General features: G+C 72.0%; 48 protein-coding genes and 1 pseudogene. 24 read left to right on the top strand and 25 right to left on the bottom strand.

The features are described 5' to 3' along the window. The first annotated feature begins 176 nt into the window (after positions 1–176). Together ACZ4Z4_RS35240 and ACZ4Z4_RS35235 are read left to right on the top strand one after the other, a co-directional pair. Positions 177–1,184: an ATP-binding cassette domain-containing protein gene (locus ACZ4Z4_RS35240; RefSeq protein ID WP_468336845.1), complete on the top strand. Its 1,008-nt coding sequence runs from the start codon at positions 177–179 to the stop codon at positions 1,182–1,184. Then, positions 1,181–1,972 carry an ABC transporter permease gene (locus ACZ4Z4_RS35235; RefSeq protein WP_468336842.1) on the top strand — a complete coding sequence of 264 codons (792 nt, stop codon included), beginning with the start codon at positions 1,181–1,183 and terminating at the stop codon, positions 1,970–1,972. Before ACZ4Z4_RS35240 ends, ACZ4Z4_RS35235 begins: the two co-directional genes overlap by 4 nt. Here ACZ4Z4_RS35235 and ACZ4Z4_RS35230 read toward each other — a convergent pair. Beyond that, the gene (locus ACZ4Z4_RS35230) at positions 1,953–5,129 is read right to left on the bottom strand and encodes an ATP-binding protein (protein WP_468336839.1); all 3,177 of its coding nucleotides are present in this window, start codon (positions 5,127–5,129) and stop codon (positions 1,953–1,955) included. The two genes, ACZ4Z4_RS35235 and ACZ4Z4_RS35230, sit on opposite strands and share 20 nt — an antisense overlap. Positions 5,130–5,276: 147 nt before the next feature. Between ACZ4Z4_RS35230 and ACZ4Z4_RS35225 the strand changes: the two genes are divergently transcribed. Beyond that, the gene (locus ACZ4Z4_RS35225; RefSeq protein ID WP_468336836.1) at positions 5,277–6,026 is read left to right on the top strand and encodes a dienelactone hydrolase family protein; all 750 of its coding nucleotides are present in this window, start codon (positions 5,277–5,279) and stop codon (positions 6,024–6,026) included. A gap of 13 nt (positions 6,027–6,039) precedes the next feature. Here ACZ4Z4_RS35225 and ACZ4Z4_RS35220 read toward each other — a convergent pair whose 3' ends face one another. The 4 genes from ACZ4Z4_RS35220 to sigJ form a co-directional block, all read right to left on the bottom strand. Then, positions 6,040–6,567, bottom strand: coding sequence for an SRPBCC family protein (locus ACZ4Z4_RS35220; protein WP_468336833.1), 528 nt, complete (start codon positions 6,565–6,567; stop codon positions 6,040–6,042). Positions 6,568–6,600: 33 nt separating this feature from the next. Next, positions 6,601–7,830, bottom strand: a complete 1,230-nt coding sequence (locus tag ACZ4Z4_RS35215; RefSeq protein WP_468336829.1) for a DegT/DnrJ/EryC1/StrS family aminotransferase — start codon at positions 7,828–7,830, stop codon at positions 6,601–6,603. A 259-nt stretch (positions 7,831–8,089) separates the two neighbouring features. Next, on the bottom strand, positions 8,090–9,274 hold the full coding sequence (locus tag ACZ4Z4_RS35210) for a serine hydrolase domain-containing protein (RefSeq protein WP_468336826.1): 1,185 nt from the start codon (positions 9,272–9,274) through the stop codon (positions 8,090–8,092). Positions 9,275–9,384: 110 nt separating this feature from the next. Then, a complete protein-coding gene (sigJ, locus tag ACZ4Z4_RS35205) occupies positions 9,385–10,326 on the bottom strand; it encodes an RNA polymerase sigma factor SigJ (protein WP_468336823.1) in 942 nt (313 codons plus the stop codon). A 171-nt stretch (positions 10,327–10,497) separates the two neighbouring features. On the opposite strand from sigJ, the gene ACZ4Z4_RS35200 reads away from it, so the two are divergent. Then, a complete protein-coding gene (locus ACZ4Z4_RS35200) occupies positions 10,498–11,136 on the top strand; it encodes an FMN-dependent NADH-azoreductase (protein WP_468336820.1) in 639 nt (212 codons plus the stop codon). A 17-nt stretch (positions 11,137–11,153) separates the two neighbouring features. Beyond that, complete coding sequence (locus ACZ4Z4_RS35195) at positions 11,154–11,588, top strand: ester cyclase (protein WP_468336817.1); 435 nt, start codon at positions 11,154–11,156, stop codon at positions 11,586–11,588. Between the two features lie 17 nt (positions 11,589–11,605). Here the strand turns inward: ACZ4Z4_RS35195 and ACZ4Z4_RS35190 are convergent, their stop codons facing one another. Next, complete coding sequence (locus tag ACZ4Z4_RS35190; protein WP_468336814.1) at positions 11,606–12,451, bottom strand: class I SAM-dependent methyltransferase; 846 nt, start codon at positions 12,449–12,451, stop codon at positions 11,606–11,608. Between the two features lie 99 nt (positions 12,452–12,550). On the opposite strand from ACZ4Z4_RS35190, the gene ACZ4Z4_RS35185 reads away from it, so the two are divergent. Further along, complete coding sequence (locus tag ACZ4Z4_RS35185; protein WP_468336811.1) at positions 12,551–15,412, top strand: AfsR/SARP family transcriptional regulator; 2,862 nt, start codon at positions 12,551–12,553, stop codon at positions 15,410–15,412. 387 nt (positions 15,413–15,799) lie between these two features. Here ACZ4Z4_RS35185 and ACZ4Z4_RS35180 read toward each other — a convergent pair whose 3' ends face one another. The 3 genes from ACZ4Z4_RS35180 to ACZ4Z4_RS35170 form a co-directional block, all read right to left on the bottom strand. Continuing rightward, the gene (locus ACZ4Z4_RS35180; RefSeq protein ID WP_468336808.1) at positions 15,800–16,099 is read right to left on the bottom strand and encodes a hypothetical protein; all 300 of its coding nucleotides are present in this window, start codon (positions 16,097–16,099) and stop codon (positions 15,800–15,802) included. A gap of 74 nt (positions 16,100–16,173) precedes the next feature. Further along, the gene (locus tag ACZ4Z4_RS35175) at positions 16,174–16,347 is read right to left on the bottom strand and encodes a hypothetical protein (RefSeq protein WP_468336805.1); all 174 of its coding nucleotides are present in this window, start codon (positions 16,345–16,347) and stop codon (positions 16,174–16,176) included. Between the two features lie 148 nt (positions 16,348–16,495). Next, on the bottom strand, positions 16,496–18,046 hold the full coding sequence (locus ACZ4Z4_RS35170) for an alpha/beta hydrolase (protein ID WP_468336802.1): 1,551 nt from the start codon (positions 18,044–18,046) through the stop codon (positions 16,496–16,498). A gap of 144 nt (positions 18,047–18,190) precedes the next feature. Between ACZ4Z4_RS35170 and ACZ4Z4_RS35165 the strand changes: the two genes are divergently transcribed. Further along, entirely contained in the window at positions 18,191–18,382 is a 192-nt protein-coding gene (locus tag ACZ4Z4_RS35165; RefSeq protein ID WP_160502320.1) for a DUF4236 domain-containing protein, read from the top strand. 28 nt (positions 18,383–18,410) lie between these two features. Here ACZ4Z4_RS35165 and ACZ4Z4_RS35160 read toward each other — a convergent pair whose 3' ends face one another. Then, the gene (locus ACZ4Z4_RS35160) at positions 18,411–19,025 is read right to left on the bottom strand and encodes a LysE/ArgO family amino acid transporter (protein ID WP_468336799.1); all 615 of its coding nucleotides are present in this window, start codon (positions 19,023–19,025) and stop codon (positions 18,411–18,413) included. Between the two features lie 70 nt (positions 19,026–19,095). Between ACZ4Z4_RS35160 and ACZ4Z4_RS35155 the strand changes: the two genes are divergently transcribed. From ACZ4Z4_RS35155 to ACZ4Z4_RS35125, 7 genes are all read left to right on the top strand, one after another. Then, complete coding sequence (locus ACZ4Z4_RS35155) at positions 19,096–20,049, top strand: LysR family transcriptional regulator ArgP (protein WP_468337187.1); 954 nt, start codon at positions 19,096–19,098, stop codon at positions 20,047–20,049. Between the two features lie 76 nt (positions 20,050–20,125). After that, positions 20,126–20,395 (top strand): hypothetical protein, encoded by a 270-nt coding sequence (locus ACZ4Z4_RS35150; RefSeq protein WP_468336796.1) that lies wholly within the window; start codon positions 20,126–20,128, stop codon positions 20,393–20,395. 265 nt (positions 20,396–20,660) lie between these two features. Further along, entirely contained in the window at positions 20,661–21,449 is a 789-nt protein-coding gene (locus tag ACZ4Z4_RS35145) for a HalD/BesD family halogenase (protein WP_468336793.1), read from the top strand. After that, positions 21,446–22,774 carry an APC family permease gene (locus ACZ4Z4_RS35140; RefSeq protein ID WP_468336790.1) on the top strand — a complete coding sequence of 443 codons (1,329 nt, stop codon included), beginning with the start codon at positions 21,446–21,448 and terminating at the stop codon, positions 22,772–22,774. The genes ACZ4Z4_RS35145 and ACZ4Z4_RS35140 overlap by 4 nt, the downstream gene beginning before the upstream one ends. After that, positions 22,771–23,757, top strand: coding sequence for an ornithine carbamoyltransferase (locus ACZ4Z4_RS35135; RefSeq protein ID WP_468336787.1), 987 nt, complete (start codon positions 22,771–22,773; stop codon positions 23,755–23,757). Before ACZ4Z4_RS35140 ends, ACZ4Z4_RS35135 begins: the two co-directional genes overlap by 4 nt. Then, positions 23,754–24,518 carry an SDR family NAD(P)-dependent oxidoreductase gene (locus ACZ4Z4_RS35130; protein ID WP_468336784.1) on the top strand — a complete coding sequence of 255 codons (765 nt, stop codon included), beginning with the start codon at positions 23,754–23,756 and terminating at the stop codon, positions 24,516–24,518. The genes ACZ4Z4_RS35135 and ACZ4Z4_RS35130 overlap by 4 nt, the downstream gene beginning before the upstream one ends. 94 nt (positions 24,519–24,612) lie before the next feature. After that, entirely contained in the window at positions 24,613–25,944 is a 1,332-nt protein-coding gene (locus ACZ4Z4_RS35125) for an APC family permease (RefSeq protein WP_468336782.1), read from the top strand. A gap of 9 nt (positions 25,945–25,953) precedes the next feature. Here ACZ4Z4_RS35125 and ACZ4Z4_RS35120 read toward each other — a convergent pair whose 3' ends face one another. Continuing rightward, positions 25,954–26,418 carry an Lrp/AsnC family transcriptional regulator gene (locus ACZ4Z4_RS35120; protein ID WP_468337184.1) on the bottom strand — a complete coding sequence of 155 codons (465 nt, stop codon included), beginning with the start codon at positions 26,416–26,418 and terminating at the stop codon, positions 25,954–25,956. Positions 26,419–26,503: 85 nt separating this feature from the next. Between ACZ4Z4_RS35120 and ACZ4Z4_RS35115 the strand changes: the two genes are divergently transcribed. Beyond that, positions 26,504–27,475 carry an SMP-30/gluconolactonase/LRE family protein gene (locus ACZ4Z4_RS35115; RefSeq protein WP_468336779.1) on the top strand — a complete coding sequence of 324 codons (972 nt, stop codon included), beginning with the start codon at positions 26,504–26,506 and terminating at the stop codon, positions 27,473–27,475. On the opposite strand, the gene ACZ4Z4_RS35110 is transcribed toward ACZ4Z4_RS35115, so the two are convergent. The 3 genes from ACZ4Z4_RS35110 to uriH all read right to left on the bottom strand — a co-directional run bounded on the left by ACZ4Z4_RS35110 (position 27,448) and on the right by uriH (position 30,609). Next, positions 27,448–28,038, bottom strand: a complete 591-nt coding sequence (locus ACZ4Z4_RS35110; protein WP_468336776.1) for a lytic polysaccharide monooxygenase auxiliary activity family 9 protein — start codon at positions 28,036–28,038, stop codon at positions 27,448–27,450. The genes ACZ4Z4_RS35115 and ACZ4Z4_RS35110 overlap by 28 nt on opposite strands. A 175-nt stretch (positions 28,039–28,213) precedes the next feature. After that, a complete protein-coding gene (gene uriT, locus ACZ4Z4_RS35105; RefSeq protein WP_468336773.1) occupies positions 28,214–29,665 on the bottom strand; it encodes a uridine transporter UriT in 1,452 nt (483 codons plus the stop codon). Next, on the bottom strand, positions 29,662–30,609 hold the full coding sequence (gene uriH, locus ACZ4Z4_RS35100) for a uridine-preferring nucleoside hydrolase UriH (protein ID WP_468336770.1): 948 nt from the start codon (positions 30,607–30,609) through the stop codon (positions 29,662–29,664). The genes uriT and uriH overlap by 4 nt, the downstream gene beginning before the upstream one ends. A gap of 311 nt (positions 30,610–30,920) precedes the next feature. Between uriH and ACZ4Z4_RS35095 the strand changes: the two genes are divergently transcribed. Beyond that, positions 30,921–31,961 (top strand): LacI family DNA-binding transcriptional regulator, encoded by a 1,041-nt coding sequence (locus tag ACZ4Z4_RS35095; protein WP_468336767.1) that lies wholly within the window; start codon positions 30,921–30,923, stop codon positions 31,959–31,961. Between the two features lie 168 nt (positions 31,962–32,129). On the opposite strand, the gene ACZ4Z4_RS35090 is transcribed toward ACZ4Z4_RS35095, so the two are convergent. After that, positions 32,130–33,485, bottom strand: a complete 1,356-nt coding sequence (locus ACZ4Z4_RS35090; RefSeq protein WP_468336764.1) for a M64 family metallopeptidase — start codon at positions 33,483–33,485, stop codon at positions 32,130–32,132. A 223-nt stretch (positions 33,486–33,708) separates the two neighbouring features. On the opposite strand from ACZ4Z4_RS35090, the gene ACZ4Z4_RS35085 reads away from it, so the two are divergent. Then, positions 33,709–35,148, top strand: a complete 1,440-nt coding sequence (locus ACZ4Z4_RS35085; RefSeq protein ID WP_468336761.1) for a helix-turn-helix domain-containing protein — start codon at positions 33,709–33,711, stop codon at positions 35,146–35,148. Between the two features lie 54 nt (positions 35,149–35,202). Here the strand turns inward: ACZ4Z4_RS35085 and ACZ4Z4_RS35080 are convergent, their stop codons facing one another. Beyond that, positions 35,203–35,679, bottom strand: coding sequence for a hypothetical protein (locus tag ACZ4Z4_RS35080; RefSeq protein ID WP_468336758.1), 477 nt, complete (start codon positions 35,677–35,679; stop codon positions 35,203–35,205). Between the two features lie 76 nt (positions 35,680–35,755). Continuing rightward, positions 35,756–36,100: a hypothetical protein gene (locus ACZ4Z4_RS35075; RefSeq protein WP_468336755.1), complete on the bottom strand. Its 345-nt coding sequence runs from the start codon at positions 36,098–36,100 to the stop codon at positions 35,756–35,758. A 427-nt stretch (positions 36,101–36,527) separates the two neighbouring features. On the opposite strand from ACZ4Z4_RS35075, the gene ACZ4Z4_RS35070 reads away from it, so the two are divergent. Both ACZ4Z4_RS35070 and ACZ4Z4_RS35065 read left to right on the top strand, forming a co-directional pair. Beyond that, positions 36,528–37,049, top strand: coding sequence for a hypothetical protein (locus ACZ4Z4_RS35070; protein WP_468336752.1), 522 nt, complete (start codon positions 36,528–36,530; stop codon positions 37,047–37,049). Between the two features lie 152 nt (positions 37,050–37,201). Further along, positions 37,202–38,164 (top strand): CPBP family glutamic-type intramembrane protease, encoded by a 963-nt coding sequence (locus tag ACZ4Z4_RS35065; RefSeq protein ID WP_468336749.1) that lies wholly within the window; start codon positions 37,202–37,204, stop codon positions 38,162–38,164. A gap of 104 nt (positions 38,165–38,268) precedes the next feature. Here ACZ4Z4_RS35065 and ACZ4Z4_RS35060 read toward each other — a convergent pair whose 3' ends face one another. After that, positions 38,269–38,727, bottom strand: coding sequence for a hypothetical protein (locus ACZ4Z4_RS35060; protein WP_468336746.1), 459 nt, complete (start codon positions 38,725–38,727; stop codon positions 38,269–38,271). Next, positions 38,724–43,013 carry a DNRLRE domain-containing protein gene (locus ACZ4Z4_RS35055; protein ID WP_468336743.1) on the bottom strand — a complete coding sequence of 1,430 codons (4,290 nt, stop codon included), beginning with the start codon at positions 43,011–43,013 and terminating at the stop codon, positions 38,724–38,726. The genes ACZ4Z4_RS35060 and ACZ4Z4_RS35055 overlap by 4 nt, the downstream gene beginning before the upstream one ends. A 523-nt stretch (positions 43,014–43,536) precedes the next feature. Here ACZ4Z4_RS35055 and ACZ4Z4_RS35050 point away from each other — a divergent pair. Genes ACZ4Z4_RS35050 through amaB form a run of 3 tightly spaced genes read left to right on the top strand, consistent with a single transcriptional unit; the run spans position 43,537 to position 47,600 of the window. Beyond that, entirely contained in the window at positions 43,537–44,664 is a 1,128-nt protein-coding gene (locus ACZ4Z4_RS35050; protein WP_468337181.1) for an NAD(P)/FAD-dependent oxidoreductase, read from the top strand. Positions 44,665–44,685: 21 nt separating this feature from the next. After that, positions 44,686–46,074, top strand: coding sequence for a 2-oxoadipate dioxygenase/decarboxylase (gene hglS / locus ACZ4Z4_RS35045; protein ID WP_468336741.1), 1,389 nt, complete (start codon positions 44,686–44,688; stop codon positions 46,072–46,074). Beyond that, complete coding sequence (amaB, locus tag ACZ4Z4_RS35040; protein WP_468336738.1) at positions 46,071–47,600, top strand: L-piperidine-6-carboxylate dehydrogenase; 1,530 nt, start codon at positions 46,071–46,073, stop codon at positions 47,598–47,600. Before hglS ends, amaB begins: the two co-directional genes overlap by 4 nt. 15 nt (positions 47,601–47,615) lie before the next feature. Here amaB and ACZ4Z4_RS35035 read toward each other — a convergent pair whose 3' ends face one another. The 4 genes from ACZ4Z4_RS35035 to ACZ4Z4_RS35020 all read right to left on the bottom strand — a co-directional run bounded on the left by ACZ4Z4_RS35035 (position 47,616) and on the right by ACZ4Z4_RS35020 (position 51,422). Continuing rightward, a complete protein-coding gene (locus ACZ4Z4_RS35035) occupies positions 47,616–49,340 on the bottom strand; it encodes an acyl-CoA dehydrogenase family protein (protein WP_468336735.1) in 1,725 nt (574 codons plus the stop codon). A gap of 36 nt (positions 49,341–49,376) precedes the next feature. After that, positions 49,377–49,955 (bottom strand): PadR family transcriptional regulator, encoded by a 579-nt coding sequence (locus ACZ4Z4_RS35030; protein WP_468336732.1) that lies wholly within the window; start codon positions 49,953–49,955, stop codon positions 49,377–49,379. A 113-nt stretch (positions 49,956–50,068) separates the two neighbouring features. Next, positions 50,069–50,884 carry a DNA glycosylase family protein gene (locus ACZ4Z4_RS35025; RefSeq protein ID WP_468336729.1) on the bottom strand — a complete coding sequence of 272 codons (816 nt, stop codon included), beginning with the start codon at positions 50,882–50,884 and terminating at the stop codon, positions 50,069–50,071. A gap of 67 nt (positions 50,885–50,951) precedes the next feature. Continuing rightward, entirely contained in the window at positions 50,952–51,422 is a 471-nt protein-coding gene (locus ACZ4Z4_RS35020; RefSeq protein WP_468336726.1) for a peroxiredoxin, read from the bottom strand. Between the two features lie 203 nt (positions 51,423–51,625). Between ACZ4Z4_RS35020 and ACZ4Z4_RS35015 the strand changes: the two genes are divergently transcribed. Beyond that, positions 51,626–53,911, top strand: coding sequence for an FUSC family protein (locus ACZ4Z4_RS35015; protein ID WP_468336723.1), 2,286 nt, complete (start codon positions 51,626–51,628; stop codon positions 53,909–53,911). 26 nt (positions 53,912–53,937) lie between these two features. On the opposite strand, the gene ACZ4Z4_RS35010 is transcribed toward ACZ4Z4_RS35015, so the two are convergent. Both ACZ4Z4_RS35010 and ACZ4Z4_RS35005 read right to left on the bottom strand, forming a co-directional pair. After that, positions 53,938–54,951 carry a CU044_5270 family protein gene (locus ACZ4Z4_RS35010; protein WP_468336720.1) on the bottom strand — a complete coding sequence of 338 codons (1,014 nt, stop codon included), beginning with the start codon at positions 54,949–54,951 and terminating at the stop codon, positions 53,938–53,940. After that, entirely contained in the window at positions 54,941–55,513 is a 573-nt protein-coding gene (locus ACZ4Z4_RS35005) for an RNA polymerase sigma factor (protein ID WP_468336717.1), read from the bottom strand. Before ACZ4Z4_RS35005 ends, ACZ4Z4_RS35010 begins: the two co-directional genes overlap by 11 nt. A gap of 124 nt (positions 55,514–55,637) precedes the next feature. On the opposite strand from ACZ4Z4_RS35005, the pseudogene ACZ4Z4_RS35000 reads away from it, so the two are divergent. Further along, positions 55,638–55,816: pseudogene (locus ACZ4Z4_RS35000) on the top strand (aa3-type cytochrome oxidase subunit I); the annotation flags it as partial.

Below are 55,816 nucleotides of genomic sequence, written 5' to 3'. Positions count from 1 at the left end.
GGCGGGTGGGGGCGCGGGTTCCCTGGCGCGCCCCTCCCACCAGGTGAATCGCCCCCATCCGCCGGACGCCAACGCTCCCGGCTCCCGGCCGGTTCCGAGGCCTGGAAAGGCCGGTTCCGGCGCCTTGAAACCGGTGTGAAACCGGACTGAACGCGGCGTGCCGCAGCCTCTCTCGCATGAGCCCCACGACGAGAACGGCCACTTCATCCACCACGACCCGTACCGCTTCGCACGCGCTCGCCATCGCGGCGTACGGGTTGCGCAAGGCGTACGGCGACAAGACGGTCCTCGACGGCATCGACCTGGCCGTGCCGGCCGGCAGCGTCTTCTCCCTGCTCGGCCCGAACGGCGCCGGCAAGACCACCGCCGTCAAGATCCTCTCCACCCTCATCTCCGCCGACGGCGGCCAGGCCCGCATCGCCGGACACGACACCGCCACCGACCCCCAGGCCGTACGCGCCGCCATCGGCGTCACCGGACAGTTCTCCGCCGTCGACGGCCTCATCACCGGCGAGGAGAACATGCTCCTCATGGCCGACCTGCACCACCTGGGCCGGAGAGAAGGGCGGCAGGTCGCCGCCGAGCTGCTGGAGCGGTTTGATCTCGGTGGCGTCGCCAAGAAGCCTGCCGCTACTTACTCCGGCGGTATGAAGCGCCGGCTCGACATCGCCATGACCCTGGTCGGCAGCCCGCGCATCATCTTCCTCGACGAACCGACCACCGGCCTCGATCCGCGCTCCCGCCACAACATGTGGCAGATCATCCGCGGCCTCGTCGCCGACGGCGTCACCATCTTCCTCACCACGCAGTACCTGGAAGAGGCCGATCAGCTCGCCGATCGTATTGCCGTCCTGAACGACGGGGCCATCGCTGCCGAAGGCAGTGCGGAGGAGCTGAAGCGGCTCGTCCCGGGCGGGCACGTGCGGCTGCGGTTCAGCGATCCCGCCGCCCATCGGAGCGCCGCCCGCGCCCTGCCCGACGCCACCCGCGACGACGAAGCACTCGCCCTGCACCTCGCCGGCGACGGCAGCCAGCGCGCCCTGCGCGCCGTCCTCGACCGGCTCGACACCGCCGGCATCGAAGCGGACCAGCTGACCGTCCACACCCCCGACCTCGACGACGTCTTCTTCGCCCTCACCGGCGGCACCGACGTCCGCGACCAGAACCCGAAGGCCGACCGATGACCTCCCTCTCCCCCGCCGTGCGCGACTCGTCCACCATGCTGCGCCGCAACCTCCTCCACGCCCGCCGCTACCCGTCCCTCACCCTGAACATCCTGCTGACGCCGATCGTCCTGCTGCTGCTCTTCGTCTATGTCTTCGGGGACGTGATGAGCGTCGGCATCGGTGGCGGCGGCGCCGACCGCTCCGACTACATCGCCTATCTCGTCCCGGGCATCCTGCTGATGACCATCGGCGCCACTCCGGCGGGGACCGCGGTGTCCGTCTCGATGGACATGACCGAAGGCATCATCGCCCGCTTCCGCACGATGGCGATCCACCGCGGCTCGGTGCTCATCGGGCACGTCGTCGGCAGCGTGCTCCAGACGATCCTCAGCGTGGTTCTCGTCGGCGCGGTCGCCGTGGCCATCGGCTTCCGGTCCACCGACGCCACCGTCGTGGAGTGGCTGGCGGCGTTCGGCCTGATGACGCTGGTGGCCCTGGCCTTCACGTGGATCGCGGTCGGGATGGGCATGGCCAGCCCCAACCCCGAGGCGGCCAGCAACAATGCGATGCCGCTGATGATCCTCCCGCTCATCTCCAGCACCTTCGTACCGGTAGACGCGATGCCCGGCTGGTTCCGGCCGATCGCCGAGTACCAGCCGTTCACCCCCGCCATCGAGACCCTGCGCGGCCTGCTGCTCGGCAGCGGGATCGGCCACCACGGGTGGGCCGCTGTCGGCTGGTGCCTGGGGCTCGCGGTGCTCGGTTACTTCTGGTCGACGTCGTTGTTCAACCGCGACCCGAAGTAGCCGGCAGGAGCGCGCGGGCCGCCGCCCGCAGCTCGTCCCGCTCCAGGGCGGCGTACTCCGACAGCGCGTCGGTGTATGCCGCCCTGTCGGCGCTCTCGGCCGCCCGCCGAGCGCGGGTCCCGGACATCGTCGGCTGGAACTCGCGCACTACTCGCAGCCGTTCGGCCAGCGCGATCATCCGTACGGCGGAGGCGTCGCCGGACGCGATACCCGCCATACCGAGGGCATGCAGCACCGTCCCGATCACGGGCAGCTCCACGGACGAGCCGGACGGACCGGGCGGACCGGACGGAGCCGGTGGGCCGCCGAGCAGCGTGCGCAGCAGCCGTCGCAGTCTGCCGACCGGCTCCGTGACCAGGTCGAGGCGGCCGGCGTGGGCGTGCGCCGTGACCGCCGCCGACTGGATCGCCAGCGCCCACGGGTCGGCCCACGGGTCGCCGTCCCCCATCGGGCGTGCCTCCGGCAGCCGCTCCATGGCGCGCCGCCACAGGGCGAGCCCGGCCTCCGTGTGTCCGCGGGCGAGTGCGATCTCCGCGCGTCCGCCGGGGTCGGGGCTGTAGAAGGCGTCCTGTCGCGGAGTGCGGTCACTTTCGGCCTGCCGCAGCCAGTACTCGGCCTCGTCGGGGTCGCCGCGTTGTAGGCAGGCGAGGACGAGGGCGGAGCGGATGCCGCTGTAGTCGTTCTCGTCACCGAGCCGCGGCAGCGTCGCGAGCGCGGCCTTGAGATATCCGTACGCGGCGTCGCCCTGCCCCGTCTTCAGGCACAGCTCGCTCAGCCGCGAGTGGCACAGGAGATGCAGGGACGGGTTGTCGATCTGCTCCAGCGCGGTGTTCATGCGACGGGCCGACGACAGCGCGCGGTCGATGTCGTGCTCGTGCTCCCAGACGTACGTGGCGACGCACTCGGCGACGGCGGCGACGAGTGGCTGGTCGCTGTCGCAGAGCCGGTTCAGCACTTCGTGGTGCGGAGGGACCATGTCGGGGACCGCGCTGAGCACCACGGCGGTGGCGCGGAGCAGGGTGTCGGGCGGGGCAGGGGGCAGCCGCCGCAGGGTGACGAGCTGCCGTGCGACGTGCGCGCTCTGCCCCGTGAACAGGCTGGGCGTGCACAACACGGCGGCGGCGCGGGCGACTTCGACGTACTCCGGCTCGGGGCGGTAGTGCGAGAGCGGCGGGCCGGTCTCGGCGGCCAGTGCGGTGAGGCGGGGGAAGTTGGAGTCGGTCGACCACAGGGCGGCGAGGACGGCGGTGACGGCGGCGGTGGTGGGGCCGTCCGGCCGGGACAGGGCGTGCCGCAGCGCGGCCACGAGGTTGTCCTGCTCGGCCTTGACGCGTTGCCTGGCCGCCAGGGGCGCCGGGCCGGTGAGCAGGTCGTGGTGCGCGACTCCGAAGTCCCGTGCCCAGGCGAGGAGTTGTCCGACGGCCGCTTCCTCCTCGTCCGCCTCCGCGCGCCGTGCCGCGCTGAACTCCCGTACGGTCTCCAGCATGCGGAACCGTACGCCGGTCGGGGTGTCGGCGACGGTGAGCAGCGACTGGTCGGTCAGCTGCTCCAGCAGGGAGAGCGCGTCGTCGCCGAGGACGTGTTCCGCCGTGTCGGCGGAGAAGCCGCCGGGGAGGACGGACAGGGTGCGCAGCGCCGCTCTGGCCGGCTCCGCGAGGAGGTGCCAGCTCCACTCCACGACGGCGTGCAGCGTGCGGTGGCGCTCCGGCACGTCCCGTGCGGTGGCGCGCAGGAGTGCGAACCGGTCGCCGAGGCGGCGGGCGATCTGGGGCACGGAGAGGACTCGTACGCGCGCTGCGGCCAGCTCCACGGCGAGGGGCAGACCGTCGAGGTGGCGGCAGAGCGCCGCGACCTCGTCCGCGGGCAGGTCCAGGCCGGGCCGGGCGGCCCGCGCGCGTTGTGTGAACAGCTCGACGCAGGTGTCGAGTCCGAGCTCCGGCAGGGCGTGGAGCACCTCGGACGTGAGGTTCAACGGGGACCGGCTGGTGGCGAGCACCCGCAGGTTTCCGGCGGTCGAGAGCAGGGTTCGTACGAGGTGGGCGGCGCCCCGCACGACGTGCTCGCAGTTGTCGAGCACCAGCAGCGCGGGCTGCGTGCCGAGTGCGGCACGGATGCCGGAGACCGGGTCGGTCGTGGCATGGCCGCCGATGGCGCCGTACCGGCCCTCTCCCGCGCCGAGCGCGGTGGCGACCTCCGCGGCGACGTCCTCGTCGGCGGTGACGCCGGCCAGCGGCACGACCCGCACCACTCGCTGCTCGGCCCGGCGGGCGACGGCGTGGGCGAGCCGGGTCTTGCCGAGGCCGCCGGGGCCGATGACGGTGACGGCGCGGGAGTCGCGCAGCAGCCGCCGGACTGCCGCGATGTCCTCGTCGCGGCCGAGGAGCTGGTTCGGCTCGTGCGGCACGCTGTGCCTGTTCGCAGGGGTCTCGTCGGCGAGCTCGTCGTGGAGGAGTTGCCGCTGTACGGCCTTGAGCCGGGCGCCGGGATCCGTGCCGAGTGCGTCGCGCAGCTCGCGGCGGTACGTCTCGTACCGCGTCAGCGCCGCGGCCGGGCCCGCCGTCGTGGCCTCGGCGCGCAGCAGTTCGGCGAGCACCTCCTCGTCGCGGGGGTGCGCGGCGGCGGCCTCGGCCAGCGGCTCGGCGGCCTCCGCGTGCCGTCCGAGGCGGGCGAGCGCGAGGGCCCGTGCGCGGACGAGTCGGGTGCGGGTGGGCGCGCGTTCGGCGCGCAGTGCGGCGACGGGATCGTCCGTGCCGTCGGCCGCGTCCGGGGTGCCCTCCCACAGGGCGAGCCCGGCCTCGGCCGCCGCGAGCGAGCCGGCGTGGTCCCCGGCCCTGGCCCGCTCCGTGCTCGCGGCGGCGTGCAGCAGCAGGGCGGAGCTGTCGACCCGGTCCTCGGCGAGGCCGAGCCGGTATCCGGTCGGCGTGCTCACGACGACTTCGGCGCCCAGTTGTGCCCGCGCTCTGGACACGAGGACGTGCAGCGCCTTTCCCGGCCGCTCGGGCAGCGCGTCCGGCCAGAGCCCCGCCACGAGCCGCTCGACGCCGCAGCCCGTGCGCGGCTCGGCCGCGAGCAGCGCGAGGAGGGCGCGGAGCCGGGGTGCGGTGACCTCCCGCCCGCGGTGGGCGACACGCGGCAGCAGGGTCAGCTCGATGGTCACCCGGGCAGGTTAGCCAACCGCACCGCCCACCCCGGTGACGGCCTCGTGGCGGTGCGGCGCATACCGTGCCGTACAACCGGGTTGATCTCCGGTCGACCGGTCCCGCCAGAGGCTGTGCCCCCGCGCAGCGCCCACGGAAGGAATAAATTGCCCGTCAAGACAGTGCAGATCACCACCGCGGACGGCCTGGCCGACGCGGTCCTCGCCGTTCCCGAGCAGGGCGAGCGGCATCCGGGGGTGCTGATGTACCCGGACGCCTTCGGTCTGCGGCCCGAGTTGGAGAAGAAGGCCCGCGAACTGGCCGGGCACGGGTACTGCGTGCTCGTGCCCAACCTCTACTACCGGCACCGCCCCGCGCCGGTGCTCGACCTGCCCGACCACATCGGGGAAGAAGCTCGGCCCGCGGTCTTCGCGCAGGCGATGCCGCTGGTCGAGGCGCACACCACCGAACGCGTGCTGCGGGACGCCGACGCCTACCTGACGTTTCTGACCGACCGGCCCGAGGTCGCCGCCGGGCCGGTCGGTGTGATCGGCTACTGCCTGGGCGCCGCCCTGGCGATGCGCACCGCGACGGCCCACCCGGACCGGGTGGCCGCCGTCGCCGGTTTCCACCCCGGCTTCCTGGTCACCGACGCGGCCGACAGCCCCCACCGCCTCATGCACGAGCTGACGGCCGAGGTCCATCTCGGTCTCGCCGAGGGCGACTTGACGCCCGAGGCGATCAGCGAGGTCAACCGGGCCCTGGACGCCGCGGGGGTCGGGTACAGCACCGAGATCTACCCCGACAGCGTCCACGGCTTCACCATGTCCGACACCGACACCTTCAGCGCCTCCGCGCTGCGGCGCCACTGGGACCGGCTGCTGCCCCTGCTCGGCCGCACCCTGCCCGTCGGCTGAGGGTTCCTGCCGCTCAGCGGCCCTGCGCGGCCTCCAGTTCCTTCTTGAGGTTGTGCAGGGTCCTGTCGATGTTGCGCACCTGGAACGCCGCGAAGGTGTGGCCTCCGGTGGCGATCCGGTCGAAGACGTTCGCCACGGGGTCCGGCCAGGAGCGCCGGTCGTCCGTCCAGGTCTCGGTCACCCGGGTCGCCGCCTCCCCCGCCACCTCGGCGTCCGCTTCCTCGAAGCGGTACTCCCAGGTGGCGATGGGTGCGCGCAGGCGCGGGCGCCTCAGGCCGATCGCGTGGACCCGGAAGGCGAAGCGGCTGCCCGGGTCCGCGGCGGTCACCGTGCAGCGGGTCGTCCAGCGGGCCGCACCGCGTTTGTTGTGCCCGTCGAAGACCAGCCCCACCCGGGCCGGTTCGTCCGCGCCCGGCACGGTCGCGCCCAGGTTCTCCGGGCTCCAGCGGCCCATCCGCGCGGGTCGGCTGAGCTGCTCGTACACCGCCGTCGGCGGCGCCTGGACCATGATGCTGCGGGACACGGTGAACGTGCGGGCCATGGGGAATGCTCCGTTCCTGGGCGGCCCCCGAGCTTACCCGCCAGTAGGTCGGGCGGGGAGCGCCCGGTCCTCGCGGTCGCCGAAGGGCGGTCGCGCCGGGGTCGCCCGCTCCCTCGACAGCGCCCTGATGATCTGCTGGGCGAGCAGCGGGTCCGCCGGGAGCGTGTGCGCGGCGAACCAGCGGGCGGCCGCCGGGTCGGGGGACGGCTCGACGAACTCCGCGCCCGCGTAGTCGTCGAGCGGCGGGTCGTAGATGTATCCGGTGACCACGCCGTGCCGTACGAGACGGTCCACCAGGATGTCTCTGTCCTGGACCAGGAGCGGCACACGGAAGAGCGGCGGAGGGCCGCCGTCCGCGGTGCGGTCGCGCAGCGCCGGGGAGGCCCAGGTGGTGCGCGCGAGCAGTGACGCGCCCACGCGGCGCCGGGCGAGGTCGCCGTCGATACGGGCCGTACGCAGCCTCAACTGGCCGCGGACCAGAGCCCCGTGGCGTGACCGGTAGCCGTGCAGGTCGACACGGACCCACGGTTCGTACGCGGTGAGACTCGGCGCCTCCGCGGCGCAGCGGGCGAGGCGGGGCGCGTGGAGGTCCATGCGGTAGGTGTCGCGCTCCAGCATCCCGAGGCGCTGCATGGTGCGCCACACGGGGCGGACCAGGTGCAAGCCGCGGACGGCCGAACGCGCCAACGGGCGCAGCGTGGTGGACAGGTCGGTGCGGAGGCTGCTCGGCACCAGGAGCTCGTCGCGCAGCTGCTCCAGTCTTCGGCGGGTGCGTTCGTCCTCGACGGCGAGGAAGCCACCGGCCATCGCCGCCACGTGCTTGGAGAGGCTGAACGCCGCGGCCTTCCCGAACGTCCCGACCGGGCGCCCGTCCACGCGGGTGCCGATCGCGTGGGCGGCGTCCTCGAAGAGCGGGATGCCCAACTGGTCGCAGCGGCGGCGCAGTTCGACGACGCGGTCGGGCATGCCGTACAGGTTCGTGGTGAGGACGGCGTCCACGTTCCGCCAGGTCTCCTCCGGTACGGCGGCGGGGTCGATGTTGCCGTCCCGGGCGGAGACGGGGGCCTGCACCGGGCGCAGTCCGGCCGCGAGGACCACGAAGAGGATCACGTCGTCATTGACCGGCGACATCAGTACGCGCGCGCCGGGCCTGCACCAGTGCCGCAGCGCCAGGTAGAGCGCGAGCCGCGCCGATGGCGTGTACACGCATGGGCGCCCCAGTCGGCGCGCCATCGCCGTGGCGAGCCCCGATCCGTACGACATGCTCAGCCTCCGTTGCCCTGGCCATCCCCGCGCGACGTGCCCGGGGCGACGTGCTCGGCGTGCTCGGCGTGCCCATGGTCTACAGCAGCCGGTCGTTCGGTTCCCGCAGGCGGATGTGGGCCGGAGGCGCACTGAACTTCCCTGCCCCCCTGGAGTCCCCTGGCCCGCGAGGGTCAAAGGTCGCGAACCCGTAGGCGGGTGTCAAGGGCTCCGGCGGCCGGTGGCGCCGGCCCGGCCGGAGCCGGGCCGGGCCGCCGGGTCACTTGCAGTACTCAGCTTCCATGACCTTCTGTATGGAGCCCTCGTCCCAGTCGCCGTTGTAGCTCAGGGCGAGCTGGTGCCGGCCGTCCGCGGTGCTGACGGCCAGGGACAGCCAGCCGACCATGCCTCCGCCGTGGCCCCAGAGCGTCGTGCCGCAGCTCGTCGTGAGGCGTGTGAGGCCGAGCCCGTAGGCCATGTCCGGGGCGTCGGGGTTCGTGACGGTGGTCTGCATCGCCTTGAGCTGCTTCGGCGGCAGGAGTTTGCCGCGCAGCAGGGCGTTGTAGAAGCGGTTCAGGTCGCCGGTGGTGGAGATGATGTCGCCGTCGGCCCAGCCCTGCGAACCGTTCATCTCGGTGATGTCGTCGATCCGGTCGGGGTCCGACGCGAACAGCTTGGAGTAGCCGCGGCTGCTGGGCCGCGGCAGACGGACGCTGTTGCCGGGGTTGGTGGTGGCCTTCAGCCCCAGCGGCTTGATGATGCGGTCGCGGACCTCCGTCTCGTACGTCCTGCCGCCGACCGCCTCGATGACGAGCCCGGCCAGGACGTAGTTGGTGTTCGAGTACGAGTGTCTGGCGCCGGGCTCGAACAACGGCTTGTGCGCCAGGGCCACTCCGACGTGCTTCTCGGGCGGCAGGGTGTCGTAGCGGTGCTTGAGATAGCCGTCGCCCCGCATGTACGTCGCGAGGTACTCCTCGTCGGCGAGGTAGTCGAACAGACCGCTGGTGTGGTTCAGGAGCTGCCGAACCGTAATCTTGCGCCCGTCGTTTCCGTTGCCGCGGACCAGGCCGGGGAGGTGGCGGTCCACGGTGTCGTCCAGGTCGAGCTTGCCCTCCGCCTCCATCTGGAGGAGGACGGTCGCCACGAACGTCTTGGTGATGCTGCCGATGCGGAACCGGTCGTTCTTGCCGCGCGGAGCGCCCGTGGTGCGGTCCCCGACGCCGGACGTCGACGCCCATACTCCGTGGCGGTCACGTGCCTGTGCCGTGATGCCGGGGGTGTGGCCCGCCCGCACGGCCGCGTCCATCGCGCGCTGGGTGGCCCGGTGGCCCTGCGCCGCGGAAGCGGTGTCCGGCGCGTCCGATGTGTCCGGTGCCGCCTGTGCCGGTACGACGAACGCTGTCGCGGCTATCGCGGCCGCCACGAGACCCACCACACCGAACTTCGCGCTCTTCCGTAACGCCATTCCGCACTCCTCGCTCTCGTCCGCGGGGCCTCCTGTGCCCCCTCGTGCGGCAAGACCGCGAACGGCCGCGCAAGGTTGAGGGCAGTCCCAGCAGCCTCTGAGCGACAGACTCAGCCCGTCCTCCAGCTGCGGAGCTTCTCGGGGTTGCGTATGGCCCAGATCTTCTTGATCTTCCGGTCCGCGACCTCGAAGGCGAACACCGTCACGACGACACCGTCCAGCTCGGCCACCACCCCGGGCCGGCCGTTGACCGTCCGTTCCAGGAGCGTCATGCCGCCGGGCCTGCGGCGGGCGATCTCGACCCAGGCACGCGCGACCTCCTCGCCGCCCTCGATGGGGTCCAGGAAGGTGGTGGCGAGGCCGCCCCCGTCGCCGACCGCCGTGGCCCCGGGGTCGAGCAGGCCGATCAGGGCGTCTATGTCCTTGGCCTCCCACGCCTGCTTGAAGTCCCTGACGATGCCGGCGCGCTCGGCCGACGGGGTCGTGGCGGGCCGCGTGGCCCGAATACGGCGACGGGCCGAAGAGGCCAGCTGACGGCAGGCCGCCGGCGAGCGGCCGACGATCCCGGCCACTTCCGCGAAGGAGTAACGGAACACGTCGTGCAGGATGAAGGCGACGCGTTCGGCCGGGGTCATCGCATCGAGCACCACCAGAAACGCCAGGTCGACCGACTCGTCCAGGGTGACCCGGTCGGCCGGGTCGACGGCCCCGCCGCCCGGCCGCCCGCTGATCCACTCCGTGGGCTCGGGCAGCGGCTCGGGGATCCAATCGCCGACGTAGGTCTCCCGCCGGGCCCGTGCCGAGCCCAGCACATTGAGGCAGATGCGGCTGGCGACCGTGGTCAGCCACGCGCCGGGCGAGTCGATGGCGTCCTGCTGCTGCCGGGACATGGCGTACCAGCGGGTGTAGGTCTCCTGCACGGCGTCCTCGGCCTCGGCGAGGGAGCCCAGCAGCCGGTAGGCGAGATCGAGCAGGCGGCGCCGCTCGCTCATGAGCGCGTCGAGCCCTGGTTCCGGCCTGCGCAGTCCTGGCACGGACGGCGGCGTGGTCATCGTGACGGCTCCCTCAGTCGTGTCTGCCTCTATCTGAACGACAAGGCAGCGTGCCGGAAAGTGAGGCCGGCGCGTCACCTCACATTCGGTGGGGCCGAGTTGTCGAACTGCCGAGACGCACTCGCCGACCGGTCCGCCGCCCCGGCGAGGCCAGCACCCCAGGGAGACACCATGAGCCTGTTCCGGCTTGATGCCAGCATCGTTCCCGGCGCCTCGGCCAGCGCCGAACTCGCCGACATCGTGGAAGCGGAGTGGACCGCGGCCCACCCGGATCAGCCGGTGGTGCGCCGCCATCTCGGCACCGATCCGCTGTCCGCCGACGCCTGGGCACAGGCCCACATCGGCGCTCTGACACCCGAAGCCGACCGCACGCCCGCCCAGCGCGCGGCCCGCCTGCTCGCCGAATCGCTCGTCGCGGAGCTGACGGCCGCCGAGGCGGTGCTACTGGCCGTGCCGCTGTACAACTTCGGTGTCTCCCAGCACTTCAAGACCTGGGTCGACCTGGTCATCGCCGGAGCGCCCGTGGGCAGCCCGCTCCTCAAGGACAAGCCGACCGTCCTGGCGACCGTGCGAGGCGGCGGCTACGCCGACGGCACTCCGCGCGAGGGCTGGGACCACTCCACCCCGTACCTCAGGCGCGTCCTCGCCGATGTGTGGCAGGCCGACCTCACCGTCGTCGAACGGGAACTCACCCTCGCCACCGTATCCCCCGGCATGGAGCACCTCCGGGACCTCGCCGCCGACCTGCACACCAAAGCCCTCATCGCGGCCGGAGAAGCCGGCCGCAGAACCGCGACCGCGACCAGATGAAACGAGGAACCAGCGACATGTCTATGCATCAGACAGCACGCAACAAAGCGGCGTTCAGGCGTCTGCACGCCGCCCAGAGCAGCGGTGACGTGCAGCTCTTCCGGCAGGCGGTCGACGAGGTCGTCGCCCCCGACGTACTGATCCGCACGCCGTTGCCGGTCGACGCGACGGGAGCCGAAGCGCTCAAGCAAGTGGGCGCGCTGCTCCTTCGCGCGTTTCCCGACCTGAAGGTCGAGGTCGAGGACGTGATCGCGGAGGGCGACAAGGTCGTCCTCCGGAACACCGTCACCGGGACCCACCTGGGCGAGTACAGGGGCGTCCCGCCGACCGGCAGATCCGTCACCTACGAAGAGATCATGATCGTCCGGTTCGCCGACGGCCGCATCGCTGAGACCTGGGGGGTCGTCGATACCCTCACACAGCTGACGCAGCTCGGCCTGATCCAGGCCTGACCAGCCCTCCCACGGCGTCAGTACGCCGTGGCGTTCCGCCAGACGAAGACCTCGGTGCTCGGGCCCGGTTCGGAGAACCGGCCCGACGCGGAGGCCTCCCGCAGCAGTCGGCGCAGGTCCGCCTCGAAGCGGTCGCGGTCGGCGCCGAACAGGTGCGGCGCCGAGCTCGACAGGGAGAACACACCCGCGACGACATCGTCGACCGTGCGTTCCAGGGCTGCTCCGCCCGGCACGACATGGCGCTCGGGCCCGGCGAACCCGGCCCGGGCGAACACCGCCGCCTCACCGCCGGGGGTGCCGTCCGGCAGCACGCCGCGGCCTGCCCTGCGGACCGGTCCCAGATAGCGCCTGACCAGTTCCCCGACAGCGTCGTGGGGCGGTGGCGGATACGGGAGTCCCGCGACGGCCCGCGGCTGCGACTTCAGGTCGGAGATGTGCACCAGGGCGCCACCGGGGTGCAGCATGCCCTTGACGGTCGCCGCCACCAGGTCGCGGTCCATCCAGTGGAAGGACTGGGCGAAGGTCGCGACGGCGCAGGTGCCGAGCCCCGCGGGCAGTTCCTCGGCCCTGGCCCGCACCCATCGCGTCCGCTCGGCCACTCCCTGCGCGGCAGCGGCGCGGTCGGCCTCGGCGAGCATGTCGCCGTCCGGGTCCACGCCGACGACTTCGCCGAACAGCGGGGCCAGGGTCAGCGCGACGGTTCCCGGCCCGCAGCCCACGTCGATGAGGCGGCCGCGCCCGTCGAGTTCCAGGGCCTCGGCCAGGGTGTCCGCCAGGCCGGGGGCGTAGGGCAGCCGTCCGCGCGTGTAGTGGGCGGCGGCTCCCGCGAACAGTGTCTCGTCCCACTCCCAGCCGGCCGTCATGCCCGCTCGCCACCTCTCGTGCCACCACCCGCTCTCGCGGAAAAGGTACGCGTCCGTGAGCGGTAATCTGGATCTTTTCTTGCAAGAGGAGTTGCACCAGTGGAGTTCCGGCTGCTCGGAGCGGTGTCCGTCGCCACTGAGGTCGGCGTGCTGCCGCTCGGTCCCGCCAAGCGGCGCAGCCTGCTCGCCGCTCTGCTGCTCAGGCCGAACCATCCGGTCCCGGTCGACCATTTGACGGACGCGCTGTGGGACCACGAGCCGCCGGCGCGGGCCCGCGGTGTCATCCAGGGGCATGTGTCGCGGCTGCGGGCCCTGCTCACGGGGGCGGACGCCGACATGTTCGGCGTCGAGCTGCTCACCCAGGGCACGGCGTACGTTCTGCGGATGCCGGAGTCGCTCCTGGACGCGCACCGCTTCGAGGAGCTGGTGACGCTGGCCCGCAGCCAGCGGGCGCCCGCCGACGCCGTGGCGATGTACCAGGAGGCGCTGTCGCTGTGGCAGGGGCCCGCGTTGACCGGCGCGTATCCGAGCCAGCCGTTGCAGACGGCCGCCCAGGCCCTGGAGGAGCTCCGCCTCGCCTCGGTGGAGTCGCTGGCCGCCGCCTACTCGCGGATGGGTGAGCACGCCCGGGCCGCGGCCGTACTGCGCGCGGAGGCCAGTGTCCACCCGCTGCGCGAGTCGCTGGCCGCCGCCCTCGTGCGGGAATTGCAGCGGGCGGGGCGCCGCTCGGAGGCGCTCGACTGCTTCCACCGCACCCGGCGGCTGCTCGCCGACGAGCTGGGGGTCGACCCGGGCCGCGAACTGGCCGACGCCTACACCGATGTGTTGCGCGGTGAGGGTGAGGCAGGTGACGCGGCGCGGGAGCCGGCTCCGGGCCGGCCCGCGGCGGGGACACCGGCTCGGCGCACGACGGGAGCGCCGGCTCCGGCCGTCGCGCCCTCCCCCGAGCCCGGGAGCGCCGCCGCTCCCCCGCCGGCCCCCGGCCTCCCGACGCCCCCGTCGCCGACATCCCCACCCCCGCCCCCGCCTCTGCCCCTTCCCCTGCCCGGCACGATCGACCTCCTGCCCCGCATGCCGCGCGGCTTCCACGGGCGTGCCACGGAGCTCACCGCGCTCTCCCGGGCCGCCGCCGGCGAAGCACCCGTCTGTCTGGTCACCGGACCCGCCGGAGTCGGCAAGACCGCGTTCGTGGCGCACTGGGCGCACCGCAACCGCGAACTGTTCCCCGGCGGCCTGCTCTACGCCGATCTGCGCGGCTTCAGCGACACAGGGGAGCCGGCGCTCCTCGAAGTGCTGCGGGAGTTCCTGCTGGCCCTCGGTGTCGCGCCGCGCCGCGTCCCGGAGTCGGCGGGCGGCGCGTCCGCGCTCTTCCGGTCCCTGTGCGCCGACCGCAGGCTCCTCGTCGTACTCGACAACGCGCGCGCCTCCGAGCAGGTCAGGGAGTTGCTGCCGGGCGGTGCGGAGTGCGTCACCGTGGTCACGAGCCGGTACCGGCTGCGTGGGCTCATCGCCTCCGACGCCGCCCGGCCCGTCCCCCTGGACGTCCTCGAACCGGAGGACAGCACCGCCCTGCTCACCGCCGTGCTCGGCAAGGAGCGGGTGCTCGCGGAAGAGGTGGCGGCGCGGCGCCTCGCGGAGCTGTGCGGCGGGCTTCCGCTGGCGCTGCGGGTGGCGGCCGCGAGGCTGGCGGACCAGCCCGACTGGTCGCTGAGCTCGATGTGTGCCGAGCTCTCGGACGAATCACGCCGGTTGAGCCTGCTGGACGTGGAGGACACGGGCGTCCGGGCGGCGCTGCGGCTGACCGTGCGCAGGCTGCCCGACGACGCCGCGCACCACTTCGCCCCGCTCGGACAGCACCCGGGCACGCACGTCGACCGGTACACGGCCGCGGCCCTCGCCGGTACGGACCCGGCCGCGGCCGAGGCGGCGCTCGACAAGCTCGCGGCGGCCCACCTCGTGATCAGGACCGCGCCGGACCGCTGGACGCTGCACGACCTCGTACGGCTGTACGCGCGCGGCCTGGACGCCGGGCCCGACGCCATGGTGCGCGGGCTCGACCACAGTGTGGCGACGGCGCTGGCCGCCGCCGACGCGGCGGAGCCCGGTGACGAGTCGTGCTTCACGCTGCCCCCGGACTTCCGCCCACCGCCGGCGACGAGGGAGTTCGCCGACCGCGAGCAGGCCATGGAGTGGTACGCGGCCGAGCGCGACGACCTGACGCTGGCGGCGGCCGCGGCGCACGCCGCCGGGCTGCACGGCAGGACGTGGCGGATCGTCCTGGCGCTCTGGCCGCAGATCGTGTGGCGGGTCAGGGACGACTGGACGCCCCTGCTGCGGACGGCGCTCGACGCGGCTCGGGCGGACGGTGACGCGCGCGCCGAGTCGCGGGTCCGTGCCCTGCTCGGCTGGGTCCTGACGGAAGAGGGCCGCACCCCTGAGGCGCTGCCCCATCTGGAGGCCGCGCCCGTGCTCGCCGCCCGCGCCGGTGACACGCGCGGCGAGGCGACCGCGCTGATCAACCTGTCGCTCGCGCAGGCCGAACTCGGCAGTCCAGAGGAAGCCGCCGAGGGGTGCGCGCTCGCGGCGGAGCTCGCGCACAGCGTCGGCGATCGGAGCACCGAACGTCTCGCGCTGTACCACCTCGCCCGGCACCGGCTCGACGCCAGGGAGTGGCAGGCGGCCTTCGAGACGGCCGTCGCCGCCCTCGACCTCGACAGCCCGTCGGAGGCGTCCACGGCGGCCCGCGTGCTGTTGCGTACCGTCATCGGCGAGGCGCTGCTGGGGATGGGCGACGAGACGGAGGGCATCCGGCGGCTGGAGAGCGCGGCCCTCGAGGCGGAGTCCGCCGGCTACGACGACGGCGCGGTCCGCGCACTCGCCGCCCTCCTCCGCGTCTCGGCGGACGCGGGGCTGCAAGCGCGATACGACATGGCGATGGTGCGGTTGATGGCGCGTACGTGAGGGTGGTGCGGGGGCGGGGGCGCGTGACGGTGACGCGGCCCTGGCGCGGGCATGCCGCGTTTGTGGGGAGGTGGCGGTAGTGCTGGTGACGCGGTGCCGGCGCGTGCGCGGGGGTGGCGCTGTTGGTGCCGCCGCGAGCGGGGTGGCCCGGGTGCCGGCGCAGCCGCGCCGCGGGTGCGGCAGCGGCGGTCGTGCCGGTGACGCGGTGCCGGCGCATGCGCGGGAGTGGCACTGTTGGTGCCACCCCGAGCGGGGTGGCCCGGGTGCTGGCGCAGCCGCGCCGCGGGTGCGGCAGCGGCGGTCGTGCCGGTGACGCGGTGTCGGCGCGTGCGCGGGGGTGGCGCTGTTGGTGCCGCCCCGAAGGGGTGGCCCGGGGGCGCCGTCGTGTCAGGTGGACGGTGATGTGCCGCCGTCGGACGTGCGGGTGTTGTCCGGCGTCCGCGTGGCGTGGTCGGTGAGTTGCTGGTTCACCTCGCGTGCCTGCTCGGCCAGCGTGCGGGCCCGTGCCTCGGCCCGGTCCGCCCGGGCGTTGATCCGGGCGATGTCGTCCTCGATGACCTGGAGGGCCAGCGCGGTCGCCGCGTCGGCGTCCTGCGCGGGCAGGTCCCCGGGCAGCTCCTCCAGTGCGCTCTTGACCGCGGGGATGCCGCCGCGGTCGTGGATCTCTTTCCAGTACGCGTAATCCATTGCGCCATCCTGGCCGATCGGCCGGGCCCGGCGCGAGCCGCGGCCCGCCCGGCGCCCGTGCCGCGCCGGCGCCGCTAGGACGCGGGCCCGGTGGGCGTGCCCCGCCGGACGGGCGTGCTGAAGTCCAACAGGTCCTCGGCCGTCTGCTGCGTCTCCTCCGCGGCCTTGCGAGCCGTGGCGACGACGTCGCCGTGCTCCTGGACGAGGGTGTGATAAATCGGCGCCTGGGTGACGTCATTGGCCGGCATGACCTGCGGCTCCTTGTTCGGTGACTGCGGTGATCGGGTCGGCCGTGTGCGGCCGACCCGCGACCTTACGCGAACTCGGTGCCCCGATGGCACCCGGCCCCGATCATGAGACGGCCGCTTGTGACCACCTTCACACGCGGTGGTCGGCTCAGCCGCAGTCGGTGTCCTGACCGGGCCTCTTGCCCGTGGCCAGGAAGCGGGTGACCGTCCGGTCGCCGCATGCGTTTCCGTTGGCGAGGTAGACGTCGTGGCCGGTGGCGTCGACCGTCACCATGACGGCGCGGCGGCCCAGCGCCTCGCGCAGCTTCAGCGCGCCGCTCAACGGGGTGTTGGGGTCGCGCTCGTTCTGGACGAGGAGGATGTTGGACGGCCCGCGGTCGGTGACGCGGACCGGGGGCTCCTTCGGCTCGAACGGCCAGGCGGCGCAGAGCATGGCGTTCCGGGGCATGCCTGCGGTCAGCGGGTACTTGGCGCGGCTCTCGATGACGCCCTTCTGGTACACGGCGGGTGAGGTCGGCCACGCGACGTCGTTGCAGAGGGTCGCGGAGCCGACGGCGAGGGAGTTCTGCATCGCCTGCTCGGGCGGCGCCGGGGGTGCGGGCGGCAGCTCTCCCTTCTGGGCGTCGAGGATCAGCTGGGCGAGGCCGCGGAAGTCGTCGGGGTCGGCCATCGCGGTCAGCATGGCGTGCCGCAGCCCGTTGCCGTTCAGCATCGGCGGGTTGGCGCCGGTCCAGGGGATCGGTTCGCGGTCCAGGCGGGCGGCGAGGCGGAGGAAGAGTGTGCGCACTTCGGCGGGTGTGTCGGCGAGGCGGTGTGTGTTGCCGGGCTCGGAGGCCCATGCGGCGAACTCCGGGAAGGTGTCCTCGACACCCGGCTCGTGCGCCGCGAGCCAGCCGCGTCCGACCCGGCGGGGGTCGGGGTCGTCGTTGCTGTCCAGCACGATCCGGTCGGTGCGGTGCGGGAACAGCTCGCTGTAGACGGCGCCCACGTACGTCCCGTACGAGACCGCCCACGCCGAGAGTCTCTCTTCACCGAGCGCGGCACGGATGCGGTCGATGTCACGGGCGTTGTTGGCCGTACTGATGTTGCGTATGAGGTCGCCACCGTTGCGCGCGCAGGCATCGGACAGGCGCTTCGCCGTGGCCATGTTCTCGGTGACGGAGCCGTCCGGGGCGGCCCAGGGGCGCAGGATGGTCGGCGCGAGGTCGGCGTGCTCGAAGCCGCAGTCGACGGGGGTGGAGCGGCCGAGGCCGCGGGGGTCGAAGCCGATCAGGTCATAGGCGTCCCGCACGCTCTGGGGCAGTTTCTGTCCCTTGCCCGCCGGATCCTTGAGGCTGGACCCGCCGGGTCCGCCGGGGATGAGCAGCAGGGCGCCGCGGCGCGCCGCGGGCTTCTCACTGGGGATGCGCGAGATCGCGAGCTCGATCTTCTTGCCCTCGGGGTGGGCGTAGTCCATCGGCACGTCGAGGGTCGCGCACTCCTGCCGGGTGTCCGGGCCCAGGCCCTCGCACTTCGTCCAGTCGAGCGCCGCGGGTCCGGCGGCGGTCGGCGTCGACGCGGAGGCGGCGAGCGGCGCGGTGAGCGTGAGGACGGCGGCGGAGGCGGCGAGCAGGGCGGCGTTCCGCTTCGTGCCGGCCCTGGCCCCGGTCTCGGACTTGGTCTTGGTCTTGGTCTTGGTCGTACGGAGGGTCTTCGTCATACGGAGGATCTTCGTCGCCGGGTCGACGCGGCCACATCATCCCAACTGGCCCATTCGTATGGGGGTTTACCCCGAACGGGCACCTAGGGGGCCGTGAGGAGCGCCGCTGTGCGGGTACTCGCGGACGGACGCAAGGAGGAGTTCATGCCACTCACGTTCCGCAAGAGTTTCCGGATACTTCCCGGGGTCCGGCTGAACATCAACAAGCGCTCCTGGTCCCTCACCACGGGAGGCCGGCACGGGCCCCGGCGCACCCACAGCAGCACCGGCCGACGCACCACGTCGATGGACCTGCCCGGCCCGTTCGGCTGGCGGCGCACGACGAAGCGGCGGTGAGCACCGCGACGGCGTCGGGAGACGCGCGTCAGAGTGCGCCGACGACCAGCGTCACACCCATGACCGTCATCGTCGCCGCGATCAGGAAGTCCAGTGCCCGCCACGAGGCGGGCCGCGCGAAGAAGCCGCTGAGCAGGCGCGCGCCGTAGCCGAGCGCGGCGAACCAGCACACGCTGCCGAGCATGGCGCCGACGCCGAAGGCCCAGCGCAGTCCGTCGTGGCCTGCGGCGACCGAGCCGAGGAGAAGGACCGTGTCGAGGTAGACGTGCGGGTTGAGCCAGGTCATGGCCAGGCAGGCGAGCAGCGCGCCGCGCCGTGACCCGGCCGTCTCGCCGGTGGTCGTCATCGCGGTGGGGCGCAGGGCGCGGCGCGCGGCGATGACGGCGTACGAGAGGAGGAAGCCTCCGCCTATCAGGCCGACGACGGTGATCGCCGGGGGCCAGGCCGTGACGAGGGTGCCGATTCCGGCGACGCCCGCCGCGATGAGCACCAGGTCGGAGAGGGCGCAGATGGCCACCACACTGAACACCGCCTGACGTCGGATGCCCTGGCGCAGCACGAAGGCGTTCTGCGAGCCGATGGCGACGATGAGCGAGAGTCCTGTGCCGAATCCGGCAGCTGCGGTGGTCAGTGCTGTTCCCATGGCAATGACGTTAAGGATCACTACAGTGCTAAGTACAGGTAAAGATTCTCATGTAGCTTAAGCAATCGTGATGTCGCGCACTGGCGAGGCCAGAGAGACGAGTCTGCCGTCCGGGGCGCTTTCGGAGCTGCCGCTCGACCATGTGCGGACGCTCCTCGCCGTGGTCGACGAGGGCACCTTCGACGCCGCGGCGGCCGCCCTGCACGTCACGCCGCCCGCGGTCAGCCAGCGCGTCAAGGCGCTGGAGCGCCGTACCGGCCGGGTGCTGCTGATGCGTACGAAGCCGGTGCGGCCCACCGAGTCGGGGCAGGTCGTCGTGCGGTTCGCCCGGCAGCTGGCCCGCTTGGAGCGGGACGCGCGCGCCGAGCTCGGCATCAGCGACGCGGGTGAGCCCGCCGTCGTGCCGGTCGCGGTGAACGCCGACTCGCTGGCGACCTGGTTCCTCTCCGCCCTGGCCAGGATCCCCGACGAGCCGAGGATCTGTTTCGAGCTGCGGCGCGAGGACGAGGACTACACGACGTCGCTGCTGCGCGAGGGCTCGGTGATGGCCGCGGTCACGTCGTCGCCGGACGCGGTGTCGGGCTGCACGGTGCGGCGGCTCGGGCGAATGCGCTACCTGCCGGTCGCCTCGCCCGCGTTCGTGGCACGGCGGCTCGGTGACTGGCCGCGTGTGCCGCTCGGCGATGTCCTCGCGGACGCGCCCGTGGTGTTCTTCGACCGCCGCGACTGCCTCCAGGACGACTTCGCGCGCAAGGTGACGGGCGGGCGCGGGGCGAGCCCTCTGCGCCATTACGTTCCTTCGTCGCGCGGCTTCGTCGAGGCAATCGAGGCGGGTCTCGGCTGGGGCGTGGTGCCGCAGGCGCAGGCCGAGCCCCTGTTGCGCGCGGGGACGCTGACGCTGCTCGACGCCGACCGGGTCGTGGACGTACCGCTGTTCTGGCAGCAGTGGAAGCTCGACTCCCCCGCGCTCGCGACGCTGGCGGACGCGGTGGTGGCAGCGGCCGGCCAGGCCCTCGACCAGTGACCGCCCGACCCGGCGACCAGTGACACACGACGGACAGAACGTGCGCTGCGGGCGACTCCTGTCTAGCGTCACTGGCATGACGACTGATCCGCGGAGTTACGAGCTTCTGCTGGTGCCCGAGTTCACCGAGCGCGGGACGGGAACGACGGGCGGTGAGAGCGCGCTGCGTTCCGCGGTGGTGGTCGCCACCGGGGAGACCGGCGCCTCCGGCTACCCGCGCTACGTCGGTGACGGCATGGAGGCCGACATCGACCCGGCGACGCGGTCCGTCGAGGCGCTGCTCGTCGACGGGGCCGAGCTGGACTACGGGCTCTCGGTGCGGGTCGCGGACCGGCTGGACGACTGACGCCACACCGTCCCGCGGCAATCCATCACTCCGACAATCCGGCGATATGGCGATCTGACAAAAAGAATCGTCGCGTCAAAAACACCACCGTTTCGTTTCACGTGAATCATGTAAAACGGAGCTCGGTGTTCTATATGGACGCCCACTGCACCGTACTGGCTTGAACGCGTCGCTTTCGCTGGTGTCCACAGGTCGAACCGGTAGGCTTCCGACGTCGAAAGACCAAAGCGAGCAAACCTCCTGCCGACCACGTGGGGAGCTGGTCATGCGACCGGACGACCGGATCGGGGGCCTCGTTCAGTCCCTCTCGGAACACCTCGTCAAAAATGTCGAGGAACATCTGCTGGAGAGCGCGCGCCGCGATTTCCTCCAGCTCGGATTCACGAAATTGCCCTTCCTCGTCCCTGACCATGTCAAAGCATCGGTTGCGGACGAGATCGAGAACCTCGTCGCCGGACACGGCGTCCGCCGCCGCATGCGCTTCGTGGAAACCGGCGGCACGCCCAGGCTGATGCGCAATGTCCGCCACAAGGAAATAAGCGAGCACGGCTCGGTCATTCCGGCGGTGTACGCCTGTGCGGGTCTCCTCGACGCGCTGGGGAAGGTCGCGGGCGAGCCCGTGCTCACCTGTCCCTACGAGCCGGAGCGGTACGTGATCACCGAGCTGGAGCACTCCGGTGACACGCACGGATGGCACTGGGACGACTACAGCTTCGCGCTCGTCTGGGTCGTCGCCTGCCCGCCCGCCGAGCACGGCGGCTTCGTCCAGTGCGTGCCCCGCACGTACTGGAACAAGCAGGATCCGCAGCTGCACCGCCAGTTCATCGCACAGCCCATCCACTCCTTCGAACTCAGGCCGGGCGACCTCTACTTGATGCGTACCGACACCACCCTGCACCGCGTCTATCCGCTGAGCAGCGGCCGCCGCCTGATCATCAACATGGGCTACGCCTCCCAGGGTGACCTGCACAAACAGATCAGCCACGAAACCATGGACCGACTCTGGGACGGCTCGCGCGACGAGCAGGCGCAGCAGCCGAGGCAGACCGTATGACCTCAGCCGAAGGGGCTCGGACCCAGCTGCCCGAGCCCCCTCAGCTGCCGCGCCGCCTTGGCACACCGGGTCTTGTGGCGCACTACGTCACCTCCGTGATGGGCGCCGGCGTACTCCTGATCCCCGCTCTCGCCTGGGCCGAGGCGGGGCCGCTGTCCCTGGTCGCGTGGGGGCTGCTCATCCTCTACAGCTATCCCTTCGCACTGATCTTCGCGACGCTGTCCGTACGGCACCCCACGAGCAAGGGCGTCGCCCAGTTCGTGGAAGCGGCGTTCGGGCCCCGAGCGGGCCGGATCGCCGCCGTCTTCCTCCTCATCACGCTGCTCGCCGGAAATCCGGTCCTCGGCCTCGCGGCCGGCCGCTATCTGCTCGCGGCGGTCGAACCCACGGCGTCGAACCGCGCGGCGCTCCTCGCGGGTGCTGCCGTCATCGTGTTCTGCGTGCTGCTCAATCTCTGTGGGATCAAGGTGAGTACGGGCGCCCAGATGGTGGTTCTCGGCACCGTGGTGCTGTTGCTGGCCTTCGTCATCTGCCTGGCCCTTCCCAAGGGGGACTACACGCGCCTCGCGCCGTTCGCGCCGCACGGCTGGGGCGCCCTCGGCAGTACGTTGCTCATCTGCTTCTTCGGATTCATCGGCTGGGAGAACGCGGCTCCGGTGGCCGAGGAAGTGCGGGATCCCGGCCGCACCTTCCCCAAGGGAATTCTCTACGCCGTCAGTTGTGTGGGGCTCCTGTACTTCGCCATGGCGTTCACCGTCTCCGTGGCCCTGCCGGAGACGTCCGCGGGACAGTCGGATCTGACGGCTTTCGTGCGGCTCCTGGAGGCGGCCACGGGGTCCGGGCTGCAAAGCGCCGGATATATCGTCGCCGGAATTCTGCTGCTCCTCACCACCAACGCCTGGTGCCTGGGAACCTCGCGGGTCGTCTTCGCACTCGCCCGCGACGGCCTCCTGCCGACCGGGCTCAGCAGGCTCTCTACGCGGGGCAAGGTCCCCGCACGCGCCGTGCTGGCGCTTTTGCCCGGCTACGCCGTGTCGGTCGTCATCCTGCTGGCCACCGACTCCAGCGAGACCACGCTGATCAAGGCGTCGTCGGCGACCTATCTGCTCGTCTTCCTCTTGGCCTTTCTCTCCGCGGCCCGGCTCCTCCCCCGGGGCCGCACGGCCCGCCTGAACGTGGTGGTGATCGCGGCCACCCTCGTCATGCTGCCGTTCTTCGGCGTCAGCCTCCTCATCGCCCTCGCGATGCTGCTCGTCGCCGTCATCGCCGAGCGGTGGCTGCGCAAGCGCGTCACCAACCCGCCCGAGACAGGAGTCCCCACGTGACCGCGCGACACATCCTGCGCATACAGGACCTCACCGCCAAGGAAATGTGCTCCCTGCTCGACCTCGCCGAAGCGATGAAACGCGGCGACGACACACGCGCCCACCTGGCGGGCCGCTGCATCGGCCTGCTCTTCAACGTGCCGTCCACCAGAACCCGCGTCTCCTTCCAGGTCGCCGCCTCCCAACTCGGCGCCGACAGCTTCCCCTACGGGGTGGAGGAGCTGCGGCTCGCCAACCGCGAGTCCATCGAGGACACCATCGGCGTACTCAACCGCTACCTCGACGCGCTCGTCGTCCGCTGGTACGACATGAACGAGTACGGCGCGGGCCACCGCCGCCTGCGCGCCATGGCCGACCGGGCGACGATCCCCGTCATCAACGCGCTGGACGACGAGGAACACCCCTGCCAGGTCCTCGCCGACCTCCTGACACTGCGCGAGCTGTACGGGGCGCAGGTCCCGGACAGACGGATCGTGTACGCCTGGTCCTACTCGCCGCGGCAGAAAACCCCCGGAGTGCTGCACTCCGCCATGATGGCCGCGGCCCTCCTCGGCCACCGCGTCACCGTCGCGCACCCGCCGGGATTCGCGCCCGAGGAGCGCGTGACCGACGCCGTCCAAGCGGTCGCCGCCCGCACCGGCGCGCGCGTCGACCTCACCCACGACCTGGAGGAAGCCGTCCGCGGCTGCTCCGCGGTGTACACCCTGAGCTGGAAGTCGCCCACGCTCGCCGGTCAGGAGGAGATCCAGGCGAGGACCCGGCTCGCCGACCGGTGGCGGATCACCGAGCCGCTGATGCGGCTCGCCGGCGAGGAGGCGGTCTTCCTCGACTGCATGCCCACCAACCGTGGCGAGGAGGTCGACGCCGAGGTGAAGGACGGCCCCCGGTCGAAGATCTTCCAGCAGGCCGAGAACCGCCTGCACACCCAGAAGGCACTCCTCACCCAGCTGTTCGACGGAACGCTCTCGGGAGGCCCGCGATGACGGCCGCACGACCTGGTACACGGGTGGCGCTGGTCACCGGGGGCGGCGGTGGCATCGGCCGGGCCGTCGCGCGCCGCCTCGCGGACGAGGGCGCGGCCGTCGCGGTCGTCGACCGGGACCACGAGGCGGAGGCCGTGGCCCGCTCCATCCGGGCCGCGGGCGGGCACGCCGAGCCGTTCGTGTGCGACGTCTCCGCCGAGGACGAGGTGTCGGCCCTGGTGAAGGACGTCGTCGACAGGCTCGGCGGCATCACCGACGTGTGCTGCGTCGCGGGCAGCATCCGGCGCGGGACGGTACGCGAGCTGTCCCTGGGAGACTGGCACGCGACGTTCGCCGACAACGTGGACTCGGTCTTCCTCGTGTGCCGTGAGGTCATCCCGCTCATGGAGCGGGCCGGACACGGGAGCATCGTCACCGTCGCCTCCGGCTGGGGCCTGCGGGCCGGGGCGAAAGCCGCCGCATACTGCACGGCGAAGGCCGGTGTGGTGATGCTCACACAGGCGATGGCGCTGGACCACAGCCCCGCCGGGATCAGGGTCAACTGCGTCGCCCCGGGTGACACCCGCACACCCATGCTCGCCCGTGAGGCGCGTCAACTCGGCCAGTCCGACGCCGAGTTCCTCGCCGAGGCCGCGGACCGGCCGCTGGGCAGGATCGGCACGCCCGAGGACATAGCTGCGGCCGTCGCCTTCCTCGCGGGGCCCGACGCCGCCTTCGTCACGGGAACCGTGCTGACCGTCGACGGTGGAGGCAGCGTTTGAGGGGAACCCTCGTGTCGAACGCCGCCCCGCGTGCGCCATGGGGTGGCGTTCGACAGACTGAACGAGGGATTCCGCACCGAGGAGCAGAGAACGAGTGGCCGAGCAACTCACCGACACGTCCGGCGACCGGTCCGTCGGCCTGAAGAAGGCACTGACGACCCCGCTGCTCTACTTCTTCATCCTCGGAGACGTGCTGGGGGCGGGGGTCTACGTCCTCGTCGGGCAGGTCGCCGCCGAGTCGGGCGGCGCCGTCTGGGTGCCCCTGGTCCTCGCCCTGCTGCTCTCGCTGCTCACGGCCTCCTCGTACGCCGAGCTCGCCACGAAGTATCCGAAAGCCGGGGGCGCCTCCCACTACGCGACGCTCGCCTACGGCCCCTTCGCCGGGTTCCTGGCCGGATTCTGCATGCTGGCGGCGGGCATCGTCTCCGTGGCCGCGCTGGCCCGGGGCTTCGCCGGGGAGTATCTGACCGCCTTCGTCACCCTGCCCGTCGTCCTGGTGGCGGCTCTCTTCCTGGGCGCCCTGGCCCTCCTCAACGCCCGCGGCATCAGCGAGTCCACCCGCGCCAACGTGGCCGCGACGGTCATCGAGGTGGGCGGTCTCCTGCTGGTCGTCGGCCTCGGCGTGTGGCTGTTCCTGCGCGGCGACGGCGACGCCGGGAGGCTCGTGCAGCTCGGCACCGCGGAGAAGGGGGCCGCGGCCGGGGTCCTGAGCGGGACCGTGCTCGCGTACTACTCCTTCGTCGGCTTCGAGACCTCCGTCAACGTCGCCGAGGAGACCCGCGACCCGCGCCGCTCCTACCCCCGCGCCCTCTTCGGCGCCCTGGTCACGGCGGGGGCCGTCTACGCTCTCGTCGGGATCGTCGCCTCGGTGGCCGTCCCCACCGAGACGCTGGCGCAGTCCAGCGGCCCGCTGCTCGAAGTGGTGCGGGAGGCCGGCGGCGTGCCACCGAAGCTGTTCAGCGCCATCGCCCTCGTCGCCGTCGCCAACGGCGCGCTGCTCACCGGCATCATGAGCTCGCGGCTGGCCTACGGCATGGCACGCGACGGGCTCCTGCCGCGCTTCCTCACCCGGGTGCTGCCCGGCCGCCGCACCCCGTGGGCGACCATCGCGGCCACCACCGTCCTGTCGTTCCTGCTGGCCCTCACCGGAGACGTGGAGACGCTCGCCTCCACCCTCGTACTGCTGCTCCTCGTGGTGTTCTTCCTCGTCAACACCGCTGTCCTCGTGCTGCGCCGCGACCGCGTGGAGCGGCCCCACTTCCGGGCGTACACCGTCCTGCCGGTCCTCGGCGCGCTCTCCTGCGTGCTGCTCGCCACGCAGATCGAAGCCGAGGTGTGGACACGCGGCCTGATCACCCTCGCGGTCGGCGTGGCCCTCGGCGCGGTGGCCGCCGTGCGCCGCCGCCGGGCGTCATCCCCGCGCTGAGAGCCTGTGTCATGACCCCGGCTCTGAGGCCGGGCCGAGCAGGGGCGACACCGGGCGTTCGAAGAACGTCTCCAGGGAGACCGTGGCCTGCGTGCCGCTGACACCCTCGATCGCGTACAGCCGGCGGAGCACGTCCTGCAACTGCTCGGTCGTGGCCGTGCGGACCTTCACCAGGACCGAGGCGCTGCCCGCGATGACGTGCGCCTCCTGTATCTCGGGGATCGCCGCGAACGCGTCCGCGGACTCCCCCATCCACGCCGTCGAGTCGACCATCACGAAGGCGAGCACCCCGCGGCCGAGCGCGGCGGGGTCCACGTCGACGGTCGTGCGCCGGATGACGCCGCGCTCGCGCAGCTTGCGGACCCGCTCATGGGCGGCGCCCGCGGAGAGACCGGCTCCCTTGCCGAGGGCGGCGTACGAAATGGTCGCGTCCTTCTGGAGGAGCGCGATCAGCCGACGGTCGATGTCATCCACGGTCACCATGGCGCAACCATACAGCGTTCTGGCATAGTCATGATCGTCCGAACGAGATTCGGTTCCTCACCGCTAAGGGGTATTCATGTCCGGCGACGACAGCACTTCCCTGTACGAGATCCTGGACGAGCGGTTCCGCACCGGGCGGTGTGCGAACGGGGACGACCGGCTGGAGAAGCTGTACGGGGGATGCCGGTGGGCCGAGGGGCCGCTCTATCTGCCCGCCTGGCGTCAGCTCGTCTGGAGCGACATCCCGAACGACCGGCTGCTGCGCTGGGACGAGGAGACCGGCGCGGTCTCCGTGTTCCGCTCGTCGGCCGGGCACGTCAACGGCAACACCATCGACCGCGAGGGCCGGCTGATCTGCTGCGAGCAGGGCAACCGCCGGGTCACCCGCACCGAGCCGGACGGCAGGATCACCGTGCTCGCCGACCGGTTCGAGGGGAAGCGGCTGAACAGCCCGAACGACGCGGTCGTCCGCTCGGACGGCTCGGTGTGGTTCTCGGACCCGGACTTCGGCATCACCAGCGACTACGAGGGCTTCCGCGCCGAGCCCGAGCTCGACGGCCGCAACGTGTACCGGATCGATCCGTCGACGGGCGAGGTGCGCCTGGTCGCGGACGGTTTCGGCGCGCCGAACGGGCTCGTCTTCTCGCCCGACGAGCGGCAGTTGTACGTCTCCGACACCGGGGGCGGCTGCATCCGGGTCTTCGACGTGCGCGAGGACGGCACGCTCTCCGAGGGCAGGGTGTTCGCCGAGGCGAAGGACGACCTCAGCCGGTTCGACAACCTCCGCTTCGACGACGGCGGCCGCCTGTGGGCCGCCGCCATCGAGGGAGGGGTGCACTGCTACGACCCCGACGGCACCCTCATCGGGCGGCTGCGGGTGCCCGAGCCGGTGTCGAACATCGCCTTCGGCGGTCCGAAGAACAATCGCCTGTTCATCACCGCGACCAGCTCGCTGTACTCAGTGGTCATGGCCGTCACCGGGCTGCCGCGCGTGCGGCGCGGAGAGCCTGCCCCCGAACGTCAGAAGCGGACGTCGGAGCAGGCGTAGAAGGCGTTGCCGGTGTCCGCGATGGTCCATACGCCGAGGATGATGTGCTGGCCCGTCTTCTGGGGCAGGACGCCGCTGTGGGTGACCGTGGAGCCGGGCTGACGGCCGCCGAAGGGCACCGCGAGGAACGGCTGCAGCTCCAGATCGGCCCTGGTCAGCGGCTTGGTCGGATCCCAGCCGTCCTTGGTGATGTAGTAGCGGAAGTCGGTCGTGGCGTGGCGCGCGGTGATGCGCCAGACGAAGGTGTGGTTCTGGCCCGCGGTCAGCTTGGTGGTGGGCCACTTCCCGCCCCGCGGGTCGTCCAGTTCGGAGAAGCGTCCGATGCCGCCCGAGCAGATGCGGCCGTCGCCGGGCCCGCGCGCGGGGAAGCCCTTGGGCCCCTCCACGCTCGGCGGCTCCCACTGGATCTGCCCGCAGTTGCGGACGGTGCCGTTGCCGCACAGCTGCTGGCGGCTGACGGGCGAATCGGTGTAGCCGTGGGCCTGGGCGCTGCCGCTGGTGGCCAGCATGGCCGACCCTGCAAGGCCGAGGCCCAGGAGTAACGAGGTGAGCTTCTTGCGCATGAGGTGCTCCCGTGGTCCGAGAGGATGCGATGTGGGGTCTCACGTCCGATGCGGTCTAGACCAAGTCCGAGGCTAGTCCTGCGAGTTGGGCATGTCCATACCAATGAAGCCCCGGCGGAGGGAGCCCACGGGCCGTCGGCCGTGGGGCTCCCTCCGCCGGGGCCACCCGCACCGCTCACTCCGTGGCTTCCGCCTCCACCGGCTTGGGGATGAGGAAGGACGTCGCGAAGGCCGCCGCGAGAAGGGCGACTCCGGCGATCATGCCTGCCGTGTAGCCGGCGGGCGACGTCTTGTCGGCCGGTTCCGCGGCGGTCTGCACGGCGTAGAGGACGGCGAAGCTGAGGCCCGCGCCGAGGTTGAAGGCGCCCGCGTTCAGGCCGGGCAGGAAGCCCGGGTTCTCCTTCGGGGAGAGCACGATGCCGAGACCGTTGAGGACGATGTTGCCGACGCCCGCGTAGGTCACGCCGATGAGGATCGACGCGGCGAGGAGCAGCAGCCGCGAGTCGGCGTGCAGCGTGAACAGCATCAGCGTGACCGTCACGGCCGAGCCGATGAGGCCGAGGCGCAGGATGCGGCCGTAGCCGTACGTGGCGGCGAGGCGTCCGGCGAGCGGGCCCATGGCGAGACCGGCGAGGGCGTACGGCGTCAGGGTCCACCAGGCGCTCTGCTCGGCGCTCATGCCGAAGCCGGCCTGCGCGTCCTGCGCGAAGGCGGGGATCATGCCGTTCATGACGGCGAAGACGCCGGTCATGGTGAGGACCGTGGTGAGCAGCAGCGCCCAGGTGGAGCGCTGGCGCAGGTGCCGGGTGGCGACCAGGGGGTGGCTGCTGCGGTCCTCGACGCGCCAGAACAGGGCGAAGGCGACGGCGGTGACGACGAACAGGGCGACGACGAGCGGCCAGTTCGCGTTGCCGAGCTTGCCCGCCTCGTTCAGGGCGATGAGGGCCGCGCCGACGGAGATGACGAGGAGGGTGACTCCGGGCCAGTCCATGCGGGTGTCGGTGGTGTCGGCGGCCTTCGACTCGGGAGTCAGGACGGCGACGAGGATCGTGGCGAGCGCGGCCACACCCGCCATGGTCCAGAACACCGACTGGAAGCCGTGGTGGTCGGCGAGGTAGCCGCCGGCCAGGGAGTCGACGCCGGCGATGCCGCCGTTGACGGCGGTGATGACGCCGAGGAGCGTGCCGTACTTCTTCGGCTCGTGCACCTCGTTGCGCAGCATGATCAGGCAGAGCGGCACGGTGGGTCCGGAGACGCCCTGGATGACGCGGCCCGCGAAGAGCATCGGCACGCTCTCGGCGAGCGCGGCGACGACGCAGCCGACGACCATGAGCGCCAGCATTCCGGTGAGGACCCTGCGCCGGCCGACGAGGTCGCCGAGGCGCGGCAGGAAGAGCGAGAAGAGCGCGGCCGAGGTGAAGAACGCGGTCTGGGTGAGGCCGATCTCGGCGGAGGTCGCGCCGAGGGAGTCCTCGATGTTCTTCAGGGCGGGGCTGAGCATGCTCGCGTTGAGCTGGAAGGCGAAGCAGGCCGCGAGGAGCGCGGTGACCAGGACGCCGATGCGGACCGGGCGGGAGCCGCGGGCGCCGCCGGGCGCGGCGGCGGGTTCGGTGAAGGAGGCGTTCATGCGCTGACGTCGCCGATCCGCTCGAGGGCGTCCACGATCAGGTCCCAGAACCGCGTGTGGTCCAGGTCGACGGCGACCTGGGTGGTGCAGTCGTCCGGGGCGGGGGCGCGGAAGTCCGTCACGGTCATGCCGAGGGTGAGGGTTCCGGTGAGCTCGACGTCGACGGGAGCCTTGCGGACGGTCATGACGCTCGGGTCGATGACGTACGCGACGGCGCACGGGTCGTGGACCGGCGGCGCCTCGAAGCCCTGGGCCTCCAGGTACATGGCGCCGAAGAAGTCGAGGAGCTCGTTGACGAAGAGGGCGGGCTTCGTGCCGACCTTCGCGATGCGCTCGATGACCTCGGGGGTGGCGAGGGCCTGGTGCGTCAGGTCGAGGCCGACCATGGTGACGGGCCAGCTCTCGTTGAAGACGATGTGCGCGGCCTCGGGGTCGATCTTGATGTTGAACTCGGCGACGGGGCTCCAGTTGCCCGTGTGGTAGCCGCCGCCCATGAGGACGACCTCGCGGACGCGCTCGACGATGCGGGGCTCCTTCCGGGCGGCCAGGGCGATGTTGGTGAGACCCGCGGTCGGGACGATGGTGATCTCGCCGGGCTCGTGGGCCATGACCGTGTCGATGATGAGGTCGACGGCGTGGCGCTCGTCCAGGGCGAGGGTGGGCTCGGGCATCAGGGGGCCGTCGATGCCGCTCTCGCCGTGGATGTCGGGGGCGTTCTCGATGTCGCGTACGAGGGGGCGGGGGCAGCCGGCGGCGAAGGGGACGCCGGTGATGTTCGCGATGCGGGCCACCGAGAGGGCGTTGCGGGTGACCTTCTCCAGGGTCTGGTTGCCCACCACGGTGGTGACGGCGACCAGCTCGACATCCGGGTTGCCGTGCGCCAGGAGCATGGCGATGGCGTCGTCATGTCCGGGGTCGCAGTCCAGGATGATCTTTCGGGGCATCGCGGAACCTCTTTGTTCGGCTGAGCCGGCGCTGCGCGGCGCCGGCTCGGGAAAACGTTCTCCGAAGACTGTGTGCACAGGTGCGAATTATGTCAATGGCCGAAACCACACCCCGGCAAACTCGCCCGGAACGGACATGGGGCGGGCAGGGATCAGGCTGGGACCGGAGCGGGGCAACTACGACGCAACCAGCGCAATTTCCCTGCGAAACAGGGCCTGGTCGTGGTGAACGCCCGCTGATAACGTTTGCCGAAATTTGATCGGCTCGTCGAAAGGGTGGGCGCGGCGTGGGGGACGTAACGCTCAGAGATGTGGCCCGGGCCTCGGGCTGCTCCGTCGCCACGGTCTCGCGGGTCCTGGCCGGCACACGCCCCGTCGGCGCGGAGACCGCCCGGCGCGTCCGCGAGGCCGCCGACGCGCTCGGCTACCGCCCCAATCACGCGGCCCGCGCCCTGCGCGGCCGCTCCACGGGCACGGTCGGGCTCGTCCTGCCGCAGATCACGAACCCCTTCTACCCCACGCTGGTACGGGAGTTGACGCACGTCCTGCACGCCGACGGGCGGGCCGTGCTGCTGGCCGACTGCGACGACGACCCGGCGGCCGAGGCGGAGTACATCGCCGACCTGCTGGGCCGGCAGGTGGACGCGCTCCTCGTGATCCCGGCGGACGAGGAGCGCAGCCGGGAGGCGGTAGCCGCGGCGGCGGCCCGGGTGCCGCTCGTCCTGATGGACCGTGGCTGCGGTCCGGGTATCGCCGACTCCGTCGCCGTCGACAACGCCGCGGGCATGGCCCTCGTCCTCGGCCACCTGGCCGCCGCGGGGCGTCGCCGGGTCTGCTTCCTCGGTGCGGCGGGGACGGCATCGGCGGCCGCCGAGCGGCGCGCCGCCTACGCCGCGGGGGCCGGCGCGCTGGATTCCGGCGCGCCGGACCGGGTGGCTCTCGGCGACTTCTCCGTGGAGTGGGGCCGGGCCGCGGTCGACGAGGTGTGGCCCGCCCGGCCCGACGCTCTGGTCTGTGCCAACGACCTGATCGCCATCGGCGCGCTGCAACGCCTCCAGCAGCTCGGCGCCGACGTGCCCGGCGAGGTCGCCGTCACCGGTTTCGACGACATCCCCATGGCGGGGCTCTCCGCCCCGGGCATCACGACGGTCCGCCAGCCGGTGGCGGAACTGGCGACGGAGGCGGCACGACTTCTCGGCCGCCGTCTCTCCGACGGCGCGGAGGGTTCACGACGGGCGATACGGCTCGCTCCCGAACTCGTCGTGCGCGCCTCCAGCGCACCGAGCGGTACGACGGCCGCGCCGCCCGCCGCCAGGACGGCTCGCCCGGCCAACGCCTCCGCCGCCACATGAGGTGAGCGGGCCGCGCGGTGCGGCCCGCCCTCCGGAGGCGGGTCGGAAGGGGGCCGCCCAGCGTCCGGGCGGCCCCATCGGCCAGGCGGGAGCGGCGCCGGGTCGCGAACAGCCGTCTCGGAGCGACACCGCTTCCCCGCGGTGCGGGCGGCGCAGCCCGTCGGTGGTCTACCGCTTGACCCGCCAGGTCAGCGAGTCGGACAGCAAGGCACGCAGGGCCGGGTCGCGGACGGCGTCCGTGGGGTCGGTGGCGCGGAGTGAGAGTTCGTGGGTACGGCCGTCGGACGGGACTCCCAGGGCTCGGGGTGTCACGACCGTGTCGCCGTCGGCCCGCCGGACCTCGCGGCCGTCGACGCTCCAGCGCAGTCGGATGCCGTCCGCCGCCTCCACGCGGACCTTGGCGTCGCGTCGTACGGTGCTGCCCGTGGGGGTGACCGCGGTGACGACGGAGGCGTGCCGGTGGAAGCCGGCGATCATGGCCTCGCGGCCGGGCAGGTTGAACTCGCGGCCGAGCGTGCGCATGATCGAGTCGACGGTGGGGCGGTACAGGCCGCGCGGGTGGTAGCCGCCGCCCTCGTACGCGCCGACCTTCCCGCCGTCCGGTGAGGTCCGGCCGATCCACCGGTACCACTTCTTCTTCTGCGCGGTCAGCTGGTCGGCCCGCAGCTTGCTGATGTTGGTCTCCCAGGGCTCGGCGCCCCGGTACGTGCCGTACTCGTCGTACCAGTACTCGTCGGCCAGCTTGCCCAGCGAGTGACCGGTCTCGTGAACGACGACCTGGTCGGACTGGGCGTTGTCCGAGGAGGCGGTGGCGATGCCGTCGTAGCCGGAGGGCGAGGTGATGTCGTTGTAGCCCGCGCCGCCGTACTTGGTGGAGTTGGCGAGGACGATGACGAGGTCGGGGTCGGCGGCCTTCTTCGCGTACGACTCGACCTTGTTGGTGTCGACGCAGAGCAGCCGCTCGATGCCGTCGCAGAAGAAGGCGGAGCCGAGCGCGGTGTCCTTGACGGTGCCGCTCGTCGGATCGCCGGAGACGCCGGACTGCCGGGAGACCGCGTCGACCGCCCAGACGTTGAAGAGACCCTTGTAGGAGGCGTACGGCTCGACGGCGGAGACCTTCGCCCACTTGGCGCGCACGTCGGCGTGGAAGTCCTCCTGCTGGGCGGCGGTGTAGCCGTCGCCGATGAAGACGACGTCGAGCTTGGCGTCGGTCGGCCCCGCTTCGACGATCGGGACGACGTCGCCGTCGCCCTTGATCTCCGCGCGCTCCTTCGCGGTGAGCGCCGGGGAGGCGGGGACCTCGGTGTGCCGGGGGTGGCCGCCGGGGCCGGTGAAGTACTCGACGTGCTCGGTCCGTCCGGCGTCCGGTGCCGGGTCCGCGGCGGTGGCCGTGCCCGCGGGGCCGGTGGCGACGACCGCCGCGGTCAGGGCGATGCCCGTGGCGAGGGCGATGCGCAGGGGGGTGCGTCTGGCACGGCCGGACAGGCCGTGTGCGCGGCCGGGTATTCGATGCGTGGGGGGCATGGGCGTCCTCCGAAGTCCGCGATGAGTCCGTGACAAGTCCGCTATATAAATGGCGGGTTAAGTAGAGTTAAGGCGCGGCTCAACGTAGGGGCTTCCGGGACTTCAGGCAATGGGTGTGCGACAAGTTGCTTGTGGGACGGACGAGTTCGCGCCGTGGTGAGCACAGGGCCTCGGCGCCACGTACGTAGAAACAGGCGTCCGGTCGGACGGCGGAGAGGCAGCGGTGACGCAGAAGAGTTCCGGGGGCGTGCGGCCCGACGACCCGGCCGAGATCGGCCGGCGCGTCCAGCGCCTGCGCGGCGAACGCGGGCTGACTCAGCGCCAGTTGGCCGAGCCCGCCTACACCCCCGCGTACGTCTCCACCCTGGAGTCGGGCAAGGTGCGCCCCTCCGAGGCCGCCCTGCGGCACCTCGCCGCCCGCCTCGACGTCAGCTACGAGGAGCTGGCCACGGGCCGCCCCGCCCACCTGGCCGCGGGGCTGCGCCTGCGCCTGACCGACGCGCGGCGCGCCCTGGCCACCGGCGCCCCCGAGGACGCGGCCGCGCTGTTCGACGCGCTCCACGCGGAAGCCGTCGAGCACGCGCTCGTGGCCGAACAGGCCGACGCCCTGCTGGGCCTCGGCGACTGCCTCCTGGAGTCCGGCGACCTCACCGGCGCCCGCGACCGGTTCGCCGCCGTCGAGCGGCTGCTCGCCGACGAGCCGCTGCCCCGGCGCGTCCCGGCCATCCGGGGCCGCGCCACGGCCCACCTGCTCACCGGCGAACTGCGGTACGCCTGCTACCTGTTGGAGAGCACCCTCGACGAGCTCGACACCGCGGGACTGCACGACCCCGACGCCCTGCTGCTCCTCTACACCGCGTCCATCGCGCCCTACATGGACATGGGCGCCCACGCGCGGGCCGCGCACGCCGCCGAGCTGGCGCTCGCGCTCGCGCCGCGCGTCGACGATCCCGCGCTGGTCGCGGGAATGCACCGCGGCGTGGCCCGCACCCTCATCGCCGAAGGCCGCATCGCCGAGGCGGACGCGTCGCTCGCCAAGGCCCAGGAGCTCTACCGCCAACTGCACATCCGCACCGAGCTCGCGCACTGCCACTGGATGCGCGGTTACGTCCACGCGCAGGACGGCGACCTGGAGCGCGCCGAGACCGAACTGCGCACGGCCCGCGCCATTCTCGCCTCCAAGCGGGCCGCGCTCTTCACCGAACAGGTCGAGGTCGAGCTGGCGGACGTACTGCGGCGGCGCGGCAGGGCCGAGGAGGCGGAGGCACTGCTGCGGCCGCTGCTCACCACGGACGACGGCGCGGCGGGGGGCGCCGGGACGTCCGGGGCCGGGTCGCCCGAGGCTAGAACGCCCGGGGCCGGGGTGCTGGGGGCCGGGCGCGGCGCGGTGCACGCGGGCGGCGCGCACCGGCTGCTCGGGCTGATCGCCGAAGAGCGGGGCGATACCGAGCGCGCCGAGGAGCACTACTGCGCGGCGCTGTCCCTCCTCGAACGCTCCAGCGCGGCCGGTGACCTGGCGGACCTCTGCCGCCTCCTGGGCGATCTGCTGCGCCGCACCGGGCGGGTGGAGGCCGCGATGGACGCGTACCGCACGGGTCTCGGCCACCGGGCCGCACCCGGCACGACCACGTTGGGGCCCGCGCCCGCCACTCCCCCGATGTGAGCCGACAGTTCCGGGCCCTGCTCCCTCAGACGCCTGAAGCAGCGGAGAGGCGCGTCAGGGCGTCTTGTGGAGAACCTGAACCGCGGTGGGAGCGGTACGGCTGTGCAGGTGGAGCGTCACCTGCTTGGTCTTCTTGTCGGCGGTCACCGTGAATTTGGCCTTCCAGGTGACCGGGGCGCGACAGGGCCAGCCGACCCAGGGCACGCAGGTCCTCGACTGGAATGTCGCCTCGTACCGGCCGAATCGATGGTCGGCGTTCTCACCGGTTTCCGTCGTCCGGACGACAGGCTCCCCATAGGTGACCATTCCGAGATTGCCCGCGGTGGCGTTGAGTTCGACCGCCGAGCTGTCCTTCCAGGTAGCAGCGTCCTTGTCCGGGCAGGCGAGGACGCTCATGTTCCATTCACCGTAACGTGGCCCGAAAATGGAACCCGGATACAGGTCGAGGTCGGCGCTTTCGCACGCGGCAGCGGCCGGTGAACTCTCCGCCGCCTGCGCGGTGATCGCGCCGCTCAGGAGCAGCAGTGACACGGTGGCTCCTGTGACGGCGAGACGATTGAGTCGCATGTTCGCCCTTTCTGGTCGCCTAGGCATGAGGGGAGGGAGGTCAGGGGGTCGTGTAGAGCTGGAGACCGCGGGGCACACCGGTCTCGGCACCGTAGATCACGCGTGCCGTGCCGTCGGACTTGTTGACGACCACGCCGATGCTCACCTGGATCTTGTAGGTCCTGAGGCATGGCCATTCCGTGTAGGGAACGCAGTCTTTGAGGGTGAAGCTGGCCATGTAGGTGCCCGACTTGGTTTCGGCGTTCTCGCCAGTGGCGAGTGTGCGCAGTTTCGGGGAGTCCAGGAAGTACCCCAGGCTGTTTCCCGTGCCATTCGTGGTTGCCTGTGCGGTGGTCTTCCACTCCGAAGGGTCGGCCTGAGAGCACGCGGTGACTTCAAAGGTCACCTGACCGAAGCGCCACCTCGGGGGAACGGAGCTTCCCGGGTACCGATTCACCGTCTGAATGCTGCATGACTGGGTGGATGTGCGTGCTTGTTCCTCGGCACTCGCCGCGGGCGCGATGAACGCACCAGAAGCGACGGTCGCTGCCAGGCAGAGAGCGAATATGGGCGTACGGATACGCAACTTGGGCTCCTCTGTGAAAGGGTGACCGGCAAGCGCTGCATGATGAGAGCGCTCGCCGCTGGGGATCGCCGCGTGCGGGCCGCTCCCCGCTGGTGACTGGTCGCGGCCTCGACGTGCCACACCACCGTGCGTCATCGGCTTGCAACAAACCTTGGGGGAACCTTGAATCGCCAGGGCGCGAGAGTTTGGCTCCTGGAAGCCGTCCCCCCACACATCACCCTGGACCACACCGCATCGAGGATCAGCCTTGACTCCGCATTCCCTGGCGTTCTACGTGGACGTCGTCACCACCGGCACTTTGCTCGGCGTGGGCGCCGCGGACTCTCCTGACCACGTCACCAAGGTCCTTGGTTCGGACTTCGCCGAGAACACCTTCGGCGACCGCAGCATGTGCCGTGACTACGGCCTCGCCGAGTTCCACTGGGACCGCGCTTCCGCCGACCAACCCTGGTCGGCCCATCACTTCACCTTGCAGGTGCACCGGCTCGCGTACCGGGATCGCACCCTCGTCAACGACGTGCTGCGTGCCCGGTACGGGCGGTTCACTCCCCGGCTTCGCTTCGAAAAGCTGCAACGTCTATTGGCACGGCGCGGCGTCCCCCTGATGGAGATCCCGGAATCCCCGGCCAACGCCCCGTATTTCCGCACTTTCCGGCAGCCCGATTCCCGTGTGGCCGTCTCCGTCATAGGCACCTACGGCGAGTACAGCACGCCGGACAATCTGCGGGTCGGCGACGTGTACAGCATCCAGGCCCCGACGCCGGCCTGAACACGGCGAGCTTGGACGGCGGCGAGCGCTGTGCCTGCATCGAAAGATGTACGGCCATTTCATCCACGGCTACGACTCTCATGATCACGCGGGCGCCGACCATGGAAAGTACCGCTGATCCGGCGGTTTCCAGCGGTACCGAGGAGAGACACATGGCAGGCCCGCAGCGATCCACACCCGCCCCCTCGCTCACCGGGGCCCTGGGCCGGGCGCTGGGCGGCGGCCTGATCATGAGCGGGGCACTCGGCGCGGGTACGGCGGTGGGTCCCGTGCTCGCCGACGCCGCCGGGATCTCCGGATTCCTCGCCCGGCTCGTGCCCGCCGTGCTGGTCAGCGCGGTGGCCCTGCCGCTCGTCTTGCTCACGCTGCGGCGCCGGGGCCGCTCCCTCAAGGACATCGGGTTCGGCGGCCCGGCCGACAGCGTGCGGGCTCTGCTCCTCGGAGCGGGCGTGACGGTGGGCGCCGCGACCCTCGTGCTCGGCGCGGGGACGGCCGCCGGCCTGCTGAACTGGTCGCGCCCCGACCTGCCCGAGCTCGCCGGATACCTGGTGACGAACGGCGTGGTCGCCCTGCTCCTGGAGGCGCTGCCGGAGGAGGCGACGCTGCGCGGCTGTACGTGGACCGCGCTGCGCGGCCGGTTCGGCGGCGTGGTCTCGGCACTCGGCACGACGGCCGTGTTTCTGGTCGTGCCCGGCCTTTCGACGGTGGTGGAGGCCGGCGTCGCGCCCCTCGTCGGCGGGGAGGCCGGTCCCGTCGGGCTCGCACCGGGCGGGCAGGACCCGGTCGGCTACCTGATTCTGCTGACGGTGTTCGGCCTGATGCTCGTCACGGCCCGCAGCGCGGTGCGGCGCGCCCCACTGTGGGTCGGCATCGGGGCGCACCTGGCGTTTCTGACCGTCAACCGAGTCGTGTTCGAGGGGGACGAGCGTGGCGCGGGCTGGTCCGTGGAGCAGTCGTCCCCGGACGTGGAGCTCCTCGTGCCGTTGTATCTGCTGGTCGCCATGGCCGGGTTCGCGGTGTGGCGGCGGGTCGGAAGGCAGCGCGAGGACGGTCGCCGTGGCGGTGGCACGGCCGTGTCCACATCCCTCAGTCGTCGAGCAGCCGCCACGCGGTGAGGGCGAGCCGACCGGGCCCGGACACCACCGGCCGGCGCCGCGGAACCGTGAAGGACCCCGGAGTTCACCACCCCGGGGTCCTCACGCCCTGCTTGACCGTCCGGCTACTCCTTGTCGGACTTTTCGGCGGTCACGATTCCGTACGTCCAGTCCTCGTCCGTGTTCGCTTCGAGTGTGAGGGGCAGATAACCCTTGACGCCGCGGAAACGGATCTCCACGCGGACGTACGTCTTCGGGTCGACGGCGAAGTCGGCGACCATCGGCTTTTGTGCCGCCTCACTCCATCTCGCCACCCACTTCTCCGCGCTCTTCTCGGCGTCCTTGCCGTCGAACGACAGCTTCGCCAGTCCCTCCGCGTCGTGCCGCTGGATGCGGACGAGTGCCTTTTCCACGAGGGCCAGGGATTCTGAGGACGGCTGCCCGGTCACGGACAGGTCGAGGTCGGCCCTGCCGTCCTTGACGTGCGGCGGCGTGTGGTCGGTCGTGCACGCCGCGAGCAGCAGCGAAGCCGCTGTCACCGCGGCGGCCAGAAGCCCGCGCCGGCCTGTGCGTCCGTATGTCAACTGCGTCTCCCGGGCCTGATGATGCTCACCGCCGTGATCTTCTTCGGCTTGAGCCACTGGTTGAGCGTGGTGTGGTTCTTGCTGCCGTGCTGGGTGATGGAGATGTTTCCGCGGCTGCCGCCGGTGACGACACCAGCATGGTTCCACTGCCGGTCCTTCTTGTAGTACGCGAAGATCACGTCACCCGGACGGACGTCGTAGCGGGAGATTTCGCGGCCACCCCGGTGGTTCTTGAGGTGCTGGCGCAGATTGGCGGCGCCGGCCCAGGTGTAGCTGTCGAACCGCTTCGAGCCGATGTTGTTGCGGAACCAGCGTGAGGGGTTCTTTCGGCCGCCCTTGCGCTGCTTCATCCTGCCGCCGTGGTGCAGGGCCTTGGACACGAAGTTCGTACAGTCCTGCTTGTACTCCCAGCCGATGCCGACATGGCGCTTGGCCCAGCTCGATGTGCCGCTGCCCTTGGGGGCGGCGGAGCGCAGCATCGGTGAACCGGTCGGCGGGGCGGCCTCTGCGGGCAGCATGCCGTCGGAGTCCAGCTCGATCGACGGGGGCTCCTGCTCGCCCTCGGTGACCTCCTCGATGCTCTCCTCGGCGGGCGGCGCCACCGTCGCCAGCTTCGCGGCGTCGGCGGTCGTGGGCAGTGTCACCTCGACGCCCGCGTCGTCGGCCTCCATGCGCAGGGCGCCACGGGTGAAGACGAAGCGGCCCGCGAGCTCGCCCTCCTCGTGCTCCTCGGTGCCGTCCTTGCCGGTGAGGACGCTCTGTTCGGTGAGCCGGCCGCGCACGACGACGGAGCCGTCGGGCCCGGGGCCGGTGAGCGGGTCGTCGAGCTTGCTGGTGACCGACGAATAGTGCAGGCCGTGCCGGGAGTACCCCTCGCGCCTGTCGTTCAGCTCGGCTTCCTGGTCGGAGAGGAGGTCACGGAACATCGCACCGTGCTCGGACGCCGCGGCCGCCTTCTCGGCCGTGGTGTAGGTGCCCTTGAGGATTCCGGCCCGGGCGGTGGCGTAGTCGCGTACCGCCTGGGCGTACTTCGCCTGGTCGGCCACGGCCACCGGCCGCACGGCGGAGGAGTGGGCGGCGGTGGAGGTGCCGAAGTCGGTGGTGGCGGTGACCTCCACGGTGTGGTCGGCACCGTTGGCAAGGCCCGGGACGATGAGCCTGGTGTCCTCTGTGGTGGTGCGGGCGACTTCGCTGTCGCCCTTGCGGACGGTGACGGTGTACTTCAGCGCCTCGGTCGCCGCGCCGGGGTCGGCAGGGGCGTTCCAGGTGGCCAGCAGGCCGTTGTCGCCCGGTACGGCTCGGACACTGGTGGGTGCGCCGGGCGCGGCGGCGGCGATGTAGTCGACCACCAGCCTGGGACGCTTGGCCGGGTCCTCGGCGCGCGAGGAGTGGTAGACCACGCCAGGGGCGGCGTTCTTCTCGTCGCCGAGCTGCAGGCTCAGCCCGTGGTTGTCTTGCGTGACCAGCCAGCCGTCCACCAGGGAGGCGATGTTGAGGTCGCCGATCGTGGCCGGCAGTTCATCGTCGGCCTCGAACGCCTCGTCACTGGCCGCGGTGGCCAGCGCCGCACCGTCCTGCTCAGGTGTCCACGGCTCGGCCAGGTCGCGCGCCGTCGCAGCGGGCTCGGCGCAGTGCTCGGCGGCATCGGCCGGGCAGTCGGCGCGGTGCAGCCTCAGCCGCGCGTCGGTGATCCGGGCACCGGCGGGCACTGCCGAGAGGTCCGCCTTGAACCAGGTGCGCCAGGCCGTGGAGCCCGGGGTGCCCACCCGCAGGAGGCCGTCCTGGACGGCGGCGCAGGCCGCCCCGTCGCAGTCCTTGGCGCCGACGGGAGCGGTGGCGTCGCTGAGCGCGGTGCCGGAGATCTCCACGGTACGGGTCGCCGGGTCCGGATGCGCCTTCGGGGCCTTGGCGGTGAAGGTCTGCTTCCCGCTCCACGGCGAACAGGCCGCGTCACCGCAGGCGCGCATCGCCCACCGGTAGGTGGCACCGGCCGTGAGTGTGTCCTCGGGGACCACCGTGGCGATCCGGCTGCCGCTGTCGGCGTCGGCCGGCACCAGCGGTACGTCGGGCATCGCCGTGCCCTCGGCGTCGAACAGGGCGAACTCGCCGTGCATCCGCTCCTGGGCGGCGGAGGTCACCACGCCGGAGAGCATGGGCGTGGCCGTGTCCGTCGCGCCTTCCTGCAGCGCTGTCGGCACGTCGGGGACCGGCACGGCGGAGGGCTTGGCGCCGACACCGAACTGGTACGCGGCTGTGCCGGAGAGCAGCCCCGCCGAGTCGACGGTGCGCACGTGCAGCGTGTGCCAGCCCTTGGTGACCTTGACCTTCACCGTCTGCGGCCTGCCGCCCGTACCGGAGGAATCGTCGACGGACCGGGGCGTCCGCGCGTCGTCGAGCCCCCACAAGAAGCCGCGGCCGTCCGACGACGTGGTGGTGAAGGTGCAGTCGACCTCGCCGGCCGGCTCGTCCGTCCACTGTTCGGCCGTGAACTTCTCACAGCTCACCGCCGGAGTGGCGGGCTTGCTGATGTTGACGCGGAAGGGCACGTAGCCGCTCCAGGCGCCGTAGGCGGAGCCGTCGTGCGCGCGCGAGCGCACACGGTAGCCGAAGGAGCCGAGTTTCTTGTCCGCCGGGATCGTGAGCTTGGCGATGCCGCCCGAGGCGACACCGGTGCTCGTGCCGCTCCAGCTGTAGCTGCCGGCGTCGTGGAACGCCGGATCGGCACTGACCTCGAACTGCGCCTTGACCGTGCCGCCGTCGGGGTCGGTGACCTTGGCGGACAGGGTCGGCGTGAGGGAGGTGGCGTAGGTGCGTTTGTTGAAGGAGTTGTACGCCGAAGGCGTCAGGGCCAGCCCACTCGGCGTGCCCGGCACGTTGTTGTACGTGACCGAGAGGACCGGCACATGGCCGGCCGCGTTGCGCGAGGCGAACCGCTTCCAGGCGTAGGAGTCCTTCTCGTCGGCGGCGCGCAGGCCCAGCGTGTTCTCTTCGTGGGGGTTGGCGGCCCACGCCTGCATCAGCGTCTTGACGTCGGCGCTCACCCAGCCCTCGGCACAGCCGCTGCCGCCCTTGGTCTGGGTCGAGGTCGCCCATTTGCGGTTCCAGGTGGGCTGCGCGTTCCAGCGGCTCGCAGGGCCGGCGGAGGTGGTGTCCCACACCTCCCAGGCGCGTTCCTGGCACGACCAGGAATGGTGGTTCCACAGCTTCAGCGTGGCCGCCTTGATCTCCCGGCCCTTCACCGGCTTGTTGTCGAACCTCAGGAAGGACCGGGCCACCTGGCCCGAGCCGTTGTTGCCGAGCTTGAGCTCCTTGGAGGTCGACTGGTCGGTGCCGTAGCCCTGCTGCACGAACGTGGTGAACGTGGTCAGCAGGTTCACCGCCGGGTCGACGGTCACCGGGAACTTCGTCGCCGGGTCGGCGAGGAAGGCGGCGTTCGGGGTGAGCGTCAGGTCGACGCGGTCACCTTCCTGTGCGACGGTCATGGCGACCGGCGCGCGGTGCGGGTGTTCGCCGGAGCGTTCGTCGTACCGTGCGTCCCACATGACCGGGGCCGGCAGCGTCCCCGCGGTCTTCCCGTCCGCGTCGGTGAACGACACCCCGCCGTCGGGCGCCGCCTTGGCGCTCAGCCCCTTGGCGGTGAGCGTCATCCGCAGCGTGCCCGCCTCATCCACGGCCTTGGGGGAGTTGAGGACGACGAACTGCTCGAAGCCGGTTCTGGTGGCGTCCACCACGAGATCCGCGTGCGGCAGGGCGTCACGATAGGTGGCCCTGGTGCCTTCGACGCGCGGGGCGGGCAGTGCTCCGCGCCAGCCCAGTTCGACCCGCTGCCCCCGCCGCGTGGTCAACGAGACCAAGGGTGCGGCGGCCGGGACAGGTGCGGCGGCGCGCAGGCGGCGGGTGGCCGCCGTGTCCGCGCGACGGGGCGAGGCCCCGGCGAGCGTGAGCCCGAGCGGATGCGCCTTGGCCCCGACACGGCCGTCGGGCAACGTGGCCAGGTCGATGTCGACACCGGTCCAGGACCCGTCATCGGCGCGGAAGCGCACCGGGCCCGCGGCCTGCTCCTCGGTCAGCGTTCCGTCGGGATCGGCCCACACGGTCCTGGTCTCACTGCGTTCCCCGACCACCTCGACGCGCTTGTCCGCGAGGCGGGCCCGAAGGACCGCGGCGGTGGCGTCGTTCCCGGCCGCCGGCTTGGCCACGGCCCCCTGGGGCGCGGCGGTCGCTCCGCCGGCGGCGACGGCCGAGACGGCGGCGCCAGCCGGTACGGCGGCCTCCATCACCAGCATTCCGGCCAGTACGAGACACGTGCCCAACGCCCGTCCAGGTCTGTGCTTGCGACTCTTCGTCACAAGTTCCCCTCCCAGTAAAGAAAAGATCAAGAAGGGGAAAGCTAACCTGGGATCTCTGCGAATAAGGAGGGCGTAAGGACTGAAACGGACAGGGCGAACGTCCCGAAACGGGCAGCCGGGCCGTGTCGTGCGTCACGCCAACGGACGTGCGAGCCGTCGACAGCCATCGACTACAGCGTCGTCCATGTCCAGCAATCGGCAAGGTGACGCCTCATGGACCGCGACGGGCGGCGTGCTGCACCATGGCGGGCAGGCAGACAGCTGCTCAGCGTTCCGCGCCGTGCCACGCCACATCAGTCACTCCACGTCATGCCATGACAGCCCAGGCCAACGCCTGGAAGGGAGCGGCCACTTGGCCTCCTCACCGTCCCCGCATCCCTCACCGTTACCGCCGCCCTCGCCGTCACCGTCCCCGTCGCCCCCGTCCGCGTACCGCACTCTCCCGCCCGCCGCCGACGTCGTGATCATCGGCGGCGGGGTGATGGGAGCGAGCATCGCTTTCCACCTCGCCGAGGCAGGCGTGCATGACATCGTCGTCGTCGAGCGCGGCGAGCTCGCCTGCGGCAGCTCGGGCAAGCCGATCGGCGGGGTGCGGGCGCAGTTCTCCGATCCGCTCAACATCGAGCTGGGCCACCGCAGCCTGCGCGCCTTCCGGGACTTTCCGCGCCGGCCGGGCGCGGAGATCGGGCTCGACACCGTCGGCTACCTCTTCCTGCTGACCAGCCCCGGCCAAGCGGCCGACTTCGAGGACAGCGTGCGGACGCAGAACGGTCTCGGCGTGCCCAGCCGCATGATCGGCCCCCGCGAGGCGCGGGCGCTCTGCCCCTACCTGAGCACCGAGGGCCTGGTGGCCGCCGCCCACTCCCCCGCCGACGGCCACGCGCGTCCGGCGCTCGTCGTGCGCGGGTACGCGCGTGCCGCGGCGCGGGCCGGTGCCGTGTTCGCGACGCACACCGCGGCCACCGGCATGGACACGGCCGGTGACCGCGTCACCGTCGTGCACACCGACCGCGGCCCGGTGGCGTGCTCCGCCGTGGTCTGCGCCGCCGGGGCCTGGTCGGCGGGGATCGGCGCCATGGTGGGCGTCGAGCTGCCGGTGCGGCCGCTCCGCCGCCAGCTCGCCTTCACCGTCCCGCTCGTGCCCGCCGCGCCGCGCGTCCCCTTCACGATCGACTTCGCGTCGTCGGCGTACTTCCACAACAGCGACGACGGACTGCTCCTCGGTCTCGCCGACCCCGGGCGGGCGGAGGGCTTCGACACCACGTGGACGCCGGAGTGGCTGGAGCTGTTCCGTGCGGTGGCGCGCCGGCGGGCCCCGGCGCTCGCGGAGCTGGAGGTGTCCGGCGGCTGGGCGGGCCTGTACGAGGTCACGCCCGACCACAACGCGCTGATCGGCCGCTGCGCCGCACCCGCCAACCTCCTTTACGCCACCGGGTTCTCCGGGCACGGCTTCCTCCAGGCCCCAGCCGTGGGCGAGATCGTCCGCGACCTGTATCTGGGTCGGCGCCCGTGCGTCGACGTCGCGCCGTTCGGCGCGGACCGCTTCGACGCGGGGGCCGAGAACCGCCCCGAAGCCCATGTGGTGTGACTCCGAAAGGACGACGTGCCGATGATCGAACAGTGGCGGCTGCGCGCCGCGTTCGCCGCCCGGCTCTCGCGGATGTACGGGCGCGAGGTCCCCGCGTACACGACGCTGGTGGACGTCTCGCGCGAGGTCAACGAGGACGTCCTGCGCGCGCGGGGCGCCGACGCGGAACGTCTGGGGTCCATCGGCCGCGTCACCGCCGAGCGGCACGGCGCGATCCGCGTCGGCACCCCCGAGGAGCTGCGGCAGGTCGCTCGCGTCTTCGGCGCGCTCGGCATGCGCCCGGTCGGCTTCTACGATCTGCGCGACACCCCGGCGAGCGCGCTCCCGATCGTGTCGACGGCGTTCCGGCCGGTGGACGAGGACGAGCTGGCCCGCAATCCGTTCCGGGTCTTCACGTCCATGCTGACCGTGTCCGACCCGCGGTTCTTCGACGCGGATCTGCGCTCGCGCCTCGCCACGTTCCTCGCGGGGCGCGAGCTGTTCCCGCCGGAGCTGCTCGCGCTGGCCGACCGGGCGGAGGCGGACCGGGAACTGCCCGACACGGACGCCGAACGCTTCCTCGAACTCGCGGTGCGGGCCTTCGAGTTGTCGCCGGAACCCATCGACCGCGAGTGGTACGCGGCCCTGGAGCGCGTCTCCGCCGTCGCCGCGGACATCGGCGGCGTACGCAGCACCCACATCAACCACCTCACCCCGCGCGTCCTGGACATCGACGAGCTCTACCGGCGCATGACCGAGCGCGGCGTCGAGATGATCGACGCCATTCAGGGGCCGCCGCGCTGGCCGGGCCCCGACGTGCTGCTGCGCCAGACCTCCTTCCGGGCGCTCGCCGAGCCGCGCGCGCTGCGCACCGCGGACGGCAGTGTGACCCTCGGCGCGCTGCGGGTGCGGTTCGGTGAGGTCGAGGCCCGCGGCATCGCCCTGACCCGGGAGGGCCGCGCGCTCTACGACCGGCTGCTCGGCCTCATCGACGAGCGGGCGGGGCACCGGCCCGCGGGCGAGCGCGGTGACGTCGCCCGCGCCGTCTGGAGCGAGCACCTGCCGCCGACCGAACACGAACTGGCCGCCCGCGGGCTCGGGTTCTTCACGTACCACGCCGTCCCGGAGCGGCCCGCGGACGGCAGCCGCCCGCCCTCCGACCTCGGTGGCCTGCTGAGCGGCGGCTGGTTGCGCGCCGAGCCGATCGTGTACGAGGACTTCCTGCCCCGGTCGGCCGCCGGCATCTTCCAGTCCAACCTCGCCGACACGGGCTCCAGGAACAGCGGCCGGGAAGGCAGTTCGTACGACGCCGACCGGCTCTCCGAAGCCATGGACCGGGAGGTCCTCGACCCGTTCACGCTCTACGAGCGGCAGCGGGACCGCTCCCTCGCCCAACTCCCCCGCGCACTCCGTCCCCAGGGAGCGTCATGACCGGCATCGCCCTGCCCACCACCGACGAACTGCGCGCCCGGGTCCGCGCCGGACTCGACCGCATCGGCGTCACGGTTCCCGAGGGCGACGGCCTGCGGGCCCGCACCCCCATCACCGGCGACGGCCTCTTCGGGCTGGCCACCGCCGGCCCGGCCGGAACCGAGGAGGCGCTGACCGCGGCCCGTGCGGCCTTCCTCGACTGGCGCACCACGCCGGCACCCCGCCGCGGCGAACTGGTGCGGCGCCTCGGCGAGTTGCTGCGCGACCACAAGGAGGACCTGGCGGACCTGATCACCGTCGAGGCGGGCAAGATCCGCTCGGAGGCGCTCGGCGAGGTCCAGGAGATGATCGACATCTGTGACTTCGCCGTCGGGCTGTCCCGGCAGCTGTACGGGCGCACCATCGCCTCGGAGCGGCCGGGGCACCGCCTGGCGGAGACCTGGCACCCGCTCGGCGTCGTCGGCGTCGTCTCCGCGTTCAACTTCCCGGCGGCGGTCTGGTCGTGGAACACGGCTGTCGCGCTGGTCTGCGGCGACACCGTGGTGTGGAAGCCCTCCGAACTGACGCCGCTCGTCTCGCTGGCCTGCGACCGGCTGCTGGCGAGGGCCGCCGACGACGTCGGTGCGCCCCGGGACGTGCACCGGTTGCTGCTCGGCGACGCCGCCGTCGGTGCGGCGCTCGTGGACGACCCGCGGGTCGCGCTGGTCAGCGCCACCGGTTCGACGCGCATGGGGCGCGAGGTCGGCCCGCGCGTCGCCGCCCGCTTCGGCCGGTGCCTGCTCGAACTCGGCGGCAACAACGCGGCGGTCGTCGCGCCCTCCGCCGATCTGGACCTCGCCCTTCAGGGCATCGTGTTCGCCGCGGTCGGGACCGCCGGGCAGCGCTGCACGACGCTGCGGCGCCTGATCGTGCACCGCGACATCGCCGACGCCCTCGTCGGCCGCCTCACCGCCGCGTACCGGAAGCTGCCCATCGGTGACCCCTTCGACCGGGCCACGCTGGTCGGGCCGCTCATCTCCGCGCGGGCACTGGACGGCATGCACGCCGCGCTGGAGCGGGTGCGCGGCGAGGGCGGCGAACTCCTCGCGGGGGGCGCCGGCCGCCCGGCCGCGTCGGCGCCGCACGCCGCGTACGTCGAACCGGCCGTGGTCCGCGTCCCCCGGCAGACCGACACGGTCCGCGAGGAGACGTTCGCGCCGCTCCTGTACGTCATGACGTACGACACCTTCGACGAGGCGATCGCCCTGCACAACGACGTGCCCCAGGGCCTCTCGTCGAGCATCTTCACGCGCGACCAGCAGGAGGCCGAGCGGTTCCTGTCCGCGGAGGGCTCGGACTGCGGCATCGCCAACGTGAACATCGGGACGTCGGGCGCGGAGATCGGCGGTGCGTTCGGGGGCGAGAAGGAGACCGGCGGGGGCCGCGAGTCGGGGTCCGACGCGTGGCGCGCCTACATGCGGTCGGCCACGAACACGGTCAACTACTCCAGCCGTCTCTCCCTCGCCCAGAACGTCAGCTTCCTCTGAGGGACGTCGCCCCGGTCACGGCGCCATCTCGTACGTCCCCGCGAGCGCCTCGACGCGCTCCCAGACGCGCGCCGAGCGGGCGTCGTCGACGACCGGGCGGCGGACGGCGCCCAGTGCCCAGCTCTGCTGGTCGGCGGTGGCGGAGTCCTTGCCGTGCAGCTCGACGGCGTGCGCGGAGAAGTCCCGTACGAGGACGGCGAAGAGCTCGTCGAGCACGTCCTGGTCCAGGCCGGTCAGGCGGGCCTGCTCCAGGATCAGCTGCCCGTGCACGACCAGCGCGAACAGCTGGCCGACGGCGAGGAGCAGGTCGAGGTCGCGGCTCTGCTTCTCGTCGGGGGCGGCGGTGGTGACGAACGCGCACAGCGCGTCGGCCTGCTCGCGGAAGCGGGCGACGTTGGGCACCTCGGCGTACGCGTCGAAGGCGGCGCGCCAGTCGTGGAAGCGGATGGCGCCGAGGCCCCGGGCCGGTCCCTGCCGGAAGAGGAAGTCGTCGTCGGCCGCGTCCAGGCGGGTCGGCACGGGCGCGTACTCGGCCGGGTTCAGGAGGTGGTTGCCCATGAACTTCGTGATCAGCGCGAGGTTGACGTGAACGGTCCCCTCCAGCTTCGGCAGGCCGCGGATCTCGACGGCCGCCTGCGCGAAGTAGTTGTCCTTCTCGAAGCCCTTGGCGGCGATGACGTCCCACATCAGGTCGATGACCTTCTCGCCCTCCGTGGTCACCTTCATCTTCGTCATGGGGTTGAAGAGGAGGTAGCGGCGGTCGTCGGGGCCCGCCGAGCGGAAGTAGTCGACGGCGCGGTCGCTGAAGAGCTTCATCCCGACGAGGCGGACGTAGGCGTCGGTCAGCTCGCGGCGCACGTGCGGGAAGGCGGTGACGGGGCGCCCGTAGAGGATGCGGCCCGTGGCGTGGGTGACGGCCTCGTACATCGCGTGCTCGCAGATGCCGATGGAGGCGGTGCAGAGGTTGAACTTGCCGACGTTGACGGTGTTGAGGGCGGCGTCGAAGGCGGCGCGGCCGGTGTGCAGCACGTCGTCGGGGCCGACCGGGTAGTTCTCCAGACGGAACTCGCTCACGTACTTCGACGAGTCCACGACGTTCTTGACCAGGTGGTACGCCTCGTGGCGGCTGTCGGCGGCGAAGAAGACGTAGCCGTCGGGGCCCTCGACGTCGGTGCGGCGCCCGAAGACGGAGACGAGGCCCGCGGCGTTGCCGTTGCCGATGTAGTACTTGGATCCGGTGGCCGTGAAGCCCCCGTCGCCGTCCGGCTCCAGAAGCATGTCGGTGGAGTAGATGTCGGCGCCGTGCGCCTTCTCGGACAGGCCGAAGGCGAACACCTCGCCCTGGGAGAGCAGTTCGGCGGCACGGGTGCGGGCCGCGGCGTTGTCGCTCTGCCAGACGGGGCCGAGGCCGAGGATGGTGACCTGCCAGGCGTACCAGTAGTCGAGCCCGTAGAAACCGAAGATCTCGTTGAGGGCGGCGATCCGGGCGGTGTCCCAGCGCTTGTCGCCCTCCCCCTCACCCGCTGCGGACGCCGGCGTGAGGAAGGTCGCGAAGAGCCCTTCCTTGGCGGAGAACTCCAGGAACTCCGCGAGCCAGGCGCGGGAGCGGTAGTCCTCGATCAGCCTGCGCTTGCCGCGCGCCTCGAACCAGTCGACGGTCGCGCGCAGCAGCCTGCGGGTCTCGGGGTCGAAGTGGGCCGGGTCGTAGGTGTGGGGGTTGAACAGCAGCGGGTCGGCCATGGCGGTTCGCCTTTCCAAGAGGTACGGGGAGCGCGCTCAGCGCTCGGGGTCGAGTCGGTGGAGGGTGGCGAGCACGTCGTCGAGCCAGTCGAGCGTCATCCGCTCGTACGCGATGCCGCCGCGGAGCACGACGTGCTGGAGCTCCCGACCCGCGTCGGGACCGGCATCGGGTCCGGCTACAGGTGCGGGGGCGTCGGGCCCGGTGAAGTCGCGCCGCTCCCCCGCGAGGTAGTGCGCGAGGCGGTCGGCGTGCGCCTGGCGGTGCCGCTCCACCTCGTCGATCAGCGCGGCCGGATCGTCGAAGGCCGCGCCACGGATCTTCACGGCGAGCTCGTGCCGCACGCTCTCGGGCTGGATCGGTTCCTGCAACCACTCGGAGAGCACCGTCCGGCCGAGGCCGGCGACGGAGTACTCCTTCTTGTCCGGCCGGTCCTGCTGCGCCACCTCACGGGCGGCGATCCACCCGTCGCCCTCCATGCGCTTGAGGACGCGGTAGATCTGCTGGTGGGTGGCGGCCCAGAAGTACCCGATGGAACGGTCGAACCGCCGGGCCAGTTCGTACCCGGAGCCGGGCTTCTCCAGCAGGGAGACAAGAATCGCGTGCTCAAGCGCCATGCCCGAATCCTTCTATGCAACTCGTTGCATAGACAAGCGGCACCGGGCAGGTGAGACGCGGCTCACCTGGAGGTCAAGGGAGAGGAAGCGGCCGGCACCCCCACAAGTGGGGGCTACCGGGATGGCGCGTGGGACCCAAACGTGAGGGTCAGCACGGTCAGCGCGTGCAGGTGCTTGAGGTCGGGCCCGGCGAAGGTCTTCCACAGCGGTCCGAAGGACTTGTCCTTCTTGTCCGGCCAGGCGTACGCGGGGGCGGCCTTCGCCGCCCAGGCCCGCACGGCGTAGTCGTCGTGCGGGTAGGTGCTGAAGTCCCCGGTGAAGTCGGATGCGGCGGCCGCCGCAGTCCACGGGCCGATCCTCGGCACCCCGGTCAGCGCCGTCGCCAGTTCCGGCGCAGGCAGCTGCGTCCAGTCGGCGTGGTGGCGCGTGTAGCGCTCGGCGGCGGCCCGAAGGGCGCTGCGGTGGAACTTGGCCCCGACCGCGACGAATTGCTGATCGCTCAGGGCGAGGACCTGCTCGGGGTCCGGGGCGACGTGCAGTGGCCCGTGCGCGGTCTCCACTGTCACCCCGTAAGCGCGGCACCAGGCGCGGTACAGGCGCCGGGCCTGGTCGGCGCGGACGACCTGCCGCAGGATCGCGGTGGTCAGGGCGTCCCACAGCCACGGATTGGCCAGCCGCTGAGCGGCTCCGAGCGATACGAGTGCTGCCCGGAGCTCGGCGGGCACACCCGCAGGCAGCGCGCCCGGTTCGGTGACGTCGACGACCGGTTTGGTGTCCTCTGCGCCGTCGAGGCACTGCATCGTCAACCCGGACGATCCCCAGGCGGCCATCCACAGTGCGCGGCCACTGCGGACGGCGCGCGCCCACGTACCTCCGGCGGTCCGAGCCCAGGCGGGGTGATCGGTCGTCAGAACGGTGCTGGTGCTCACGCGGTGCTCCTTGAGGCGGTGCGTTTGGTGCGTCGTAGCATCCCGTGCCGGAGCACAGCACGGAAACTCAGGCCGCCCCGAGCCTGCGTACCGCGGCCAGCGCCCGGTCGGCGTGGGCGCTCATGCGGAGTTCGCTGCGGATCACCTCGGCGACGGTGCGGTCCTGCGCGATGACGAACGTGACGCGCTTCGTCGGTGCGAAGGAGAAGCCGCGGGTCACGCCGAAGCGGCCGCGGACCTCGCCGCCGGGGTCGGAGAGCAGCGGGAAGCCGAGCGTGTGGCGCTCCGTGAACTCCCGTTGGCGGGCGACCTCGTCGCCGCTGATTCCGACGGGCCGGGCTCCCGCGGCGTCGAACTCGGCGGCCAGGTCGCGGAAGTGGCAGGCCTCCGCCGTGCAGCCGGGGGTGAGGGCCGCCGGGTAGAAGAACAGCACCACCGGGCCGTGCCGCAGGAGTTCGGAGAGGCGGCGCGGGGTGCCGGTCTCGTCGGGCAGTGTGAAGTCCTCGACGGTGTCGCCGACCGCCACGCGCGCCGTCATGCCCGGCGTCCCCGGCTCTTGTGCGACGTACGGTCCAGTGACGACACGGTGCCTCCTCGAGTGGCGGGAGCGAAACCCTACTCGATGCGCGCAGGGCCCCGTCGGCCGCCGCCTCCACCAGCCTTGACCTCGCGAAACGCCCTCGTGCGATGCTGGGACACGCCGGGAGGCACCGAGAGAACGACGGGGAGTACGGCATCACGATGGCAGTGGCACGACGGACAGCGAAGGGCGTCTGGGACCGTTTCTCGGCATCCGACCCGGGACTCCTGCGGCTCATGGCGGGACTGCGCACGGTCGGGGCGATCCTCCTCGCACTCGCCGTGCTCGCACCCCTCGGGACATCGGTCACCCATCTCGTCGCGGGCGCGATGACGGCGATGGTCGCCACCTTCGCGATCCAGGAGAAGGAGGTCCGGGGGCAGGCGATCACCCTCGCGCTCGGGCTGCCGGTGGCGCTGGCGGCGATCTCACTGGGGTCGCTGCTCAACTCCCGGGTGGTCACCGGTGACCTCTTCTTCGTCCTGCTGATCTTCGCCGCCGTCTACTGCCGCCGCTTCGGCGAACGGGGCACCGCACTCGGCCTGATCGGCTTCCAGGTCTACTTCGTCTCCCTCTTCGTCGACGCGTCCACGTCGGCGCTGCCGGAGCTCTGCCTCACGCTGACCATCGCCTTCGCGTGCAGCGCGGTCGTCCGGTTCGCCGTGGTGCCGGAGACACCCGAGCGCACCCTGGCGCGGCTGCGCGAGGCGTTCCGCGCCCGGCTCGCCCAGCTCATCGCCCACCAGATCGAACTCCTGGACGCGGATGCCGAGTCGTCCGAAGGGCTGGAGAAGGTTTTGGACGACCTGCGGCGCAGCACCGCCCGGCTGCACGAGGCCGCGCTGATGATCCAGGGCCGCCTGGAGGAGGGCACCCGCGACGCGGCGGCGGCCGCGCTGCTGCAACGCAGGGTGGCCGACGCCGAGATCGCCGCGGAACGCCTCGGCGTCCTGCTCCTCAACGCCCGCAGCGCGGAGCGCGTGGAGACCCTCACCCTGCACCTGCCGAGCGCCTCCGTGCCGCTGTCGCGGCGCGGCCGGATGGGGCAGGACGCGGGCACCGCGCTGCGCAGGGACCTGCGGGCGCTGCACCTGCTCGTGGTGCGCCTGGTGCCCGACGACCGCGGCACGGCACTCCCGTATGTGCGCAACAGGCTGCTCGGCTACCGCGAGGAGCAGGGCCTGCCGCAGGGCTCGCCCGCGATCCAGGACTGCTTCCGCGCGATCGGCGAGGCGGCGCGCGCCATTCTCGGTCTGCGCCTCGCGACCCAGGGGGCGCGGGACGAGGAGTACGACACGCCCGAGGCCATGCGGTCCCGGGAGGAGTTCGAGGCGGAGGAGATCTCGATCGCCGGTGAGGCCGCGGACGCGGAGGAGCCGGAGCAGACCGGGCTGCGGCGGCCCACCACCAGGGCGGCCGTGCAGGTGGCGGTGGGCTCGGCGCTGGCCATCGTGGGCGGCGAGTTCCTGTCCACGCAGCGGTGGTACTGGGCGGTCCTGACCTGCTGGGTGGTCTTCCTCAACACCGCGTCCACGGGCGAGATCATGGTCAAGGGTTACCGCCGCCTGGTCGGCACGGTGCTCGGTGTGGTGGCGGGGGTGGTGCTGGCCGGCGCCGTCGGCAACCACACGTGGGCCGCGTTCGCCCTCGTCGTGCTCTGCGTCTTCGGGATGTTCTTCACCGCCCCGCTGTCGTACGCGCTGATGTCCTTCTTCGTCACCGCGATGCTGGGCCTGCTCTACACCCTCCTCAACACCTACAGCCTTGATGTCCTCGTGCTGCGGATCGAGGAGACGGCGCTCGGCGCGGCCTGCGGGATCATCGCGGCGGTCCTGGTGCTCCCGGTGCGGACGTCGCACCGGACCGACGAGGAGCTCGGCACGGTGCTCGCCCGGCTGCGGGACGTCGTGTCGGCCGCGGTGGCGCAGCTGAGCGGCGGGCCCGCGGTGGACCTCGTGGACCTGGCGCGCGACCTGGACACCGCCCTCGACGATCTGCGCAGTTCCACGAAGCCGTTGACGCACCCGATCGCCCCGCTGCGGGCCCGGCGGCAGACGGCCCGGTACATCGTCGCGCTCCTGGAGACCTGCGCCTATCACGCCCGTTCACTGGCGGCGACGGCCGAGCTGGTGCCGTCGAGCAAGAGCGTCGCGGCCGACGCGCGGCTCGCGCTCGCCGGGCGGCGGATCACGCACAACATCGACCTGATCGCCGCGAAGGTGCGCGACGAGGAGCCGGACGGCGTCATCGAGTCCGGTTCCAGCATCGCCTCGATGCTCGACAGCGGCCGCCACGAGGTGCTGCGGACCGGCTCGGTGGCGTTCCGCGTGCTGCGGCACCTGCAACGGCTCGACGAGGGCATCGTGGGTCTTGCGCGCCCGCTCGGCGTCCCGCTCGCGGCGCCCGAGGACGGCGGGGCGACGGGAGGGGCGCGGAAGAAGCGCTGAGACGGGCGCGGGCCGCGATCCCGGGGTCAGCGCACCCAGGCGCTGTACGACATGACGTCCCCCGCCTTCACCCCGTACGTACGGTCGTTCCGGGTGACCGTGTCCTCCAGGCCCAAGACGGTGCCGTCCGCCGGGTCCAGAATCAGCATCCGGCGCACTCCGTCGCTCTCGTGGACGTACGCCTGACCGGTGCGCCCGAGGCGGTCGGTGACCGTTCCCGCCGGGCGCAGGCCGTCGGCGTCGGTGAGGAGGCGGGCGAGCGCCGCCCTCTCGCGGGCTCCGGGTGTCCAGTGGCGGAGGAACATGGCGACGGCGTCGAGGAGTTCGCGGGTGTCGGTGAGCGGGGCGGGGTCGCTCGGGCGGCTGAGCTCGGCCAGGTAGCGGCGGAGGGCTTCCGGTGTGTGCGGGGGCCGGGTCTGCGGCGGGGCCGTGCCCCGGCTCGGCGGGTAGGTGCGGTCGCTGAGTACCTTGCCGTCGTGGACCGTGCGCGGCCCGTCGTCGCCGTCGGCGATGACCGGCTTCCCGGGGCGGCGGGGGTCGGTGGCCACGACCAGTTCCGTGTGGCTGCCGTCCGCCCGCCAGCGGGTGACGCGCTCCTCGGGCAGGGTGACCGGCGCTTCGGCGCCGGGGCCCGATGCCAGCGCGAGGCTCCATGTCCGGACGTGCGTTCCCCTGCGCAGGCGTGGCGCGTTCCCGGCCGCCGCCGACTCCGACGCGCGGTCGGCGATCCGGTCGAGTGGCAGCGGCGTGGACCCGGACCGGAGCGTGAGCGGGTGGGGGGCCGCGGCGGCGGGCGCGCTGCTCGACCCCGCGAGGACGAGGGCCAGGGCGGCCGACACGGCGAGCGAGACCATCTCGATGCCCCAGACCAGGCGGCGCACTTGGCGTGCGGGGCGGCCGCGCGTGGCGGGCGCACTGTGCAAAAGCAGGTTCAACTGCCGCTCCGCGTGGGCGGGCAAGGGCCGGTCGCGGTGCCGGGCGTCGTCGCCGGGGACGGGGTCGGCGGCGCGCAGGAGGGCGAGTTCGTCGTCATGAGCCATGGCCGTGGTCCTCCGGAACGGTGGCGCGGGTCGCTTCAGGGGCGGGCCGTGCGGCCGGTGCGGGCCGCATGCGATCTATCTCGGCTCTCAGCCGGCGGCGGGCGCGGTGCAGCCTCATCGCCGCCGCCCGGGTGCCGCAGCCGAGGGCGGTCGCGAGCTCTTCGGTGTCCAGTTCCTCCCAGGCCATCAGGCGCAGCACCTCCTGGTCGGAGGCGGAGAGCCGGTCCAGGGCGTCGTGCACCCACTCACCGGGGTGTTCGGCGTCCGGGCCGGCCACGACGTCCCTGCGGTGGCGGCTCTCGTCGTGGCCGATCCGTTCGAGCAGGCGGCGGCGTCGTCCGTAGCCGCGGACCGCGTTGGCCAGGCAGCGCCGCGCTATGCCGTAGAGCCAGGGCAGCGGATGGGGCGGCAGGTCGGCGCGGCGCCGCCAGGCGACGGTGAACACGTCGGCCACCACCTCCTCCGTGTCGTTCGTCGGGCCGCCGAGCCGCCGTGCCACGTAGCGGCTGACCGCCCAGTAGTGCTCGCGATAGGCAGCGGCGAAGGTTTCGTCGTCGCTCACGGTTACGAAGTGTCCGGCACCGCTGCGATCGTCACAGGTGCGGGGTGTGATCCATGTCGCTCCGCGCAGCTGTCACAGATCGGGGCCCGCCGGACACAGGCGGGGCATGGACAGCAACACCGTGATGCCGCCGCCCGCGCGCGTCCCAGAACCCGCATCCGTGCCCGCGCGCACGGCACCCCGGCCCCGTCGGCCCGGACATGCCGTGATCAAGTGGCTGACCACCACTGACCACAAGACGATCGGCACGCTCTATCTGGTCACGTCGTTCGCGTTCTTCTGCATCGGCGGTGTGATGGCGCT

This window comes from Streptomyces sp. NPDC030245, assembly GCF_055572995.1.
This window is presented reverse-complemented; position numbering and strand designations above follow the sequence as displayed.

Coding starts and splice junctions, on each gene's coding strand:
- ACZ4Z4_RS35090 (WP_468336764.1), bottom strand. CDS start 33,485: ATGCCCCCCACGCATCGAATACCCGGCCGCGCACACGGCCTGTCCGGC.
- ACZ4Z4_RS35145 (WP_468336793.1), top strand. CDS start 20,661: ATGCGACCGGACGACCGGATCGGGGGCCTCGTTCAGTCCCTCTCGGAA.
- ACZ4Z4_RS35015 (WP_468336723.1), top strand. CDS start 51,626: ATGGCAGTGGCACGACGGACAGCGAAGGGCGTCTGGGACCGTTTCTCG.
- ACZ4Z4_RS35195 (WP_468336817.1), top strand. CDS start 11,154: ATGTCTATGCATCAGACAGCACGCAACAAAGCGGCGTTCAGGCGTCTG.
- ACZ4Z4_RS35160 (WP_468336799.1), bottom strand. CDS start 19,025: ATGGGAACAGCACTGACCACCGCAGCTGCCGGATTCGGCACAGGACTC.
- ACZ4Z4_RS35010 (WP_468336720.1), bottom strand. CDS start 54,951: ATGGCTCATGACGACGAACTCGCCCTCCTGCGCGCCGCCGACCCCGTC.
- ACZ4Z4_RS35020 (WP_468336726.1), bottom strand. CDS start 51,422: ATGACGGCGCGCGTGGCGGTCGGCGACACCGTCGAGGACTTCACACTG.
- ACZ4Z4_RS35180 (WP_468336808.1), bottom strand. CDS start 16,099: ATGGATTACGCGTACTGGAAAGAGATCCACGACCGCGGCGGCATCCCC.
- ACZ4Z4_RS35170 (WP_468336802.1), bottom strand. CDS start 18,046: ATGACGAAGACCCTCCGTACGACCAAGACCAAGACCAAGACCAAGTCC.
- ACZ4Z4_RS35155 (WP_468337187.1), top strand. CDS start 19,096: ATGTCGCGCACTGGCGAGGCCAGAGAGACGAGTCTGCCGTCCGGGGCG.
- ACZ4Z4_RS35215 (WP_468336829.1), bottom strand. CDS start 7,830: ATGTCGTACGGATCGGGGCTCGCCACGGCGATGGCGCGCCGACTGGGG.
- ACZ4Z4_RS35140 (WP_468336790.1), top strand. CDS start 21,446: ATGACCTCAGCCGAAGGGGCTCGGACCCAGCTGCCCGAGCCCCCTCAG.
- ACZ4Z4_RS35030 (WP_468336732.1), bottom strand. CDS start 49,955: ATGGCGCTTGAGCACGCGATTCTTGTCTCCCTGCTGGAGAAGCCCGGC.
- amaB (WP_468336738.1), top strand. CDS start 46,071: ATGACCGGCATCGCCCTGCCCACCACCGACGAACTGCGCGCCCGGGTC.
- ACZ4Z4_RS35235 (WP_468336842.1), top strand. CDS start 1,181: ATGACCTCCCTCTCCCCCGCCGTGCGCGACTCGTCCACCATGCTGCGC.
- ACZ4Z4_RS35220 (WP_468336833.1), bottom strand. CDS start 6,567: ATGGCCCGCACGTTCACCGTGTCCCGCAGCATCATGGTCCAGGCGCCG.
- sigJ (WP_468336823.1), bottom strand. CDS start 10,326: ATGACCACGCCGCCGTCCGTGCCAGGACTGCGCAGGCCGGAACCAGGG.
- ACZ4Z4_RS35055 (WP_468336743.1), bottom strand. CDS start 43,013: ATGCTGGTGATGGAGGCCGCCGTACCGGCTGGCGCCGCCGTCTCGGCC.
- ACZ4Z4_RS35210 (WP_468336826.1), bottom strand. CDS start 9,274: ATGGCGTTACGGAAGAGCGCGAAGTTCGGTGTGGTGGGTCTCGTGGCG.
- ACZ4Z4_RS35150 (WP_468336796.1), top strand. CDS start 20,126: ATGACGACTGATCCGCGGAGTTACGAGCTTCTGCTGGTGCCCGAGTTC.
- uriH (WP_468336770.1), bottom strand. CDS start 30,609: ATGCCCCGAAAGATCATCCTGGACTGCGACCCCGGACATGACGACGCC.
- ACZ4Z4_RS35240 (WP_468336845.1), top strand. CDS start 177: ATGAGCCCCACGACGAGAACGGCCACTTCATCCACCACGACCCGTACC.
- ACZ4Z4_RS35165 (WP_160502320.1), top strand. CDS start 18,191: ATGCCACTCACGTTCCGCAAGAGTTTCCGGATACTTCCCGGGGTCCGG.
- ACZ4Z4_RS35065 (WP_468336749.1), top strand. CDS start 37,202: ATGGCAGGCCCGCAGCGATCCACACCCGCCCCCTCGCTCACCGGGGCC.
- ACZ4Z4_RS35115 (WP_468336779.1), top strand. CDS start 26,504: ATGTCCGGCGACGACAGCACTTCCCTGTACGAGATCCTGGACGAGCGG.
- ACZ4Z4_RS35200 (WP_468336820.1), top strand. CDS start 10,498: ATGAGCCTGTTCCGGCTTGATGCCAGCATCGTTCCCGGCGCCTCGGCC.
- ACZ4Z4_RS35110 (WP_468336776.1), bottom strand. CDS start 28,038: ATGCGCAAGAAGCTCACCTCGTTACTCCTGGGCCTCGGCCTTGCAGGG.
- ACZ4Z4_RS35190 (WP_468336814.1), bottom strand. CDS start 12,451: ATGACGGCCGGCTGGGAGTGGGACGAGACACTGTTCGCGGGAGCCGCC.
- ACZ4Z4_RS35175 (WP_468336805.1), bottom strand. CDS start 16,347: ATGCCGGCCAATGACGTCACCCAGGCGCCGATTTATCACACCCTCGTC.
- uriT (WP_468336773.1), bottom strand. CDS start 29,665: ATGAACGCCTCCTTCACCGAACCCGCCGCCGCGCCCGGCGGCGCCCGC.
- hglS (WP_468336741.1), top strand. CDS start 44,686: ATGATCGAACAGTGGCGGCTGCGCGCCGCGTTCGCCGCCCGGCTCTCG.
- ACZ4Z4_RS35130 (WP_468336784.1), top strand. CDS start 23,754: ATGACGGCCGCACGACCTGGTACACGGGTGGCGCTGGTCACCGGGGGC.
- ACZ4Z4_RS35035 (WP_468336735.1), bottom strand. CDS start 49,340: ATGGCCGACCCGCTGCTGTTCAACCCCCACACCTACGACCCGGCCCAC.